We start from the raw sequence: 57,671 nt of genomic DNA, 5'->3' as shown, positions 1-57,671 counted from the left end.
CGCCCGGCATCATCACGTCCATCACGATCAGGTCGAATTCCAGCCCCTCCAGCAATCGCCGTGCGTGGGCGGCATCCCGCGCCGTCGATACAAGGAACCCGTGCTTGATCAGGAACTTGGCAAGCAGCGTGCGGATCCGCTCGTCATCGTCGACGATCAGAAGATGGGCGTCGATATCGCTCATGAACCGCTCTCCTTCAACGCAAGGTATCTGCGGCGCATGTCGGGGTCCATCATCGCCTCAAGCACCTGGCGGAACCCGGCGACAGCCTGCGGGCCAGCCGCGCGATAGGCCGCACGCATCCGTGCCCTCTGCGCATCGGAAAGGCGTTGCTCCAGGGCCCGGCCATCATCGGTCAGATACAGGTGGCGTTCGCGCTTGTCGGCATTGCCGACCCGGCTTTCCACCAGCCCGTCTTCGATCAGCGTGCGCAACACGCGGTTCAGCGATTGCTTGGTCACCCCGAGAATGGCCAGAAGGTTGTTGACGGTCGTACCCGGCGCACGGTTGATGAAATGGACCGCACGATGATGCGCCCGGCCATAGGCCATGTCGGCCAGGATGCGGTCGGGATCGGCGGTGAACCCCCGGTAGGCAAAGAACATCGCCTCGATTCCTTGCCTGAGCTGTTCATCCGTGAGGTAGAGCAGGTTTTCACCAGTGGACGGGTCCGACATTTACCCCCCTTTCGGGCATACACCCTGTGCCTGTTTTGACGGGCAGTTTAAGTCAGCCTTGTTGACATTCCAAGACGTAACTGGTAGCGAATCGCAGTTTTTGCGTAATTTTATGTCCGGTTCGGACGTTTACTGCGCAATTTATGAAAAGCTTGAGCCGAAGGAGAGAAAAAATGGCGGGCTATGACGATCGCGACGGCAAGATCTGGCTGGACGGACAGTTGGTGGACTGGCGCGAGGCCAAAGTGCATGTGCTGACCCACGCATTGCATTACGCCAGCTCGGTCTTCGAAGGTGAGCGCTGCTACAACGGCAAGATTTTCAAAAGCCGCGAACATTCGGAAAGGCTTCTGCAATCCGGCCGCCTCATCGATTTCGAAATCCCCTACACCGTGGACGAGATCGAAGCCGCGAAAGAGGCGACGCTCAAGGCCAACGGCCTGACCGACGCCTATGTCCGCGCATTCGCGTGGCGCGGCGTGGGCGAAGACATGGGTGTCGCCTCCGCGCGCAACCCGGTCCGCATGGCCGTGGCGGTCTGGTCCTGGGGCAATTACTACGGTGACGCCAAGATGAAAGGCGCCAAGCTGGACATCGCGAAATGGCGCCGTCCCGACCCGGCAACCGCGCCCAGCCAGGCCAAGGCCGCCGGGCTCTACATGATCGCCACCATGTCCAAGCACGCGGCCGAGGCCAAGGGCTGTTCGGACGCGATGATGATGGATTACCGCGGCTACGTGGCCGAGGCGACCGGGGCGAACATCTTCTTCGTCAAGAATGGCGAGGTGCATACCCCGACGCCGGACGCGTTCCTAAACGGCATCACGCGTCAGACGGTGATCGACATGCTCAGGAACAAGGGCATCAACGTGATCGAACGCCACATCATGCCCGACGAACTGGAAGGGTTCGAACAGTGCTGGCTGACCGGCACCGCTGCCGAAGTCACACCAGTCGGCCAGATCGGCGACTACAACTTCGAAGTCGGCGCGCTGACCCGCGAAATCGCGGAAGATTACGAAAAGCTCGTGCGCAGCTAAGCCCCGCCAGGACAATTGCTGAAACCAGTACGCCCCCGCCGTCCGTCGGCGGGGTTTTTTCTTGGCAACGGTCGGGGTCGCCCGGCCTTCCGCAAGGTCATCCTAAATCAAATTGACCCGCCAACACGGAACATGAGATTTGGGCCGCCTGACGGTGCCGCTTTTGCAGCCTTCCGGCAGCAACGGAAACATGGGTGTTGTGATGAAACGCTGTATCAGTTCTTTCCTATTCACCGTCGCAATGGCGGTTCCCGCTTTCTCGGCCCCGGTCGCGTTCAACATCAGCGGTTCGCTGTCGGACGAGGGCCTGACGCTGAACGACGCTTTCGACAATGCGGTGTTTCAGGGCACGGTCGTCGTCGATACGATGTCGGTCAAGGCGAACATCAGCAGCGCAATCACTTACAACCTGCTCAGTTACTATGTCGTTGTGACACCGGTCGGCGCCGCGCCGTCGTTCAGCTTTCTGGGCGATGGCGAAACCGGCGAAGGCGACAGCGGCGCGTCGGTGCAGAAGAATGACGGCATCCTGTCTTTCGTGCTGTATGAAAACATCGACGATCCGGCCACCGCAGCGATTGAACGGCGTCAACTGCAGCTTTCTTTCAATGGCAACACCACCGCGCCTGTCAGCTCTCTTGCGGGATTGATCGCGGCGGCCCCGGGTGTCGGCTCGAATTTCGACGCGGGCTTGTTGCAGGTATCGACGTCCCAACTCCCGACCGCCGTCGAAGATGCGGAAGCGGCCGTGGTGGAGCGGGACACACCGCCGATTTCACCGGTTCCGCTACCTGCGAGTGTCGGGCTGCTGGTCGCGGGTTTGATCGGCTTTGGTTCGGTCGGATTTGGCCGCCGCCGGACGTCGAAACGCGCGCGTCCAAACCTGTTGTGAAAACCGCGCGGTTTTGCGGGCCAATCGCGCGGGTTTTGCATATTTAAGCGCCGCTTGAATATGCAAAGGCTCAGAAATCGACGCCTCGCTGCGCCTTGATTCCGGCTTTGTAGGGGTGTTTCACCTCTTCGATGACAGACACCAAATCGGCATAATCGCAGATTTCCACCGGCGCGTCCCGTCCCGTCAGGATCACCCCAGTGCGTGCGTCGCGCGCATCCAGGGCCGCGATGACGGCCTCGGAACTGATCTGGCCATACCTTAGCGAGATGTTGATTTCATCAAGGATAACAAGGTCATAGTCGCCACTGGCCAGCATCGACGCGGCCTTTTCCAGGGCCGCTTCGGCGGCCAGGCGGTCGCGTTCCTTGTCCTGCGTGTCCCAGGTGAAACCCTCGCCCATCATGAACCAGTCGATCTGGCCCAGACGTTCGAAAAACTGGCGCTCACCGGTGATCCACGTTCCCTTGACGAACTGGACCACCCCAACACGCTGCTTCCAGCCCAAAGCCCGGATCGCCACACCAAAGGCCGAAGACGATTTTCCCTTGCCATTTCCGGTATTTACCAGAACCAGACCCTTGTCGGGATCGCGCAATTCCTGCTGCTTTTCACGATGCGCCTTTTGCACCGCCTGCATCTTGGACTTGTAGGTTTCCGCCTCGCCCATGGTCGTCAGCTTTCGGGTTTCATGGCGCGCTGGAGCTTGGCCATGCCAGCGATCCAGCGGTCGTAGTTTTCGGCTTTCACTTTCATGTAGGCTGCCACTTCCTTATGGGGCAGCACAAGAAAACGATTGCTTTCAATGGCTTCGATACATTCCTGCGCCACCTGCGCGGGCGGAAGGATGCCATCCAGAACGGCCGGATTGTTCTCGGCGTCGCGCACCATTTCCGTATCGACGCCCTGAGGGCACAACACACTGACACCGATCCCGTCATCGCGATGCCCAAAGGCCAGCGCCTCGGCGAAACCAACGGCGGCGTGTTTCGTTACCCCATAGACCGCGCTGCCGACTTGGTTCAGCAAACCAGCCGCCGACGCGGTATGGAGGAAATATCCGCCGCCGCGCGATTTCATCTTCGGAATCAGATGCCTGGCTGCATGAACATGGGCCATGACATTGACCGCCCAGGCCTGATCCCAGACCTCGGTTTCGGCAAAGGCGATGTTGTCGAACGTGCTGTCCTTGCCGGTCAGGATGCCCGCGTTGGAGCACATCAGGTCAACCGGTCCGTGCGTCGTTTCGACATGGTCGATCATCGCCTCGATCGCATCTTGCCGCGACACGTCGCAGACAACACACTCGTCTGCCCCATCGGTCTCATGCTCGCGCAGATCGGCGCTGATCACCCTGGCCGCGCCGGCATCCTTGAGGGCGCGCACCAAGGCCGCGCCGATGCCCTGCGCCCCGCCGGTAACGATGGCAATACGTCCAGCGATTTGCATCAGCTCGGGCTCATCCCGCGGAGGCGTTCGGACCGGCGGCGCAAGAGTTCGACAACGGTCAGCAACACGATCGACACGATCACCAGAATGGTCGCAACCGACAGGATCGCCGGGCTGATCTGTTCGCGGATACCGTTCCACATCTGGCGCGGGATCGTCTGTTCATCCAGGCCACCGACGAACAGCACGACAACCACCTCGTCGAACGAGGTGACAAAGGCGAACAGCGCACCGGAAATCACGCCGGGCATGATCAGCGGCATCTGCACACGGCGGAACGTGGTGACGGGATCGGCGCCCAGGTTGGCCGCCGCGCGCGTCAGAGAGTGGTCAAAGCCCACCAGCGTTGCGGTGACGGTGATGATCACGAACGGAATCCCAAGCGTTGCGTGGGCCAGGATCACGCCGAGATAGGGGATGCCCCAGTCCTGGATGCCGATACGCGAGTAGAAAAAGAACAGGCCAGTCGCCACGATGATGATCGGCACGATCATCGGCGAGATCAGTGTCGCCATGATCGCACGTCGATACGGCATTTCGGGCCGCGACAGGCCCAGCGCCGCAACCGTGCCAAGGCCGGTGGCGATAATCGTCGAGAAAAAGCCGATGATGATCGAGTTCTTGGCCGCGTTGATCCAGTTCGCGTTGGCCCATGCATCCGCCCACCAGCTTGCGTCGCGCGGGGCCTCGGGCTCGAGCATGCCGAAGGTCAGCAGCAGGTCGTACCAGCGCATCGAATAGCCGGTCGGGTCCAGCTTGAGCATCTTTTCGGTGAAAGTGAAATACGGCTCGATGTTGAAGCTGAGCGGGATCACCACGAGGATCGGCGCGATCAGGAACAGAAAGATCAGTCCGCAGATCACGAGATACGCGTAGTGCCAGACCCGTTCGAGCGTAGAGGCGTGATTTGGAAGTGCCATGTCTTACCCCAGCTTCAGGTTGTCGATGCCGATCAGGCGATCATAGAGCCAATACAGGATCAGAATGCCCGCAAGCAGCAGCGCGGCCAGTGCGGCGGCGAGCGACCAGTTGAGCGAATTCTGCATGTGGAAGGCGATCAGGTTCGAAATCAGCTGACCATCGGCGCCACCCACAAGGGCGGGCGTGATGTAATACCCGACCGCCAGGATGAAGACGAGCAGCGCCCCCGCGCCGATCCCTGGCACGGTCTGCGGGAAATAAATCCGGCGGAAGGCTGTCCAGCTGGTTGCGCCCAGGCTGCGCGCGGCGCGCACATAGGACGGGTTGATCGGCCGCATCACCGAATAGAGCGGCAACACCATGAACGGCAGCAGGATATGCGTCATCGCAACCACGGTGCCGATCTGGTTGTACATCATCTGCAGCCGGTTATCGTCGCCCAGAAGGCCCATGCCGACCAGCGCATCGTTGACCACGCCCTGGCTTTGCAAAAGCACCATCCAGCTGGTCGTTCGCACCAGCAGCGATGTCCAGAACGGCAGCAGCACAAAGATCATCAGAAGGTTGGAATAGCGCAGCGGCAGCGTGGCCAGCAGATGCGCGATCGGATAGCCCAGCAGGAAGGTCAGAAAGGTGATGAGAACCGACAGGAACAATGTGCGCGCAAAAAGCTTGACGTAGATTTGGCGGTTTTCATCGACATTCACGATCTCGCCGTCGACGTTCTTGGTGCGGTCCAGCGCCGCCAGGTAGAAGTTGAACGTGTAGGCAGAGGAGGCGTCACGCATCACGCGCCAGAGTTCCGGGTCGGTCCATTCTTCATCGACGTCCAGGAACGCTTCCATGTAGGGCGCTTCCATTCGCTCGGCCCGACGGGCTGTCTTGGTGAACATCGACCGCGATCCGCCGCGTTCATAGTTCACGCGCGTACCGGCCTGGCCGGGAGCGCGCAATTCGCGCAGCAAAAGGAAATCCTTGTGAAGGGCGGCAAACGCCTCTTCGTTCGGTTCGGTACCGGCGGGGTTCTCATCGAACCACGTCTTGATATTCGTCATGATCGGGGTGCGTTCACCCGAGCCGATATCCTCGTGCATGACGAAGCCTTCGTTGTAGACCGACTGGTGCAGCATCTGCGCGATCGGCGTCACGAAGGTGATGAGGATAAAGGCGAGCAGCGGCAGAACCAGCAAGAAAGCCTTGCGTCTTGCGCGCGCCTGGGCGCGGTTCAGCGCCTCTTTGAGCGGCTTGCCATCCGCCGTGGTCAGCATCTGCGGCTTTCCGTTTGCGGTCGCGTCGGTCATGTCACTGTCACACCCTGTCCGGTTGGTTGGGCGGGCCTTTGGCGGCCCGCCTCTTGTTCATGCAGCCCCGGCTTGTGGGCCGGGGCCGTGAGGCCGGATTACTGCGCCAGCCAGGCGTTGAAACGCTCGTTCAGTTCAGCGTCCATATCGACCCAGAACTCGAAGTTGTTGACCAGAGCGTTTTCCAGGTTCTTTGCAGCGGTCGGCATGTGGGGCGCCATCTCGGTCTTGCCGTCCGAATAGAGGCCCACCAGGTCACCCGACGACTTGCGCGCGGGGCCGTAGCTGATCCAGCTTGCCTGATCTGCCAGGCGCTGCGTGTCGGTCGAGAAGGCGATGAACTTCATCGCGGCGTCCTTGTTCGGTGCGCCCTTGGGAACCACGAACAGGTCGAAGTCGAGGATCTGACCGTCCCAGACGATTTCCAGCGGCTGGTCTTCGCCAACGGCTGCGTTGAAGATACGGCCGTTGTAAGCGGTCGACATCACGACTTCGCCGTCTGCCAGCAGTTGCGGCGGCTGTGCGCCAGCTTCCCACCAGACGATGTCGTCCTTGATGGTGTCGAGCTTGGCGAATGCACGGTCGATGCCTTCGTCGGTTTCCAGAACGTCATAGACTTCGCCCGCAGGTACACCGTCTGCCATCAGGGCCATTTCCAGGGTCGCCTTGGCCGACTTGCGCAGGCCGCGCTTGCCCGGGAACTTTTCGGTGTCGAAGAAATCCGCGATCGAGGTCGGCGTGCCGTCCACGTTTTCGCTGTTATAGGCCATCACGGTCGACCAGACGATGTTGGCGACAGCGCAATCCTGCAGCGCGCCTTCGATGAAGTCTTCGGTGGCCGGGGTGCCATCGGGCGCGGCCGGCAGCATGCTGACGTCGATCGTCTCAAGCAGGCCTTCGTCGCACAGGCGGACGGCGTCCGAGAATTCCACGTCGGCCACGTCGATCGACACGTTGCCGGCCTCGACCTGCGCCTTGATCGGCGTGGCGGGGTTGTCGGCGTCGACCGAGTTCACCTTGATGCCGGTCTCGGCGGTGAAGGGTTTGTGATAGGCTTCGACCTGGCTTTTGGTGTACGCGCCACCCCAGGACATTACGGTGACTTCCTGGGCCTGTGCGGCAAAGCCGACACCGGCCAAAGCCGTCGCCATAAGAGCTGTTTTAAGTTTCATTTCATAACTCCCAATAGTTACCCGTGTTGATTGTGTCGGAGGCGGCGTGACGGGCTGACCATCCGCCCCCCGAAGTGATCGCGCCCCCTTTTCGGGGCGCGAAGCCTTGTTACCGCCTACGCATCAAGCGCGCGGCAATCCTGCGGAAGCCAGCCGATTTCGATCTGCTGGCCCGGTTCGGTGCGGACCTGGTCAGGTGCGTTCCGCGTCTTGACGACGAAATCCTCGTTTCCGGCAACACGCAGACGGGTGCGGAAGATGTCACCCATGTAGATAAACTCGAGCACTTCGGCCTTGAGCGTATGGGCACCGGCCTGAAGGCGGGATCTGTTCATTTCGACACGTTCGGGCCGGATCGAAACGCGCGTGCGTTGGCCGACTTCGGACACGTTCACCGGCTTGGCGTCGATGATCTCGCCGCTGTCCAGCTTGACCTCGCAAAGGTCGCCCTTGATCGCCGTGATAACGCCCTCGAGCGTGTTATTCTCGCCGATGAACTGGGCCACAAAGCTGTTTTGCGGCTCTTCATACAGCGTGTCGGGGGCCGCAAGCTGCTGGATGCGGCCATCGTCGAACACGGCGACGCGGTCCGACATCGTCAGCGCCTCGGTCTGGTCGTGCGTCACGTAGACCGTGGTAATGCCCAGCTCGTGCGCCAGTCTGGTGATTTCGAACTGCATGTGTTCGCGGAGCTGCTTGTCGAGCGCGCCCAGAGGTTCGTCCATCAACACCAGCTCGGGTTCGAAAACCAGCGCGCGGGCCAGTGCGATCCGCTGCTGCTGCCCGCCCGAAAGCTGCGCGGGGCGGCGGTTTCCGAACTGCCCCATCTGTACCATGTCCAGCGCGCGCTTGATCTTTCCCTCGCGCGTGGATTTGTCGATGCCGCGCACCTCGAGCGGAAAGCTGAGGTTCTCGGCAACCGTCATGTGCGGGAACAGAGCGTAGTTCTGGAACACCATGCCGATCCCGCGCTTGTGCGGCGGGATGTTGTTGATCGGCTTTCCACCCAGAAGGATTTCGCCATGTGTGGCGGTTTCGAAACCGGCCAGCATCATCAGGCATGTCGTCTTGCCCGATCCCGACGGACCCAACATTGTCAGGAATTCGCCACGCGGCATGGAAAGGTTCAGGTCTTTGACGACAAGCGTTTCGCCGTCATAGCTTTTCTGCACGCGGTCAAAAACCACGAACGCATCGTCACGATTCACGTCAGCCAAATCGGCTCCCCGTTTTTTGTTTCGCAGGTCGGCCTGCTTGTTTTATTCGGCAACGACTAAACCCAACCTTGGCCAGTGTTGCAACAGCGCATTGCGATTTTCTGTTCAAACATGCGGCAGATGCCCAAAGAGTCGCCATAGGTCTTGGAATCCGCGCTGCAGGATGGTGCAAAAGACGCGTGCACCGTCGTTTCTGGCCCAGAATCGTTCAATCGGATTTGTCAAAAGCGACCCTGTGGCAACATTTAAAGACGAGGACCATATGACTGAAAAGGACATCCCCTTCAGCCCTCAGGAATACGCGCGTCGCATTTCCAAGACGCGCCAGGCGATGGAGCAGGCGGGGATCGACATCCTTTTCGTCACCGATCCATCCAACATGGCATGGCTCACGGCCTATGATGGATGGTCTTTTTACGTGCACCAGGGTGTGATCCTGCGAAAAGACGGCGATCCGATCTGGTGGGGGCGCGGCATGGACGGCAATGGCGCGCGCCGCACCGTCTGGATGACCGAGGACAACATCCGCCCCTATCCCGACCATTTCGTGCAATCCACCGAACGCCACGCGATGCAGCACCTGGGCGCCCTTCTGGCGGAACTGGGCGGCGAGACTGCCCGCATCGGCGTGGAGATGGAGAACTATTACTATTCTGCCAAGGCGCACATGACGCTTGAGGCGACGCTGCCCCGGGCGACCCTTGTCGACGCGACGGGCCTTGTGAACTGGCAGCGCGCGATCAAGTCCGACGAAGAGATCGGGTTCATGCGCCGCGCCGCAAGGATCGCGGAAACCATGATCGACGGCGCCATCGCCCGCGCGCGCCCCGGCCTGCGCAAGAACGAACTTGTCGCCGCGATCTATAACGATGCGCTGACAGGCGTCGGCGACGACTGGGGCGACTACCCCGCGATCGTGCCCATGTGTCCGTCAGGTGCGGATGCAAGCGCCCCGCACATCACCTGGAACGGCGACCAGATGCAGTATGACCAATGCACGTTCTTCGAGCTGGCCGGGGTCTATCGTCGCTATCACACGCCGTTCTGCCGCACCGTCTGGCTGGGCACCCCGCCCGACGAAGTGCGCCATGCCGAAGAGGCCCTGATCGAGGGGCTTGAGGCCGGGCTTGATGCCGCGCGCGCAGGCAACCGTGCCTGCGACATCGCCGAAGCGCTGGGGGCGGCACTGACCAAGGCAGGCATCGAGCGGGGCGCGCGCTGCGGCTATCCGATCGGCCTGTCCTATCCCCCGGACTGGGGTGAGCGCACGATTTCCCTGCGCTCGGAGGACGAAACCGTTCTGGAGCCGGGCATGACCTTCCATTTCATGCCCGGTCTGTGGATGTCCGACTGGGGGCTGGAGATCACGGAATCGATCCTGATCACCGACGAAGGCCCGGCAGAGACGTTCTGCAACCGTCCCCGCCAGCTTTTCGTCAAGGAATAACCGCGCGCTGCGTCAGCTCGCGGCGACCCACAGACCCTGTTCTTTGACCTGGGCCATCGCCTCGTCCAGCGATTTCCAGGCGCGTTCGATCAGGATGTCGGCCTCGTCGGGCTGCATCACCAGCGGCGGGCTGATGATCATGCGATCGCCGACGTGGCGCATCACCAGGTTGTTGGCAAAGCAGCGTTCGCGGGTGATGTAGCCCACGGTCCCGGGGTCGGCAGCGAATCGGGCGCGGCTTTCCTTGTGCGGGGTCAGTGCGATCGACCCCATCATGCCCACGATCTTGGCCTCGCCCACCATCGGGTGATCGGTCAGGGCCTGCCATTTCTCGGCCATGTGCGGGCCGATCACGTCGCGGACATGGCCGACGATGTTTTCCTCTTCCATGATAAGCAGGTTTTCCAGCGCGACCGCGGCGGCCACGGGATGGGAAGAATAGGTGTAGCCGTGATTGAACTCGCACTTGCCGATAACGTCGGCGATGCGGTCGGACACGATCGACCCGCCGATCGGCTGGTAACCCGAGGACAGGCCCTTGGCGATGGTCATGATGTCGGGCTGCCAGCCCACGGTTTGCGATCCGAACCAGTTGCCCGTGCGGCCGAAACCGCAGATCACCTCGTCGGCGATCAGCAGGATATCGTTCTCGCGGCAGATGCGCTGGATTTCCGGCCAGTAGGTTTCGGGCGGGACAATCACGCCGCCCGCGCCCTGCACGGGCTCGGCGATGAACGCCGCGACCTTGTCGGCACCGTAATGCGCAATCGCCTGTTCCAGTTGCCGCGCCCGTTCAAGGCCGAACTCTTCGGGTGAGGTGTTGCCACCCTCGGCCCACCAGTTCGGCTGGTCGATATGGTGGATACCGGGAATGGGCAGCCCGCCCTGCGCATGCATCGGCGCCATGCCACCCAGGCTGCCGCTGCCGATGGACGACCCGTGATAGGCGTTCTTGCGGCTGATGATGATGCTCTTTTCCGGCTTGCCCATCTCGGCCCAGTAGGTGCGCACCATCCGGATGTTCGTGTCGTTCGCTTCGGACCCCGACCCGGCATAGAACACATGGTTCAGATCGCCGGGCGCGATTTCCGCCAGTTTCTGGCTAAGCGCGATGGCGGGGATGTGCGTCGTCATGAAGAAGGTGTTGTAATAGGGCAGTTCGCGCATCTGGCGGGCGGCGACGTCGGCCAGACGGTCGCGGCCGTAGCCGATGTTTACGCACCAGAGCCCCGCCATCCCGTCCAGGATCTTGTTGCCTTCGCTGTCGTGAATCCACACACCCTCGGCGCGGGTAATGACCCGCGCACCACGCGCGGCAAGATCGCCCTGGGTGGAAAAGGGATGCATGTGATGCGCGGCGTCCAGCGCCTGCAACTCTGCTGTCGGCATATGGTTCGTGATCTGGGTCATGACGGCCTCGATTCGGGAAGGTTCGGGCGCGTTACGCGCGTTTCTGCCAGAATATGATCAAATCCGAGGCTGTCAATCGAATCACTTGTTCTGAGCGGCGCGCTCCAGCATCGCGCGGATATGCTCCATGCCTTGCAGCATGTCTTCGCGCATCGCACGGGCGGCGCCTTCGGCATCGCCGGTGCGCATGCAATCCATCAGAGCGCGGTGTTTGTCGGGTTGGTTTTGCGTACCGACGCGACCGATCATCACCCGCAAAGATGGGCCGAAACGCAGCCACAGACGTTCGGCCATCTCGGCCAGGATGGGCGCGTCAGCGATCTGGTAAATCCTTTGGTGGAAAAGATAATTCTGCCGCAGATAGGCATGCAGCTCGCCGCGCTCGATGGCTGAATCCAGGGCCGAGTCGATCCGCGCCAGATCGGCGAGATCGTCGGCGGTGGCCCGTTCCGTCGCCCGCAAGGCCAAGTGCGATTCCAGCCATTGTCGGGCGAAAATGATCTCGGCCACGTTGGCGGCTGTAAGCTGTGGAACCGTTACCCGGCGATTGCCCTGGAACTGAAGCGCACCTTCAGAAATCAGCCGGCGGATCGCCTCGCGCACAGGGGTCATGCCGGCCCCCAATCGCGTGCAAAGACCTTGTATCGTGACGGCTTCACCCGGGGCAATCTCGCCAAAAAGCACTAATTCGCGCAGTTGACCATAGATCACCTGATGCGCCGGAACACCGGCGCCCCCAATCCCGGAGACGCCTGTTTTCTGGGCCAAATCATTCATATCGGCGGATTTCCCTTGGCTGCTGTGCGCGCTCTCTTGCGAGTTTAGCGGTGTCGTGAAAACATTTCCATATTGTCCGAATGGGCAAGATATGATCAAATTTCAGGTCAAGGACGAAAGATCCACGACCAACGGGAGAAAACACATGACGAAACGCTTGATGACCATGACCGCCGCCTGCGCCCTGCTGGCAGGAGCCGCGGCTGCAGAAGAGGTCCGCGTTTACAACTGGTCCGACTATATCGACGAGGCGCTGCTCGAAAAATTCGAGCAGGAGACCGGCATCGAACTGATCTACGACGTGTTCGACAGCAACGAGGTTCTGGAAACCAAGATGCTGGCCGGCGGCTCGGGCTATGACGTGGTGGTGCCCACCGGCACCTTCCTGCAGCGTCAGATCATGGCCGGCGCGTTCCAGAAGCTGGACAAGTCGAAGCTGCCGAACATCGACAACATGTGGGACGTGATCGAAAAGCGCACCGCGACCTATGATCCGGGCAACGAATACTCGATCAACTACATGTGGGGCACGACCGGCATCGGCGCCAACATAGGCAAGGTGCAGGAAGTTCTGGGCGAAGACGCCCCGGTGAACAGCCTTGCGCTGATCATGGACCCGGCGAACATGGAAAAGCTGCAGGAATGCGGCGTGCACTTCCTGGACGCCCCGACCGAAATGATCCCCGCCGCGCTGGCCTATGCCGGTATGGACCCGGACGCCAAGGACGATGAATCGCTTGCCAAGGCCGAAGAAATCCTGATGGCCGTCCGCCCGTATGTGCAGAAATTCCACAGCTCGGAATACATCAACGCGCTGGCAAACGGCGATATCTGCGTGGCATTCGGCTGGTCGGGCGACATCCTGCAGGCGCGCGACCGTGCAGCCGAAGCCGAAAACGGCGTCGAAATCGTCTACAACGCTCCGAGCGAGGGTGCGCTGATGTGGTTCGACCAGATGGCTATCCCGGTCGACGCACCGAACCCCGATGCTGCGCATACGTTCCTGAACTTCATCATGGACGCGCAGAACATGGCGGCTGCGTCGAACTACGTCTACTACGCGAACGGCAACAAGGCATCGCAGGAGTTCCTCGAAGAGGACGTGATCGGCGACACCGCGATCTATCCCGACGAGGCGGCGCTGGAAAACCTGTACACCGTCACTCCGTTCGGCCCCAAGGAACAGCGCACGCTGACGCGCCTTTGGACCAAGATCAAATCGGGCATCTAATCCCTGATTTCCCGGCCCGCGCCCTACCCGGCGCGGGCCTTTCTCTGACAAGGACCGGGAATGGCTCAAACCGTCTTTGCCCCTTGGGACGACCCCAACGAAAAACCCCTGATCCAGTTCCGAAACGTGACAAAGCGGTTCGGTGACTTCACTGCGATCGACAATCTTTCCCAGGACATCTATGCGCGCGAATTCTTCGCGCTGCTCGGCCCGTCCGGCTGCGGCAAGACCACGATGATGCGGATGCTGGCAGGGTTCGAAACCCCGACCGAAGGCCAGATCCTGATCGCCGGACAGGACATGGCGGGCGTGCCGCCGAACAAGCGGCCCGTGAACATGATGTTCCAATCCTATGCGCTTTTCCCGCATCTTTCGGTGTGGGAAAACATCGCCTTCGGCCTGAAACGCGAAGGTATGGAAAAGGACAAGGTCGACGCACGGGTCACCGAAATGCTGCGCCTGACGCGGCTGGAACGCTTCGCCAAGCGCAAGCCGCACCAGATTTCAGGCGGCCAGCGGCAGCGCGTGGCGCTGGCGCGAAGCCTGGCCAAGGCACCAAAGCTGCTGCTGCTGGACGAACCGCTGGGGGCGCTGGACGCCAAGTTGCGGCAGGACACCCAGTTCGAGCTGGTGGATATCCAGGAAAAGACCGGCACCACATTTGTCATCGTCACTCATGACCAGGAAGAGGCGATGACCGTTGCCAGCCGTGTCGCCGTCATGGACGAAGGCCGCATCGTGCAGGTCGCAACACCGGCCGTGATCTACGAGCAGCCAAATTCGGTCTACGTGGCCGATTTCATCGGCGACGTGAACATCATCGAAGGGGCGGCGAACCCGTCCGCCGACGGCTATGACATAACCTGGGCCGAAGGGCAGCCGATCCTGCATGTGAAAACCGAAAAGACCTTTGCGCCTGGCCAGAAATGTTTCCTGGCGATCCGCCCGGAAAAGGTGGGGATCTCGGCCGAAGAGCCCACAGACGCCGCCAACAAGGTGCAGGGGCAGATCATCGACATCGCCTATCTGGGCAATCTCAGCACCTATCACGTCAAGCTGGCGGACGGCACGATGATGAAGGCGCAGATCGCAAACACCCGCCGCCTGTCGCGCCGCAGCCTGACATGGGAAGACAACGTCTGGCTCAGCTGGACAGACACCGCCCCCGTGCTGCTGGAGAGCTGAGGCATGCGGCGGCTGATCCTCATATCGGTGCCGTATCTCTGGCTGCTGGCGCTTTTCCTGATCCCGTTCCTGATCGTGCTCAAGATCAGCCTGTCGGATGTGGCGATGGCGATCCCGCCCTATGTGCCCACACTGGATTTCGCGGAAGGCTGGGCGGGGATAAAGGCGTTCTTCGCCGAGCTCGATTTCGAGAATTTCACCTTCCTCACCACGGATGACCTGTATTGGAAGGCATATCTCAGCTCGCTCCAGATCGCGGCGCTGTCCACCTTCCTGACACTGCTGGTGGGCTATCCCATCGCCTATGGCATGGCGATGGCGCCGGATCACTGGCGGCCGACGCTGATGATGCTGGTGATCCTGCCATTCTGGACCAGCTTTCTGATCCGGGTTTATTCCTGGATGGGCATCTTGTCGAACGAGGGGGTGCTGAACCAGTTCCTGACCTGGATCGGCCTGATCGACCAGCCGCTGACGATCCTGAACACGAATGTCGCCGTCTATATCGGCATCATCTACACCTACCTGCCCTTCATGATCCTGCCGATCTACGCGACCCTGGAAAAGCTGGATGGCTCTTTGCTGGAGGCCGCCGAGGATCTGGGATGTTCGCGGTTGTCGGCCTTCTGGCTGGTGACAATCCCGCTGTCGAAACAGGGGATCATCGCGGGCTGTTTTCTGGTTTTCATCCCTGCCATCGGTGAATTCGTGATCCCCTCGCTGCTGGGCGGATCGGGCACGCTGATGATCGGCAAGGTGTTGTGGGAAGAATTCTTCAACAACCGCGACTGGCCGGTGGCCAGCGCCGTGGCGGTCGTGCTGCTGCTGATCCTGATCATCCCGATCATCCTGTTCCAGCGCAACGAACAGAAACAGCGCGAGAAGGAGGGTTAAGCCATGCGCCGCATGACATGGTTCAACGCCACCTCGCTGACGCTGGGCTTCGCGTTTCTTTACCTGCCGATGGTGATCCTCGTGATCTACAGCTTCAATGAATCGAAGCTGGTGACAGTCTGGGCCGGGTTCTCGACGAAATGGTATGGTGAGCTGCTCGGGAACGAGGCGTTCCTGGATGCCGCCTGGGTCACCGTTCAGGTGGCGGTCGCGTCATCGACGATCGCCACGGTTCTTGGCACGATGGCCGCTTATGTGCTGGTCCGCGCGGGGCGTTTTTACGGGCGCACGCTTTTCTCCGGCATGATCTACGCGCCGCTTGTGATGCCCGAGGTGATTACCGGCCTGTCCCTGCTGCTGCTGTTCATCGGCATTGGGCTGGATCGCGGGATTCTGACCATCATCCTGGCGCATACGACCTTTTCGATGTGCTATGTCTCGGTCGTCGTTTCCTCGCGGCTGGTCAGCTTCGACCGGTCGCTGGAAGAGGCGGCGCTGGATCTGGGGTGCACGCCATTCGAATCCTTCCGCCTTGTCACGCTGCCGATCATCGCACCGGCGGTGATCTCGGGCTGGTTGCTGGCGTTCACGCTGTCGCTGGATGACCTGGTGATCGCCAGCTTCACGGCAGGCCCATCCGCAACGACCCTGCCGATCAAGATCTTCTCGGCCGTTCGGCTTGGCGTCAGCCCTGAAATCAACGCCTTGTCCACCATCATGATCGCGATCGTGACGGTCGGGGTGATCACTGCCTCGATCATATCCAAGCGCGCGACCCTGATGCAGCAGCGCGACGAACAGGCCGCCGCCCGCACCGCATGAAGCGTATTTTCAGCGATCACGCCTATGGCCCGGCCCCGGTGTCAGACAATTATTGGGCTGAAACAGTGCCTGATACGGCACTGGAACGCGCCCCTGCCATGGGTGAGATACGCGCCGATGTGGCCGTAATCGGGGCCGGTTTCACAGGGCTCTCCGCTGCTTTGCACCTGGCACAGGCGGGCGCTGACGTGGTCGTCATCGATGCGCAGCATCCGGGCTGGGGGGCTTCGGGTCGCAACGGCGGCTTTTGCTGCCTCGGCGGAGCCAAGGCCGATGACGCCATGCTGCGCCGCACGTTCGGTGAAGACGCACGCGCCGACTGGCGCCGCACCGAGGCCGATGCCATCGCCTTGGTGGCGGATCTGCTGGAACGCCACGACATCTCGGCAGACACCCATTCAAAGGGCGAAACCCTGCTGGCCCATTCCCCGGCCGCGATGCGCGCGATCGAGACCGAGGCGCAGACGATCACGCGCGACTATGGCGTCGATCCAACGGTCCACGATGCCGGCGACCTTGATCGGCTGGGCATGTCCGGCCCCTTCCATGGCGGAATCACCTTGCCCATCGGTTTCGCGTTGAACCCGCGCAAGTATCTGGCCGGGCTGCTGGCTGCCGCCGAAACGGCAGGCGCCCGGATTCACGGCCGCAGCCCGGTCACGAACATTTCGGCGGATGGGGATTTTCAGGCTCTGACTCTGCTCAAAGGCCGTATTCTGGCCCGCAGGCTGGTCATTGCCACGAATGGCTACAGCTCCGAGGACGTGCCCGGCTGGATGGCCGGACGCTACATGCCCGCGCAGTCCAACGTGCTGGTCACGCGCCCACTGACAGAGGCGGAAAAACAGGCGGCCGGCTGGACCAGTGCGCAGATGGCGTTCGATTCCCGGTTTCTGCTGCATTACTTCCGGCTGATGCCCGACAACCGGTTTCTTTTCGGACGGCGCGGCGGGTTGATGTCGTCGCCGCGCGCAGATGCCGGCGCGATCCGCACCACACGCCAGCATTTCGAAACCATGTTTCCCGCCTGGGCTGATGTCGAAAGCCCGCATAACTGGTCCGGGATGGTTTGCCTGTCCGGCGGACTCGTGCCTTATTGCGGCCCGATACCGGGATTGCCGAACGCCTATGCCGGTTTTGCCTACCATGGAAATGGCGTCGCGATGGGCAGCTTCACCGGGGCGTTGCTTGCCGACCTGGCGCTTGGCCGCACGCCGGGGCGCAGGTATCCGGCTATCATGCGGGCCCCGGCAAAACGGTTTCCCCTGGGACGGTTCCGCAGGGCGATCATGCCCGCGATGTACGCGATGGCCGGGATCAGGGACCGCCTGTCCTGAATTTCATCTTGCCGAAAATACTCCGGGGGTTTGGGGGCAGCGCCCCCAATATCAGCCCTGCGGCGTCATACCCTGCCGACCCTTTTCGCGCTTTAGGCCCAAAGAATGTTCGCGCCAGATGATGGCGACGCCCGCGGTTATCACCAACGCCGCACCGATCAGCATTTGCGCCGTCGGAACTTCGGAAAAGACGAAATACCCGATCAGTATCGCCATGAGCATCGAAGCGTAATCGAACGGTGCCACGACGCTGGCATCCGCATAGCGATAGGCCGTGGTCAGGAAAATCTGCCCCGTGCCGCCCAATAGCCCCGCAAGGACCAGCAGGCTTGCCTCCCACGGGGCGGGAACGACCCAGCCAAAAGGCAACGTCAGCAAGGACAGGGCCGACGATGTCAGTGAAAAATAGAAAACGATCGCGGATGTCTGTTCGGTCTGCACAAGTTTGCGCACATAGATCTGAGCCAGGGCGGCGCAGACGGCCCCCATAAGCACCAGCATCGCGCCCAGCGCCTCGGCCCGGGCGACCTCTTCGCCCGAGAAGACGGTCAGGCGCGGCGACAGCACGATGATCACGCCCACCAGGCCAAGCGCCACCGCAGCCAGTCGAAAGGCCCGCACGTTCTCGCCCAGGAACATGGCGGCAAAGATCACCGTCAACAGCGGCGCGGCGTACCCGATGGCTGTCACCTCCGGCAAGGGCAGCAGGCCAAGCCCGGCGAACATCAACCCCATTGCGAATGTCCCGACGAAACCGCGCCAGAAATGCGCCAACCGCGATTTCACGCGCAACCCGGTGGCCAAGTCCCCCCGCATCATGAGCCAGGCGAAAATCACTGGGATGGCAAAGAACGACCGAAAGAACACCGCCTGCCCCGGAGGCACGTGATCGGCCGTGGCCTTGATCAGCGACGACATGACAATGAACAGGGTCACCGACCCCAGTTTGAAGAATATGCCCTTGATCGGCTGCATCGCGAATTTCCCGAACGGCCCGGACAATCTGGACCGGCCCTGCGCCCTGTGGCACTACACCATCAAAGACGCAGGGGAAACCAGATGGCAAATCCGCTTTTCGATACGCTTTTCGCCCGCCATGCCGGCCAGGACACCGTGTTCCTGCACTTGCCGGACGGCAGCACGATGACCCATGACGCATTCCTGCGCATGACCGCGCGGTTTGCGCACCAGATCGCGCGGTTGGGCCTTGAACCGGGCGACCGGCTGGCGGTGCAGATCGCCAAGTCGCCGCAGGCGCTTGCCGTCTACGCTGCTTGCGCGCAGACGGGCGTGATTTTCCTGCCCCTGAACACGGCCTACACCCCGGCCGAGGTTTCGTACTTCCTGGAAAACAGCGGCGCGCGGCTGTTTCTATGCGATGGAAAGGCGGCCGAGGCGCTGGCCCCGATCGCCGCGAAAGCCGATGCACGGCTTGAAGTCATGAATGCCGATGGCAGTGGCAGCTTTGCCGACGCAGCCGCCGGTAACGCCGAAGAATTCGACACTGTTTCGCGGGAAAAGGACGATCTTGCAGCGTTTCTCTATACCTCGGGGACGACCGGGCGATCCAAGGGGGCGATGCTGACGCAGGACAATCTACTGTCGAACGCGCAGGTTCTGACCGATTACTGGCGCTTTACCGCGGATGACGTTCTGCTGCACGCCTTGCCGATCTTTCATACGCATGGATTGTTCGTGGCGACCAATATCTGCCTGATCGCCGGGGCGCAGATGATCTTCTATCCGGGGTTCGATGCCGACGCGGTGATACGCGACATGCCGCGCGCGACTTCGATGATGGGTGTTCCGACATTCTACACCCGCCTGCTGGACCGCGAGGACTTCACCGCCGATGTGTCGCGCAACATGCGGTTGTTCATCTCGGGCTCGGCCCCTTTGCTGGCCGAAACCCATCGCGAGTTTGAGGCCCGCACCGGCCATCGCATCCTTGAACGCTACGGCATGACCGAAACCAACATGAACACATCGAACCCGTATGACGGTGAACGCCGCGCCGGCACCGTGGGCTTTCCTTTGCCAGGCGTCGAATTGCGCGTCTGCGACGAGAACGGCAACGCGCTGCCCCAAGGTGAAATCGGCACGATCGAGGTTCGCGGCCCAAACGTGTTCAAGGGCTATTGGCAGATGCCGGAAAAAACCGCCGAGGAACTGCGCAAGAACGGGTTCTTCATCACGGGTGACCTTGGGCTGATCGACAAGGACGGGTATGTCACCATCGTCGGCCGGGGCAAGGATCTGATCATTTCGGGCGGCTACAACATCTATCCCAAGGAAATCGAGCTGGTTCTCGACGAGGCACCCGGCGTTCTGGAAAGCGCGGTGATTGGTGTCCCGCATCCCGATTTCGGGGAAACGCCTGTCGGCATTCTAGCGCGCAGGCCGGAAGAGGCACCCGATTGCGACGCGATCATGGCCAGCCTGACGGACAGCCTTGCCCGGTTCAAACATCCCCGGAAGCTCGTGGTCGTGGATGCGCTGCCGCGCAACACGATGGGAAAGGTGCAGAAGAATATTCTGCGCGACACCTACAAAGGCTTGTTCCAGCCGGAATAGAGCCTGTTTTCCAACGCTTCAAAACGCTTGGAAGATCCCCGATCCCGTGCCACCATCCCTGCATCGATGGCGGGGAGGGACGCATGTTCGACGCGACGCAAATCACGACAGCCACCGAGATGGCACAAGCCATCCGCGACGGACAAACCACGCCCAGCGCACTGCTCGAGGCGCATCTGGCACGGGTCGATGCGCTGAACGAACAGATCAACGCCGTGATCTGGCAAGATCGCGACAGTGCCCGCGCATTGGCCAAGACACTGGACGACGAGGCCGCACGCGGAGAGTTTCGCGGCCCGCTGCATGGCGTGCCGATGACCGTCAAGGAAAGCTTTGACCTGGCCGGATCGCCATCGACCTGGGGCATCCCGGAATGGCGCGACAACATCGCGGATGCGGATTCCGACGCCGTATCGCGGTTACGTGCGGCCGGGGCCATTGTTTTCGGCAAGACCAACGTGCCGATGAAGCTGATGGAATGGCAGAGCTTCAATGAAATCTACGGGACAACCAACAACCCGTGGGACGAGACACGGACACCCGGAGGATCGTCGGGGGGCTCAGGCGCGGCGCTGGCGACAGGCATGGCCGCGCTTGAAGTTGGCAGTGATATCGGCTCGTCCATCCGCAACCCGGCCCATTTCAACGGGGTTTTCGGGCTGAAACCCACTTGGAACATCGTGTCCCTTTCCGGCCACAACCCGCCAGGCATGGCGATCGACACGGACATCGCCGTTGCCGGGCCGTTGGCGCGGTCGGCGCGCGACTTGCGGCTGGGTTTCGACATTCTTCGCGGGGGCGATCCCTTCACCAAATCGGCCTGGGCCCCGCATTTGCCATCGGATGACCGGAACGACCTTTCGCAGTTTCGCGTTGCATTGATGCTGGGCGATCCCGCCTCGCCGGTCGATCAAGCGTATCTGGACGTGCTTTCGGATTTCGCGGATCGGTTGGCCGCGGCTGGTGCGCAGGTCGAAACCGCCCGGCCCGACGTGGACAGCGAGGCGCATTTCACCCTTTACCTGCAATTGCTTGGTGCCGCGATGTGCGCCGGAATGACCGAAGACGAGGTTGCCGCCAACCTTGACGCCGTTCGCAAGCTGGACGACCCGCTGGCCTGGCGGCTTTATGGCAACCGGTTCGGCGGGATGAACCTGCGCCACGCCGATTGGCTGGTGCTGGATAACCAACGGCGGCTGGCGCGCCGCGCGTTCGATGCCTTTTTCCACGATTTCGACATCCTGCTGTCGCCCGCCGCATCCTCGGCTGCGTTCCCGCATGACCAGACAGGCCCGCGTTATGCCCGCAAGCTGAACATCAACGGCCAGATGCAGCCGGAACCGATGGAGTTGTTCTGGTCGGGCTATACCGGCGTGGTCCACATACCTTCGGTCGTCGGGCCGGCCGGGTTCGTCGGGCACCTGCCCGTAGGATACCAGGCAGCGGCCGGGCACGGGCGCGACTATACCGCCCTTGCCTTTGCGCAGGCGGTCGAGGATGCGCTGGGGGGCTACACCCCGCCACCCTGCGTGGCCTGACGGGCTTGTGACAACAGGGCGCCTTGCCGTGGACCAGCCCGCGTGACAGACCGGGACGGATCAGCCAAGGACACCACCCATGCAGATGCCTATCCCCCTGACACGCGATATCGTTCTTGTCGGCGGTGGTCATACCCATGCGCTGGTGCTGCGGAAGTGGGGGATGAACCCGCTGCCAGGCGTGCGGCTGACCGTCATCAATCCCGGCCCGACCGCGCCCTATTCGGGGATGCTGCCCGGACATATCGCCGGGCATTACACACGCGAAGAGCTGGAGATCGACCTGGTTCGCCTGGCACGGTTCGCAGGCGCCCGCATCATCGTGGACGAGGCGGTTGGCATAGATCAGGATCGGAGACTGATTCACCTGAAAATCCGCCAACCCATTGGTTATGACGTGGCTTCGATCGATATCGGGATCACGGCGGAAATGGACCGCCTTGCCGGGTTTGCCGAGTTCGCGACAGGCGCCAAGCCGCTGGATGTCTTTTCGGAACGTTGGCGCGATTTCCGCAGCGCGGTGGCGGACGGCCAGAAACGGCCCCGAGTTGCCGTGATCGGCGGCGGCGTTGCCGGGGTCGAGCTGTCGATGGCGATGGCGCATGCGTTGGGCCGTGACGGGCACGACCCCGACATAACGGTGGTCGAGGGCACTGGCGGCATCACCGGCGTTCCCGCCGCGACCGGGCGCAAGCTGCAACGCGCGATGGCGGATCAGGGCGTGCGCTTTCTGTCGGACACACGCGTTGAAGCGGTTACAACGGACGGCATTGTTCTGACGACCGGCGACACCATCGAGGCCGATCTCGTCGTCGGGGCGGCGGGTGCTTATCCTCATCGCTGGCTGGCGGATACGAGCCTGCCACTTGTCGATGGTTTCATCGACATCGAAGACAGCTTGCAGGTTCGGGGCGATCCGGCGTTGTTTGCCTGCGGGGATTGCGCGCACATGTCATCCCATCCCCGACCCAAGGCCGGGGTGTTTGCCGTGCGGGCGGCGCCCATCCTTTACGACAACCTGAGGGCGGCGGTGACCGGGCAGCGGCTGCGGCCGTTCAAACCGCAAAGGGATTATCTGAAACTCATCTCGCTCGGCGGTAAATCCGCTGTGGCGGAAAAGCTGGGATTTGCGGTTTCGGGGCCGTTGCTGTGGAGATGGAAGAACCGGATCGACACGCGGTTCATGCAAAGCCTGGACGACCTGCCCGCCATGCAACAACCTGATCGTCCAGAGTATTTGGCCGATGGCGTGGCCGACATTCTGGGCGACAAGCCTCTTTGCGGCGGATGCGGTGCCAAGGTTGGCGGTGACGTTCTAAAGCAGTCTCTAACACGGCTGAAAACCCCACATCGAGACGATATCCTGACCGGGCCCGGGGACGATGCGGCCGTGTTGGAGGTCGGGGGAAAGAGGCAGGTCATCACCACAGACCATCTGCGCGCCTTCATCGACGATCCCTGGCTGATGGCGCGCATCACGGCGATCCACGCGCTTGGGGATGTGTGGGCGATGGGCGCGCAGCCGCAGGCCGCGCTGGCGCAGATCATTCTGCCCCGCATGTCGGACGACCTTCAGGCCCGGACAATGGATGAGATCATGGGCGCGGCCAGCGCTGTTTTCGCCGATGCCGGGGCGGCGATTGTCGGGGGGCACACCACGATGGGCAGCGAACTGACCATCGGTTTTACGGTCACCGGGCTGGTGGACGGCCCGGCGATCACTGTCAAAGGGGCCCAACCCGGCGACGCGATCGTTCTGACACGGCCCATCGGCAGCGGGACAATTCTGGCCGCTGCTATGCAAATGGCTGCGAATGGCCGACACGTTACTGCGATGCTGAATGAAATGGCCCGCCCACAGCACGATGCCGCACTGACGTTGACGGGGGCGCACGCGATGACGGATGTCACGGGGTTCGGGCTGGCCGGGCATCTTATGACGATCTGTCGAGAATCGAACCTGTCCGCCGTTCTGGATCTGGAGGCAATCCCAACCTACGACGGCGCGATCGACCTTACTGAACAAGGGCATCATTCGACACTGTTTCAGCCCAACCGTGAAAGCGCGCCAGTGTTCGGACCAGACAGCGCGAAGGCGAAACTGCTGCATGACCCGCAGACCGCCGGGGGCTTTCTTGCGGCGGTTTCGCCGGATCAGGCCGCCGGTATTGTCGAAACCCTACAGCGGCAGGGGCACCGTGCGGCGATCATCGGGCGGTTCGGCGAGGGGCCAGCCGCGATCACCCTGCAATAGACAGGATGCGGCGTACCGCATCTTGCAGGTCGCTTTCATCCAGCGCGGCCAGTTCTATGACCGTTTCGTTCTGCGCCCGCTCTTCGGCCTTTTTGTCATAGCGCGGGTCGTAATGCGCCTCGATCAGCTCGGCTGCGAGCGTTTCGAAAGCCCCGTCCGAGGCCAGCGCCTGCCACGCGTCGATGCGCGTTGCCGCGTGGTAGGGCCTGAGCGCGTCCAAGGTCGACGCGAGCCGCGCCGCATCCGTGGTCACATCGGCATAGGCCCTGGCCAGGTATGCAGCACGTTCGGCCACGGGTGCGCGCAGGGTTATGCGCGGCGCCACCTGCATGGCGTGCCACAGCGCTGGAGGGATCAACAGGTTTCCGACCTTGTTGCTTTCCGCTTCGACGAATAGCGGCCGGTCCGCGCGTGCGCGCGCCAGCGCCATGGCGATGCGGGATTCAAAAAGTTTTTGCGCGGGCTGTTCGCCCATCGAACCGAACAACGACCCCCGGTGATTTGCCATCGATTCCAGGTCGATCACCTGCGCCCCGTCGGCGGCCAGCAGTTCCAGAACCCGTGTCTTGGCAGTGCCGGTTCCGCCGTCGATCAGCACGACCTTATGTGGCACTGTTTCACCATAAAGTGCGCTTACGACGAGCCGGCGGTAAGACTTGTACCCACCCTGAATGACGTCTGCCCGCCACCCGATCTGCTGCAATATCGACGTGAACGACCCCGACCGCTGTCCACCGCGCCAGCAATAGACCAACGGCCGCCAGCCGCCGGCCCGGTCGGCCAACGGACCTTGCAAATGCCGCGCGGCGTTCTGTGCGACCAGCGCCGCCCCGATCTTTCGGGCCTTGAAAGGATCTTCCTGCTTGTAGATCGTGCCGACGACCGCGCGCTCGTCATTGTCGAGCGCGGGCAGGTTGATCGCGCCGGGAACGTGATCCTCGGCGTATTCCGCGGGCGAGCGGACGTCGATCACCTCGTCAAAGGGCAGTTCGGCAAGATCGGCAAGGGATGAAAGCGCAACTGGCATGCCATGCAGATGCCACAGCGCCAGCGCCTTTACCAGATACCTGTTGTGCGCTTCAGGCCCATATCTGATCCGGGTCGGGCAGCGGGATGGCCTGCAGCAATTCGCGGGTATAATCGGCCTGCGGTGCATCGAACACCTGCGCGGTAGGCGCATTTTCCACGATCTCACCGCGATACATCACGATGATCCGCGAACACAGCCGCCGGATCACCGACAGATCGTGACTGATAAAAGCCAGCGTCAGCCCAAGTTCACGCACCAGCTCTTCCAGCAGGTTCAGAACCTGCGCCTGGCTGGACACATCGAGGCCCGACACGATTTCATCAGCCAGAATGAAATCGGGACGCAGGGCAATGGCGCGCGCGATCCCGACACGCTGTCGCTGCCCGCCTGACAGTTCATGCGGATAGCGCGCGGCAAAACTGCGCGGCAGGCCAACCATATCCAGCGCCTCGAGCACTTTGGCAGATGTATCCTGAACACCCTGCAACCGCAGCGGGCCCGCGATGATCCCGCCCACGCGCCTGCGTGGATTGAGCGACGACATAGGATCCTGAAAGATCATCTGGAACCGGCGCCGCAACGGGCGCAACGCCGGTTCGTCCGCGTGGGTGATGTCCGTGCCCTCAAAGCGGATCGTGCCGGAATCAGGCTCTAACAAGCGGATCATGGCGCGGCCAAGCGTCGATTTGCCCGAACCTGACCCACCGACAATACCCAGAACCTCACCCTTGGGAACATCGAAGGACAATCCTTTCAGAACCTCGATCTGCGGGGCAGCCCCAAAGACGGGCTTGTGCGCCATATCCGGGAACGACAGCCGCAGATCGCGGATTTCATAGATCATGCCGCTCATGCGCCCAGCCCCTTGTCGAAATCGGTAACTTCAGCCTCGACCGCGTCGATGACGTGCTGTGGAACGGGTGTCAGGCTGTCCTCCGGGTCGGTGTATTTCGGCGTCGCGTGCAGCAATGCCTGCGAATAGGGGTGCCCTGGAGCCGCGAAAAAGCTGCGCGTGTCGGTATCTTCGATCACCTTTCCTGCGTAGAGCACTGTCAGCGACTGGCAGATCTTGGACACAACGCCCAGATCATGGGTGACGAACAGCAGAGCCGTGTTATGCCTGTCCTGCATTTCCTTGATCAGGCGCAGGATCTGTTTCTGCACCGTGACATCCAGCGCTGTCGTCGGTTCATCCGCAATGATCAGCTTGGGTTCGGCGGCAAAGGCCGACGCGATCAGGATGCGCTGGCGCATGCCGCCTGACAATTCATGCGGATAGCTGCGCATCACGCGGTCCGGGTCGGGGATGTGCACCTCGTCCAGCAATTCACGCGCCCGCGCCTCGGCGCGCGATCTGTCCCAGCCCAGAATATCGACGAGACGATTGGTGATCTGCGGGCCGACACGGCGCACGGGGTTGAGGGCCGTCAGCGGATCCTGGGGAATAAGAGCCACCTGCGCACCGATCCGGCGACGGCGTTCACGCGCTGGCAGGGTTTGCAGATCGGTTCCGTCGAGACTGATCCGCCCCGAAACCACCTGTATCGCGCGGGGCAAGGTGCCAAGGATCGCCTTGCCGATCATGGATTTTCCGGCCCCGGATTCGCCCACCAGCCCGCGCACTTCGCCCTGATCGACCCCAAGCGACACGGCGCGGAGGATACGCGGGCCGCGAGCAATGCGCAGGGTCAGGTTTTCGACTTCGAGAAAGCTCATCTCAGCACCGGATCGAAATAGTCCTTCAGCCCTTCGCCAAGCTGGCTGAAGCTGAGGACGGTCAAGAACAGGGTGATCAACGGAAAGACCAGAACCCACCATGCCTGGTGCACCGATGTGCGGCCTTCCGCGATCATGCCGCCCCAGGTGGGCGCATCGGTGGAAATCGACAGGTTCACAAAGCTCAGGATCGCTTCGACGATCACGGCGATGCCCATTTCCAGCGTCAGCAGGGCGACGATGGTCGGCAGCACGTTCGGCAGGATTTCGGCGAACATGGTGCCTGCTTTCGTTCGGCCCACAACCTGCGCGCTGGCGACGTAATCCATCGTGCCCTGGGTCATCGCCTCGGCCCGGACAACGCGGGCAAAGCGCGTCCAGTCGATGACCACAATCGCGATGATGATCGATGTCAGCCCGGTTCCAAGCACGGCGATCAGAAGGATCGCGAACAGGACCGGGGGAAATGCCATCCAGATATCGACAAGGCGGGAAATCACCATGTCGACCCATCCGCGGTAATAGCCCGCGATCAGTCCCAGTGTCGCCCCGATCAGGCAGGTAAGCGTGCCGGCCACCAGCGCGACGGTCAGCGCAAGACGCGCGCCGTACAAGATGCGCGACAACACATCCCGTCCGAGAGAATCCGTGCCCAAAAGGAAATTAGGGTCCGCGCCGTCGACCCACACGGGCGGCATCCGCCCCGCGAACAGATCTTGGTAGAGCGGGTCGTGCGGGGCGATCAGAGGCGCGAGAACGGCACCGATGATCAGCAGCGTTATCCACCCGCCGGATAACCACAGACGCAAACCGATCGGGCGGCGAACCCGGGATCTTGCGTCACGCATGGCGAAGCCTCGGGTTCAGGGCGGCATAGGTCATGTCGACAACGAGGTTCACCACGGTGAAAAGCAGCGCGAACAGGATCACGATGCCCTGGATCAGCGGCAGATCGCGGTTGATCACGGCATCGATGGCCATGTTGCCAAGCCCCTCGTAGGAAAACAGCCGTTCGATGATGACGGTTCCGCCGATCAGAAAGGTGAATTGAACCCCGATCAGGGTCAGCGTGGGCAAGACCGCATTTGGCAGGGCCTCGCGCGTGATAACGGATGCCTCGGAATAACCCTTGGTGCGGGCAAGGGTGACGTAATCCAGGTGCATTGTCTCTTTCAGGGACTGTTTCAGCAGTTGCGAGATGATCGCCGCCAGTGGGATCGCGAGGGCAAGCGAAGGCATGAACATGTGGCTTACCAAATCGGCCCAGACGTCGAACCGCAGGCGCAGTACGCTTTCGAACAGGTAGAACTGTGTCTGGAAATCGAAATCGAGCGACGGCGAAACCCGACCCGAGATGTGGAACACGGGCCAGAGAACACCGAACAGCAGGATCAGGATCAGACCCCAAAGAAAATCCGGCACCGACAGCGCCATGCCGCTTGTCACGTCAATCGCGGCTTCGGTGCGCGTATCGCGGCGCAACGTCCCGGTCAGGGCCATCGCACCGCCGATGAAAACGGCAATCACAAGCGCCATGATCGACAGCTCGAGCGTGGCGGGCAGGCGGCCCAGCACGAGGTTGAGCACCGGTTGGCGCAGTGAAATCGAGGTGCCGAAATCGCCCCGCACAACGCCGCCAAGCCAGATCACGAATTGTTCGAAAATCGACTTATCCAGCCCGTACAGAGCCTGCAAACGGGCGATATCGTCCTCGGTTGCGCCCGGCGGCAGCATCATTGCAATCGGGTTGCCCGGGACGACGCGGATCACGACGAACACGATCACCGCCGCCCCGAAAAGCGTGACAAGCGTCGCGGCCAGCCGCGCCAGAATGGTTCTTAGAAAAGGCATCAAGACCCTATGGTCGAAAGGGAAAAAAACGGGGCCGCCATGGCGATAGACGGCCCCGAGTGGGAGAAATGCCTTATGCCCGCGTCATCAGATGCGGCAAGAGCGCACCCGAGCTGTGCGGCGTGACCTTGACCCCGTTGGCGTAAAGGATCGGCTGCACATATTGCAGCAGCGGGATCACCAACGCATCTTCGGCGATCCTGGCATCCACAGCTTTCCAGCCTGCGATACGTTTGTCTTCGTCCGCCTCGCCCCAGAGCGGCAGGATCATGTCGAACATCTCCTGACCGTCCCAGACGCTGTGCGGCGAAGGCCCGAACATCGCGAACCCGGTCGACGTGGTCGGATCGCCAACCGCGTTGCCCCAGTTGTAGAACGCCGCCGGGGCCAGTTGGTCGGCCGCGCGCAGTTCATAATGCTTGGCGATTTCGTAGACCTCGATGTCGGCCTCGATCCCGACCCGGCGCCAAAGACCGACAATGGCCTGGATGATTTCGTAGTCCTTGGGCTTGAATCCACGTGTCGTCTGGATCGTGAACTTTACCGGGTTATCGGGGCCATACCCGCTCGCAGCCAGCAGCTCCTTGGCCTTTTCGGGATCATAAGGCACCGAGATATCGGGATTGTAGGCCACGTATTCGGGCGTTTGAAGCGTATCGATCGGGACACCGTAGCCTGACAGCAGGCGGTCGATGATCGTCTGCTTGTCGATGGCATGTGCCATGGCCTTGCGCACGTTTGGATCGGTCATCACGTCGATATCGTTGATGAAGATCATGCCGATATCGGAAATCGGATGCGCGACGCCTCCAAGTCCGTCCTTGCCCTTCAGGCGGTCGAACTCTTCATACGGCATTTCCAGCGTGACATGGCTGTTGCCGGATTCGATTTCGGCCACACGGCTTGCCGCGTCGGTCACGAACTTGATCGTCACGGTTTTGAACTCGGGCGCGCCCTTCCAGTAGTTTTCGTTCGCTTTCAAACGGACAAAGGCGTTGCGTTCGAAACGGTCCACCATGTAGGGGCCCGTGCCGATCGGAGCGGCCTCGAACCCATCTGCGCCGACCTCTTCGTAGTACTTCTTGGGCAGAACGTAGCCGGTGAGAAAGCTCATCCATTTGAAGATCGTCGGCTCGAACTCTTTTACGTCCGCGGTCACACGGTTGCCGTCGATCTGGAAATTGCCGATCTTGCCCCATACGAACTGGATCGGGTTGCCGGTTTCGGGATTGCCCGCGCGTTCGAGCGACCACACGACATCTTCGGGCGTGAAGGGATCGCCGTTGTGCCAGGTCACGCCTTCGCGGACGTCCATCCAGATCTGGCTGTTGTCGTCGGTCCAGCCCCAATCCGTGATCAGGCCCGATCCGTCAAAGGACAGGTCCGGGTTCTGATTGATGAACATGTCGAAAACGGACTGGTAAATGCCCTGAATCGTCGGGTTCACGGCGCTGGGGCCAACGGTCGGATCCCAGCTGGGCAGGTTGACGTTATAGGCGATCACCAGTTCGTCGATCTGCTGCGCAAAGGCGGGCATACCCACCGTGGCAAAGGCGGCCGAAGCGGCCGATGCCTTGAGAAGCGTACGTCTTGAGAGTTTCATCTTGCGTTTCCCTGTTGGTTTTTTGGTTGTTCACTCCCCGGCCAGTTTTCGGCCAAGGAGGTATCCCGACCCTGCCCCCGTTCCCGCGCCGGGCCAAACGGCCGCGCCGGTCAGGTAAAGGTTCTGGATCGGGGTCGTGCCATCCGCGTAGCCGCGGACGGGGCGATACATGAAATGCTGTGTAAGGTGATGGCTGCCGCAAACCTGGTCACCACCGACAAGGTTCGGGTTGTCTGCTTCGAGGTCGGCGGGCGTCACGATGCGCCGCGCGATGATCTTGTCGCGCGTTCCGGGGGCGTAGCTTTCCAGCAGGTCCAGCGCCCGTTCGGCAAAGGGTTCAGCGGCGTCGGCCCAGTCCGTCGCAGCGATTTCGCCCTTGGCGTCGCCGGCAATGCGGCCGGGCGCCATGCGCACCTGCAGCCAGAGAACATGTTTGCCATCGGGTGCGCGCGTCGGATCGACCACGGTCGGCTGGCCGCACACGATGATGGGCTGATCTGGCAACAACCCGGCCTTTGCCTGCTGATACGTGCGCGCCATCTGGTTCAGATCGGGCGCGATATGCACATAGGCAAAGCGTTTCAGCTCTTCTCCTGCTGCCCAGTCGGGCAAGGCGTCCATCGCCAGGTGAATCATCAGTGTGCCGGGGGCGTGGTCGTAGGATTGCATGCCGCGATCGAACCGCGCCTCACCGGTCTCACCTGTCAGTTTGGCCAGGTTCTTTGGTGCGACATTCGCGATAACGGCCTTTGTCGCGGTTATCGTGCTGCCGTCCGACAGTTCAACTCCGGTGGCCTTGCCGCCCTGATGCACGATGCGATCAACACGCTTGCCACAGGTGACGGTGCCGCCCTGTGCCTCGATCATGCCGATCATCGCGGTGGTCACCGTGCTGGCGCCGCCCTTTGCAAGAACCATGCCGAATGCCTGGTTCGCCATGCCTTCGAGATAGGGAAACATGGCACCGCCCGAAATGTCGGGGGCAAAATCCAGATGCATGCCCCATGCGGCAAGCAACGCCTGTACCTTTGGCGATTCGAATGTATCGGTCAGCCACGCGCGCGGAGAGGACAGCAGGAAGCGCCCCAGATCGAGCGTCCCGGCACCCCCGCGCTTGCGCCACGTTTTCCATGCCAAAGATGCAAATGCACGGGTTTTCATCGGGCTGCCAAGAATTCCGATCAAAGATTCGGCAAAGTCGGGAAATTCGGCTGTCAGAGCCTCCCAGGCTGCTCCGTCACGGGGGTTTTCGGCACGAATGCGCGCTGTGGTGATCGCCGAATCATTCGAAACACCCAGCCAGGTGCTGTCCGGGAAAACGCTGGCGAAACAGTTGGATGCCGGGGCAAAGGCCAAACCGTTCGCGGCCAGTTTTTCTGCGTATTTCCGATGAAAGGCAGAGCCGGCGAACAGGGAAAGGTTCATCGCGGCCCAATCATGGACGAACCCTTTTTCCGTATATTCCCCTGATTTCACGGCGCCGCCGGGCACATCGCTCTGTTCGATCACATGCACACGCCATCCCTTGGCGGACAAATGCGCCGCACAGGCCAGGCTGTTGTGCCCTGCCCCGATCACGATTGCATCTGCATTTGCGCTCATGTGCCACTCCCTGTTGATTAGATATTTGCAAACGCATTTAATTCTGTCTAGCATGAATCTCATTCGCAAGCGCGGGCCGCAGACCCGCCAGCATACAGGGAGACACCAAATGACAGCCGCGAATGTGCTTAACGATCTGGGATCGATGCTGTTGTCCGGGAATATCGAAGTGGTCGATTGTACGGGCACCCTAGGCCCCGACACACCGATCCTTCAACTGCCCGAGGATTTCGCCAAGAACACGCCGAAGATCGAGATTCACAAGATCAGCGAATACGATTCGGACGGCCCCTTCTTTGCCTGGAACTGGATGGTTCTGGGTGAGCATTCGGGAACGCATTTCGATGCGCCGCACCACTGGATCACGGGCAAGGATTACGAGGACGGCTATACCGACTCTCTCGATATCCAGCGTGTCGTGGCCCCGGTTAACGTGATCGACTGTTCCAAGGAAAGCGCTGCGGACGCGGATTTCCTGCTGACGCCCGAACACGTCAAGGCGTGGGAGGCCGAGCATGGTGAAATCGGTGCTGGCGAATGGGTTGTCATGCGCACCGACTGGGACAAGCGCGCCCATGACGAGGCGCTGTTCCTGAACGCCGACGAAAACGGCCCGCACAGCCCCGGACCGACGCCGGAATGTGTGGAATACCTGCTGTCGAAAAAGATCGTGGGCTGGGGCAGCCAGTGCATCGGCACCGATGCCGGGTGTGCAGGCGGGATGGAACCGCCCTTCCCGGCGCACAACTTCCTGCACCGTGACAATTGCTTTGGTCTCGCGTCGCTGGCCAATCTGGACAAGCTGCCCGCCAAAGGGGCTGTTCTGATTGCCGCACCGCTCAAGATCAAGCGCGGCACCGGGAGCCCGATCCGCGCCCTCGCACTCGTGCCGAAGGGCTGACGCCTGATGGCCGGGCTGCCGCATATCGTCATCGGGTCCGGCATCAATGCGCTGGTCGCCGCCGCCCTTCTCGCAAGGAAAGGGCGGCGGGTTATCGTGCTTGAACGCGAAGACCGCATCGGTGGTTGCATGATGACGGATGAGATCACACAGCCCGGTTTCCATCATGACGTGATGGCGGCCACCTTTGTTCTGTTCCTGACTTCGCCCGCCTATGCAGAGCTGGCCGAAGATCTTGCGCGGCACGGGCTGGAGTTCTGCCATACAGATACACCGACGGCGGTTCTGCGGCCTGACGGATCCAGCGCGGCGCTGAAGATGGATCGGGCAACCAACGTCACGGCGTTCAATGCCTTCGCGGCAGGCGATGGCGACAGACATGCCGCCGATGTAGGCTCTATCGAACAGGACGCCGAGTTTCTTTTCGCTCTGCTTGGTCAGTCGCTCTGGTCATGGCCAATCGTGCGGCTGATGCTGCGCCAGGCGCGCAAGCGGGGATTGAATGGCCTCAAGGCATGGCTGGGGCAGGCCCTGCAACCGGCGCGCAGCTGGCTGGAAGAGGGGTATGACAGCCAGCAGGTCCAAGCGCTATACGCGCCTTGGGTGCTGCATACCGGATTGACGCCCGAAAGCACCTATTCGGGGCAAATGGGGCGGGTCATCGCCTTTGCTTTGGAAGCGGCGGGCGCGCCCGTGGTAAAGGGCGGGTCGGCCCGCGCGGCCGATGCCTTTCGCAGCCTGATCGAGGCATTCGGAGGCGAGGTGCGCACAGGCGTGGACGTTGCGCGCATCCTGACGGACGGCGACCGGGCCTATGGGGTCGAAACGGCTGCGGGTGAGCGGATCGACGCGACCAGCGTCATCGCCAGTGTCACGCCCGGCCAACTTTATGGCCGGCTGCTGGAAAATCCGACGCAGGAAGAACAACAGGCAACCCGCAGTTTCCGCCACGGACGCGGCAATTTCCAACTGCACTACGCATTGGACGGCCAGCCTGAATGGAATGCCGACGGGTTGGAAAATGTGGCTCTGATCCACCTTGCCGACGGTATCGACAGCGTTTCGAAATCCAGCAACGAGGCCGAGCGCGGTCTGCTGCCCGAAACGCCCACGATCTGCGTGGGTCAGCCGCACAGGCTGGACCCCAGCCGCTGCCCCGATGGCAAGGGCATTCTGTGGCTGCAGATCCCCGACGCCCCCCGCGTGATCAAGGGCGACGCCGCCGGCGAAATCGACACCGGCCCAGACTGGACCGAGGCAACACGCGAAGCGTTTGCCGACCGGCTGGAATCTATCCTGCGGCAGCACATCCGCAACTTCGACAAGATCAAACTGGCCCGCCGGGCCTATTCGCCCGCCGACCTTGCCGCACTGAACATGAACCTTGTCGGCGGCGATCCCTATGGCGGGGCCTGCAGCATCGACCAGTTCTTTGTCTGGCGTCCCTTCCCGCAATCGGTCAATAACGGCACCCGATTCCGTAACCTGCACCATATCGGTGCCTCGACCCATCCGGGGCCGGGTCTGGGTGGCGGATCGGGGTACAATTTGGCCAAGAGGTTGGGCGCATGACTGAACACCGCGAAATCACTGCCGAGGCTCCGCTGCGGCTTGGGGAAATGGGGCTGGACAACTTTGCGCCCTACCTGATGAACCGCATCATGGGCCGTTACAACGCTTCTTTGCGCGACGAGATGGCAGCCCTTGGCCTGACGACCCCGCAGATGCGTGCGCTTGCCGTTCTTTCGGTGATTGACGGTATCCTGATCCGCGAGTTGGCGGTTTACGCCGTTGTAGAACAGTCCACCCTGTCGCGCGCACTCGACAGCCTTGCGCGCGAGGAGCTGATCCGCCGCGAAACCGACAGCACGGACAGCCGCGCCACCCGGGTTTACCTGACGGATGGCGGCCGCGCCGCGTATGAAAAGCTGTGGCCGCATATGGCCGCAAGTTATGCCCAGATGTTCAATGGCATTTCGAATGAAGAGCAGCGCGCCTTTGTCGGCACGCTGCAAAAGATCCTGCGCAACGTGCGGGTTCACGATTTCTGAGGGAGAACGATGGCTGAACGCTCTTTCAAGGCCGAGGTCGAACACCTGCGCAAGGGTGACGGCGATGTGTTTACCGGAGAGGGTATCCTTGCCCTGACGAAGGCGTTGCTTGAAAACGGCGTCGGATATGTGGGCGGCTACCAGGGTGCGCCAATCTCGCATCTGATGGACGTTCTGGCCGACGCCGAAGATCTTATGGCCGAGTTGGATGTTCGGTTCGAGGCCAACGCATCCGAGGCTGCAGCAGCGGCGATGCTTGCGGCCAGTGTGCATTATCCCATCCGGGGCGCCGTGACCTTCAAGGGGTCCGTGGGCGTCAACGTTGCGTCCGACGCGCTGGCGAACCTGGCCTCGTCCGGCGTGAACGGTGGCGCGCTGGTGATCGTGGGCGAGGATTACGGCGAAGGCAGTTCCATCATGCAGGAACGCAGCCATGCGTTTGCGATGAAATCGCAGTTCTGGCTGCTCGATCCGCGCCCCAACCTGCCATCCATCGTCAAGGCCGTGGGTGACGGTTTCGAGCTGAGCGAAGCAAGCAACACGCCCGTGATGCTGATGGTCCGCATCCGGTCGTGCCATGTGACGGGCAGCTTTCCCACGCGTGACAACAAGCGGCCCACACTTTCCGTGCGCCAGGCATTGTCCAATCCGCAAAAGGACTTTTCGCGCGTGGTTCTGCCGCCGATGTCTTACATGCACGAACAGGACAAGGTTAAGAAACGCTGGCCCGCGGCCGAGAAATACATCATGGAACACGGCCTGAACGAGCGTTTCGGGCCGGAACAGAGCCGCATTGGCATCGTTTGCCAGGGTGGCATGTATAACGGTGTCGTCCGGGCCCTGCAGCGCCTGGGCCTTGCCGATATCTACGGCCAGACCGACATCCCGATCTATTGCCTGAACGTGACCTATCCGCTGGTACGCGACGAATTCATGTCCTTTGCCGAGGGCAAAGAGGCCGTTCTCGTGATCGAAGAAGGCCAACCCGAGTTTATCGAACAGCAACTCGGTTCGATGCTGTATCGTGCGGGATCGTCGGTGAAACTGCATGGCAAGGACATGCTGCCGTTGGCAGGTGAATATACCGGGCAGGTCATGCTGGACGGTGTCACCGCGTTCCTCAAGGAACACGCCGCCGACATGCTGCCGGGTGCGGTTCTGGCCCCGAACGAACCGAAACCGGAAATTCCCGACCTGTCCAGCACGGTGCCGATCCGGCCGCCCGGGTTCTGCACCGGGTGCCCGGAACGGCCCATTTTCGCTGCGATGAAACTGGTTCAGCAAGAGCTTGGCCAACACCAGATTTCGGGCGATATCGGGTGTCACCTGTTCGCTTCGCTTCCGCCGTTCGAAATTGGCGGACAGACGATGGGGTACGGGCTGGGCCCAGCGTCAAACGCGGCCTTCGACGGCGGCGGTGAAAAGCGCGCGATTTCGATCCTGGGCGATGGCGGGTTCTGGCATAACGGGCTCAGTTCCTCGATCGGGAACATGGTGTTCAACAAATCCGACAGTGTGGCGATCATCGTCGACAACTACTATTCGGCAGCCACGGGCGGGCAGGACATCATGTCGTCGCGCGCCAAGAACGACACGAAAGCCACGAACAATCCGATTTCCAAGGCCCTGAAAGGCGTGGGCGTCGAATGGGTCCGCCAGATAGACCGAACTTACGACGTGCCCAAGATGCGCGAAGTCATCCACGAGGCCCTGACCACGGATTACAAGGGTCCAAAGGTGATCGTTGCCAGCTCGGAATGTATGCTGAACCGCCAGCGGCGGGAAAAACCATTGAAGAAAAAGGCAATCTCCGAAGGCCGCCGCGTCGAAGCCCCGAGGTTCGGCGTGGACGAGGACGTATGCACAGGCGATCACGCCTGCATCCGGCTATCGGGTTGCCCTTCGCTTTCCCTCAAGACCCTGGACGATCCGCTGCGCGACGATCCGGTCGCGTCGATCGACCAGACATGCGTAGGGTGCGGAAACTGCGGTGAGGTGGCAGATGCCGCCGTACTTTGTCCCAGCTTTTACCGTGCAGATGTCGTGCACAATCCTACCGGCTTTGAAAAATGGTGGGCGGACAAGCGCAAGGCGGTGATCGGTTGGTTGCAGGCAAGGCGCGATGCCAAACGCCTCGATGTGACGGAGGTGGCGTGATGAACGCGGAAACGGGTATTTCCGGGGCAATGGCCCAGCGCACGCCTGATGAACGGCTGGCGGGCATCATCAAACTGGCGATCATGGCCGTGGGCGGCCAGGGCGGCGGGGTTCTGACAAGCTGGATCGAATCCCTGGCACGCTCGCAGGGCTATGCATGCCAGGCCACCAGCGTTGCCGGCGTGGCACAGCGCACAGGGGCGACGATCTATTACATCGAAATGGCCCCGAAAGAGGCCGGGCAGCCGGAACCGGTGTTTTCGCTCGCGCCCGCTTCGGGCGACGTCGATATCCTGATCGCCGCCGAGATGATGGAGGCGGGCCGCGCCATCATGCGCGGATTCGTGACGCCGGATCGCACGACGCTGATCGCATCGACCCATCGGGCACTGGCCGTGTCGGAAAAGATGGTGCCCGGCGATGGCATCGCCAATGCCGAAGAGGTGCGCGCTGCCGCCGAAATCGCTGCCGCCCGCGTGATCATGGCAGACATGGAACAGGCGGCTGTCCAGAAGGGATCGGTCATTTCGGCCTCGCTGTTTGGCGCATTGGCCGGGTCGGGCACCCTGCCCTTCGAGCGCGCCGCTTTCGAAGACGCGATCCGCGCAAGCGGAAAGGGCGTCGAAGCCAGCCTGCGGGCCTTTGCCGCCGGATACGAGGCTGCGCAGAATCCCGAAGGCGACAGCGCACCAGCGCCCCAGCCCTCAGGCACCAAGTCAGTTGGCGTCAAAGGGCCGAAATCCGCGCTGAAGAAATGGGAAAACCTTGTTGCGCGCGTCAACGCGCTGCCCGCACCCGTTGCGGAAATGGCGATGCCTGGCCTGCGCAAGGTCGTGAACTTTCAGGATGTTGAGTATGGCGCGGCCTACCTGGCGAAAATCGAGTCTATTCTTGCCAAGGACAGCGCAGAAAAGGGCCATGACCTGACCCGCGAAGCCGCGAAATACGTGGCGAACGCGATGGCCTATGACGACATTATCCGCGTGGCCGACCTGAAAACCCGGGCAAGGCGGTTCGATCGCATCCGTGCCGAGATGGGCGCAGGCGATGACCAGGTTTTGCAACTGACCGAGTTCATGCACCCGCGTGCCGAAGAAATCGCAGGCATGTTGCCCGCGCGCATGGGCGCGCGGATCGAGGCGGATGCGAAATGGATGGCGCGCCTGGATCGCTGGTTCAACAAGGGGCGGCGCATGCGCACCGACAGCCTGCGGGCCTTTGCGATGCTGTATGTCCTTGGCGGGCTTAAGGGCTGGCGGCTGAAGACCCATCGCCACACGATCGAAATGGCGCATTTGGAGTCGTGGCTTGAAACGGCGCTGTCACACCTGCCCGAACGGTATGGCATGGCGGTCGAGATCATTCGCTGCCGCCGTCTGATCAAGGGCTATTCCGACACCCATGCGCGCGGCCTGTCGAAATTCGACCGCGTGCTGGAAGGCGCGGCGCTGGTCGCTTCGCGGGATGATGGGCCGGACTGGGTAGCCCGCCTGCGCGAAGCCGCGCTCCAGGACGAGGATGGAAAGGCACTGGACGGCGCGTTGAAAACCATCCGATCCTTCGCCTAGGCACCGTGCGGCGTTAGAAAAGGAGTCTCTATTCCGGCTGCGCAGCGGCTATCGGCACACCATCTGCAACCGCATCGCCCGGGTGAACGATCACCTGGTCGCCTTCGGTCAGCCCATTCAGTACCTGTGCCACGCGGTCGTTCCGTTGGCCGATCTGAACGATGACTTCGCGCGCAACGCCGCCATCCTCGATGAAACAGGCCCAATCGTCACCGATGCGGAACAATGCGCCCAGCGGAACCTGCAACGTGTCGTCGGTTTCCCAGACAACGATGGCAAGGCGCACGGAATAGCCATTCCCAAGCCCGGGGCGTCGATCCGCGGCATCCACTATATCGAAAATCGCCTCGACCCGCTGTTCCTCGATGCCCAAAGCGGAAATCTCGGTCTTGGCCGACGGCTCGATCTGGCGCAGCCGCGCCTCCAGATGGGTGGCCCCGCCCCAGCGGTCAACGATGGCACGTGCATCCGCCGGAATGCGCACGGCATCGCGCGACAGCGGGTCCGCCACGATTTCAAGGTCGGTCGGATCGCCGATAGACAACAGGGTTTCACCAGACATCACCGGGCGCTCGCTGATCTGCGCCACCGACAGCACGACCCCATCGGCCGGGGCCGTGATCTGAATACAGCAGTCGCCGGCGATCTCATTTCCCAGATCGGGCCCGATCAAGGCAGCCTGCGACCGTTCCAGCGTGCTTTGGGCCATGGCCCGCGCCGAGCGGGCGGCATCGCGGGCGGCGCGCCGCACGTTCAACAGTTGCGAAGCGTCTTCAAGCCGGACAAGGGAGGCCACACCGCGTTCGACCAGTTCCTGAACACGGTCATACTGGCTCTGGGCATAAACCAACTCTTCCTCTGCCTGCACCAACTGGCTGTCAGCGACCGCAAGGGCGGCTTGCGCTTCCTGCACGGCTGCCTGGGCCTGTTGCCGGCTGCGCGCATCCAGCAGGCTGGGGGATACGGGCTCGACCGTGGCGACAACGGTTTCGCCTGCGACGACCCTATCCCCGATGCGGACGGGCGCGCGCTCGGCCGTTCCGGCAATGGGCGCTGCCACGTCATAAACTTCGCGAATGCGCGTCGTGCCGTCCACTTCGACCGTCACCTGCATGGGACCGCGCGTCACCGATGCAAGATCGACCGAAACAGGCACCGGGCGCAATGCCGCCCATAAAAGCGCCCCGACAATGGCAATCGCAGCCACGAGGATACCAATCAGGCGTGTGCGTCGATGCATCGTTTACTCCCGTGTTTTCAAAACGGCGACAAGGTCGGCACGGTCGAGTCTGCGCCGGACAAGCAAGGCTGCCGCCGTTACCGCGGCAAGGGTGATCAGGCTGGCATTGGCGAAGTTCGCCGGCGTCAGCACCAGCGGAATCCTGTACAGATCACTGTCGAACCCTGCCATCATCGCCCAGGATATCCACGCGCCAATGGCCCAGCCAAGGGGCTGCGCCAACAGCGCCAGAATGGCCGTTTCACCCAAAAGGATCGACGACACTTCGGCTCTGGTAAAGCCAAGGATGCGCAGGCTGGCCAGCTCCCGGGCACGTTCCGACAGCTGTATGCGCGCGCCGTTATAGGCAACTCCGACAGTGATCAGCACGGATATCGTGATGAACAGCACGGTATTGATCCGCACGTTTTCGCTGATGGTGTCCTGGAAACTTTCACGGACATCGGTCAGCATCACGGCGGTCGCCAGCATTGGCATTTCCTTTAACGCGGCCTGCAGTTCGGACAAGTGCGCCCTGTCGATCCACAGGTTCAGCGCGGTCACGCGCGGCCCCTCGCGCAGGCGTTCGGCCAAGGCGTCCATCTGCATATAGGCGCCGATCCCGATATACTGGCGGGTCACGGCGGCCACTGGCAGGTGGAACTCACCGCTGCGCGTTCCTGACAGCTCGACCAGCACGGTGTCGCCAGGTGCGACACCCAGGTGCGCGGCCAGCTGCTCCGACAGCATGATCCCCTTTTCCGGCAGGGGGACATGGCGGTTGCCTACATCCAGCGTGCGCGCCAGATCGCCACCGGGCATCCGCGCGGTAATCGCCAGTTTCTTGGACCGGGAACCGTGATGCAGTGTTACGGGCAGATCGAATTGCGGCTCTACGGCCAGAACGCCCGGCAAATGGCGCGCATCGGTCACGGCATCCAACCCAGCCTCTTGCGCCAGGACAAGAGTGGCGTGCTGGCGGTTCGATTTGAAGAACGCGGTGTCGATGACCGCATCCAGCGAATCCAGCATGAAGTTCGACGCCACCAGTATCGACACGCCCAGCGAAAGGCCCAATGCCGTGAACGCCGCACGAACCGGCCACCGCAAAATGCCGCGCAAAACCATCATCGCGGTTTGTGGAAGGCGGAGCCACCTGGCCAACCTGTCCATGTGCCCGCGTCGAAAGCTTGGCGGTGCCGGCGGCGCCATGGCGACAGCCGGCGCCAGACGTGCCGCAACCCATGCTGCGCGCAATGCCCCAACGCCGGCAGAGATCAGGCCGATCAGACCCGCCAAGGCATAAACATCGAGGTCATGCGGCTGCACCAGCCACGGAAAATCGAAGAATCGCGCATAAAGGCGCGACATCCCGGTGGACAGCCAGGCACCCGCGCCCCAACCGATCCCGATGCCGATCGCGGCCACCAAGACCGCCAGCATCAGATAATGCAGGGCGATTTCGCTATCCCGGTATCCAAGCGCCTTGAGCAGCCCGATCTCGGCACGTTCAAGCGCAACGATCCGTCCAAGCACCATGTTGACCAGAAAGGCCGCGATACCGAAAAAGATCGGCGGCAAAACCGCCGACATGCTACGCAGCTGATTCAATTCGGCCTGTATAAAGGAGTGGCTGACCTGCGTCTCACGGTCATGCGCACCCGTTCCACCCCAGGGCGCAAGGATCGCATCGACGCGGTCGATCACCTCGGCGAGGCGCGCATCACGACGCAGCTTTACGGACAGGTCGTTGAACGCGCCAGTCAGCCCGAACGTGGCCGCCGCCGCACGCTCGGGCATCCAGATGATGCCGAACCCCGCATCGTCTGGCATCAAGCCACCCGGCGGCAACGTATAGATGAATTCCGGGCTGCGCAGGGTGCCGGTGATTTGCAGATCAAGCCGCGTCCCATCCGCGATTGCGGAAAAACGATCGCCCAGCGAAAAGCCGTTGGCACGGGCAAACCGGTCTGTGACCGCAACCTCGGTAGCCGCGTCAGGATCGGGAAGACGTCCATCGACCAGCAATGGCACGTTCAGAAGCGGCCCGTTTTCCGGCAGGGAAAGCACCCGACCCGAGGCCGGCGCCGCGCGGCCGGGCAGATCCAGGACAACCCAACCCGCAACACGCGCCTCAACCGTCTGAACACCGTCGATCTCGGCAACATCCTGCACCACGGAAAGAGGCGCCCTTCGCACACTCGCGAACACATGGGCAAAGTTCTGGCGGCTATAGTAATCCTCCAGGGTCGCCTCAAGCGCACGCACCATGCCAAGCCCGGTCAGAAAGATCGCCACGCCGCAGGCCAGAACCAGCGCAATCGCCAGTGACTGCGCCTTGAGTCGCCACAGATCCCTCAGAAGTTTTCTGTCCAGCGCGTGCAACATCACCATTCGATCTCCGATGCGGAAACCCGGTGGGCGTTCTGTTCAATCTCGGCGACCCGGCCATCGTGGAAACGGATCACGCGGTGCGCCATCTTTCGAATGCCTGCATTATGCGTGATGACAAGCGTCGTAGTTCCGAACCGCGCATTGACCTGTTCGAGGGCGGCCAGAACGGCGGTGCCCGTCTTGCTGTCGAGCGCACCGGTCGGTTCGTCGCACAAAAGGACGCCGGGCCGCTTGGCGATGGCACGGGCAATCGCGACACGCTGCTGTTCGCCACCCGACAACTGCGCGGGGAAATGATCCATCCGGCCGGACAGCCCGACAAGGTCCAGCGCCTCGTCCGGGTCCATCGGGTCGGCGGCGACATCCGTGACAAGCGCCACGTTCTCGCGCGCGGTCAGGCTGGCCACCAGGTTGTAGAACTGGAAAACGAATCCAACGTGATCACGGCGGTAGCGCGTCAGTTGGCGGTCGGTCATCTTGGTCAGTTCGCGGTCGCGAAACCACGCCTGCCCCGAAGTCGCATGATCCAGCCCGCCGATGATGTTGAGAAGGGTGGATTTCCCGCTGCCCGATGGACCCAGAAGAACGACAAGCTCGCCTTCCGGCAGGTCCAGATCAACCCCGTCAAGCGCACGAACCTCGGCCGTCCCGTTCCCACCATATACCTTGGTCAGGCCGCGCGTCCGAAACACCGTTTCGGCGGACCCGTTCGAAGTGGCAGAAGTGTCGATGTCGCGCGTCATTGCAGCATATCATGCCACAAACATCACCATCCGCCTTGACCCGCATCAAAGTGAAACGGAAAGACCAGACCAGACTTTTTGGATAGTGGTGCCGCTGAAGGGACTCGAACCCCCGACCCCATCATTACGAATTTTGCCGTCCATGTTTTGGACGCAGCCCGATAGCACAGCCTAGTACCGGATAACCCCCTATGATTGCTTGTCTATTTTCAAGAGGCTTCTTGGACGGTGTCGGACCAGGCCAGAGAACGTTTGACGTACATTCCCTACTAATCCCCTACTAACGGCGCTTTGCGCTCGACGGCATTACGCCGTTGCCAAATCAAACCCCGTAAACACAGCAAACCCTGGGTACCCCACCCCATCAACGGGTTTCGAACCGCCGACAGGGCAAGCCCCCTCGGTCCAGGGCCGATGGCGAGCCAATTTGATCTTTTTTGAGCCACAGCCGAGTGACCGCTTTGCGAGAAGACCCATCGAATAGGACCGCCTCCTATCCGCCTGTCTCAGACAATCTGTGCGGCTGTCAGCCAGCAAAGTGCCGCTAGCGCCGAAGAGACGGTTCTTGCGTGGTTCAGCCGAGTCCATCTCTGTGCATAGCGCGGCCAGTAACTTGCGGTTTCGCGTGTCTGACCGTCCATTGCTTCGAGGCGCGTATTCATCGGGACATTGCCCATGCCGGTCACTGCAAATACACCGATCAGATAGGCAACAACTCCTGCCAAAGTCAGCGCGCGTGCCGCGCCTTCAAACTGCCAGAGCGCCAAGAGACCGAGAAATCCTGACACTGGCGCTAACCCAATAAGCAGCACCATAAAGACCGACCGATAGACCGTTCGGTTCAGCCCCACCATGCCTGCCGCCCCTTGGTTTGCAGGGGCCTGTGCCAGCCCCCGCATGATGAAGTCGGAAAAGCCAAGGAACACCCCGGCAACCAGCGCCACGGCAAGTCCAGCGATCATCAATATCCATTCCATGGTTCTTGCTCCTCAGCTCGACAGACCAACGGCGCGGCCGATGTACTGACGATCGGACAGCTGGCTTGTCAGGAAACGGGCCAACTCACTGCGGGCGATCTTCAGATCAAGGCCACGTGCCGTATTCGGTACATCCTCAATCGCCGGGCGTACGGTGGCCTTGTCGGTGAAGGCACCAGGGCGGACAATGGTCCAGTCCAGGCCACTCGCCTCGACCAATTGCTCCTGCAACTCGTGATCGCGGAAAACAGGGGCCAGCAGGGCGCCGAACATCACGCGCTTCCACCAGAAGTTCAGCGTGGGCCAGCTATCGCGAGCACCCAAAGTCGATTGCGCAATCAGACGACGGACCCCATGGGTCTGCATAGCCTTGATGACGTTCATCGTACCTTGCGAACGAATTTTGCTCTTGCGCGACATCCCTGCGCCAAGGGTCACGACGACCGCCTCATGCCCTGCGACCGCGTCTGTCACGTCAGAGAGCTTCATCGCGTCGCCAGCGACGAGGCGCAGCTTGGGGTCGTTCAGGTTCAGTCTCTGGGGCGAACGGGCAAAGGCCGTGACAGTGTGGCCAGCCTTCAGCAGGCTTTTGACAGCGAGACGTCCAACGGTCCCTGTGGCGCCAAATACGATGACTTTCATTTGGATTCTCCTTTCGAGGTTGATACCGGCCATTTACTTGACACGGTGTAAAGTTGACATGGTGTCAATAAAGGGTAAATTGACACGATGTCAAGAAATTCATCCGATACCCGCGCCCGTATCCTCGATTGCACGTGGAACCTATTGGAATCCGGTGATAAAAAGGTTCGCATGTCCGATATCGCCAAAGCGGCGGGCATCACTCGCCAGGCGCTATACCTGCATTTTCCGACGCGGGCAGAGCTACTTGTGGCCGCGACTCGTCATATTGATTCCGTCAAGGACGTGGATGCGCGACTGGCCAACAGCAGGGCTGCAACTTCTGGCAGGGAACGGCTTGTGGCCTTCATCAGCGCATGGGGCGGCTACATTCCCGAAATCCACGGCATGTCCGTCGCACTTCGCGCCATGCGAGACAGTGATGCGGAGGCCGCAGCAGCATGGGATGACCGGATGCAAGCGGTCCGGCATGGGTGCGCCGCCGCAGTTCAGGCTTTGGCAGCGGACAAGGTGCTAAGAGAGGATCTGAATGAGGAAGCCGCAACCGATCTGCTTTGGACGCTTTTGTCGGTTGAAAACTGGGAACACTTGGTTCGCGACTGTGGCTGGTCGCAATTAGATTATGAAAGCCAGATCACAGGACTTGCTGAGGCAGCGCTTCTGGCGACGGCATGAAAAGCCTTCAGTATCCGCAGAGCTGTCGTTCATCACGCTATTGGGACATCCCCGATCCCTTGGCTAACCTCACGGCTTTTTGCACGCTACCTTCTGATAAGATTTAGATAAATCTATTTCCTTGATGCCGCCAACCCAGCGCTCGAGAAGCCGTAAAGCAATCGGATGTGTCTTTCATTTGTAAGATGTCCGCCTTTGTAAAGCTCAATTCACCAAGCTGTAGGAGACGCAAACGCCAATTAGTGCAGAAAATTCCCTCTCACGCTTGACCTTCCAATCGTTGGAACCCTTATCTCGGCCCGTGAGCACTGATTCGAAGACGAGAGGAATAAGCTATGAATGCTCACACAGACACCACTCGGCTCACGGCCGAGACGATACAAATTCCGATCGAAGGCATGACCTGTGCCTCTTGCGTGGGCCGGGTCGAGAAGGCCTTGCTAGCGGTGCCGGGCGCATTGTCCGCGAGCGTCAACCTCGCAACAGAGCGTGCCGAGGTCCAGGTCTCAGACCCTTCTGTCCGGACTGACCTGATCCACGCAGTCGAAGCTACGGGCTACGCCGTTCCTGGTAAGATAACCGAACTTTCCATCGATGGCATGACCTGCGCATCTTGCGTTGGCCGGGTAGAGCGCGCGCTTCAGGCCGTTCCTGGTGTCACTTCTGCCAACGTGAACCTAGCGAAAGAGCAGGCGACGGTGAAGGGCACCGCCGATGTCGCCGCACTGATCGCCGCCGTGGCCGAGACCGGCTACACCGCGCGTGAAGTCGCCCAAGATTCCGGCGAGGACGAGGCCAAAGCTGCCCGCAAGGATGCCGAGCAGGCGCTTCTGAAGCGCGATCTCGGGCTGGCGGCTGCCTTCGCCTTGCCGGTCTTCGTGCTGGAGATGGGCAGCCATGTCATCCCCGGGATGCATGCGCTGATCGGCTCGACGATCGGGCACGGAACGAGCTGGCTTCTGCAGTTCGCGCTGACTACGTTCGTGCTCGCCGTGCCGGGGATGCGTTTCTACGCCAAGGGCATTCCAGCGCTCATGCGCGGCGCACCCGACATGAACAGCCTCGTCGCAGTCGGCACGCTCGCGGCCTATCTCTATTCCGTCGTGGCAACCTTCGCGCCGGGCGTGCTGCCCGAGGGCACAGTCAACGTCTACTACGAGGCCGCAGCGGTAATCGTCACGCTCATCCTGCTGGGCCGGTATCTGGAGGCGCGCGCCAGGGGTCGCACCTCTGAGGCCATCAAGCGGCTGGTCGGACTTCAGGCCAAGACCGCGCGCGTGCGCCGCGATGGATCAGTTGTGGAAATCCCGGCGGCCGAGGTCGCTCCTGGTGACATCGTCGAGGTGCGCCCCGGTGACCGCCTGCCGGTCGATGGCGAGGTCGTCGACGGCGAGAGCTATGTCGACGAGTCGATGATCACCGGTGAGCCGGTCCCGGTTGCAAAGAGTGCCGGCGCGGAGGTTGTCGGTGGCACCATTAACCAGAACGGCGCGCTGACCTTCCGCGCGACGGCGGTGGGCGGCGACACGATGCTGTCGCAGATCATCCGCATGGTGGAGGCGGCGCAGGGCTCCAAGCTACCGATCCAGGCGCTGGTCGACCGCGTGACCATGTGGTTCGTCCCGGCGGTGATGACGCTGGCGGCGCTGACCTTCGGCGTCTGGCTGATCTGGGGGCCCGATCCGGCGCTCACCTTCGGCCTCGTCAATGCGGTCGCGGTTCTGATCATCGCATGCCCCTGTGCCATGGGCCTCGCGACACCGACCTCGATCATGGTGGGTACGGGCCGGGGGGCCGAGATGGGCGTGCTGTTCCGTAAGGGCGAGGCGCTGCAGCTTCTGAAGGAGACCCGCGTGGTCGCGCTCGACAAGACCGGGACGCTGACCGAGGGCAAGCCTGCCCTGACCGATCTCGACCTTGCCGAAGGCTTCGATCGCGCCGAGGTTCTGGCCCGCGTGGCTGCCGTCGAGGCACGCTCCGAGCACCCGATTGCCCGGGCGATCGTCGAGGCGGCAGAGGCCGAGGGGCTCGAACGTCCGTCCATCGAGGGCTTCGCCTCGGCGACGGGCTACGGCGTGGAAGCCACCGTCGGCGGTCAGCGCGTCCAGATCGGGGCCGACCGCTTCATGCAGAAACTGGGCCTCGACACCGCGGCCTTCGCCGAGACGGCGGAGCGCCTGGGCGACGAGGGCAAGTCACCGCTTTACGCCGCCATCGACGGCAAACTTGCGGCCATCATCGCCGTAGCCGACCCGATCAAGGCATCGACGCCCAAGGCCATCGCCGCCCTGCATGCCCTCGGCCTGAAGGTCGCGATGATCACCGGCGACAACGCCCGCACGGCACAGGCCATCGCCCGGCGGCTCGGCATCGACGAGGTCGTGGCCGAGGTCCTGCCCGACGGCAAGGTCGACGCCGTGAAGCGCCTGAAGGCCCTGGGACGGCTGGCCTACGTGGGCGACGGCATCAACGACGCGCCGGCGCTGGCGGAGGCCGATGTGGGCCTTGCCATCGGCACCGGCACGGATGTGGCCATCGAGGCGGCAGACGTGGTGCTGATGTCGGGCAGCCTCAAGGGCATCCCCAACGCGATCGCGCTCAGCCAGGCGACCATCGGGAACATTCGGCAGAACTTGTTCTGGGCCTTCGCCTACAACACGGCGCTGATCCCGGTGGCGGCAGGCGTCCTCTATCCGGCTTTCGGCATCCTGTTGTCGCCGGTCTTCGCCGCCGGGGCCATGGCGCTTTCCAGCGTCTTCGTTCTTGGCAACGCGCTGCGGCTTAAGCGGTTCGCAGCGCCGTCACCAACGGATATCCCGGCAAGCCACCCGGTTCGCACACCGGCGGCAATCCCGGCGGAATGACCACGCGTGCCCGGGCCGTTCAGGGCCTGGGCCCTCGCCAAAACAGACAGAAGGAATTGATCAATGAATCCGCAAACCAGGAACACCGGCGACGTCATCATCTACACCACCCCGACCTGTCCCGACTGCCGCCAACTCAAGTCGTGGCTTCAACAGGCGGGCGTCGCGTTCGAGGAACGCGATCTAAGCGATCCCGAGATCATGGAAGAGGCGAAAGCGCGGTACGGCGTGCGCGTCGCGCCGATCACCGTGATCGGAGACTGGTTCACCTATGGAACCTTCGCCGACCAGAAACTGAGGATCGCGGACGTTCTTAAACTGCACGAGGAGGCACGGACATGAACATCGGTGAAGCGGCTAAACTCTCTGGCGTCTCGGCGAAGATGATCCGGTATTACGAACAGACTGGCCTGATCCCACCTGCCCATCGCACCGAGTCCGGCTACCGCGATTACAGCGAGAGGGATGTTCACCTCCTGAGCTTCGTGCGCCGCGCCCGTGATCTGGGTTTTTCGGTCGAGGTGATCGGCGAGTTGCTAGAACTCTGGACAGATGACGCACGTCGCAGTGCGGATGTCAGGCAACTCGCACAGGGCCACCTGGGCAACCTGCGCCGCAAAATCGAAGAACTCGAAGCCATGTCGAAAACGCTTGAGACGCTGATCGACTCCTGCAGCGGCGATCACCGACCGGATTGCCCAATCATCGCCGATCTGGAGAAGAGTGATAGTCAGGACGCATCGCGGCCCCCAAGGCCCCGGCGAGGCGCTGTCGGTCAAGCAAAGGCGTTACCCAGATAACCCAAGCATGCCGTACCTACTGACTGCGGCAATATTGGAAAATCCAAAAGAAAGACTCTGACATGGAACATGGACATTCGGGACATTTGCCCAGCGGAGGTCGGGCGCTCACAATCTCTGCTTGGTTGACCGGTATCTACTTCGTCGTTGAGCTCGGAATCGGCTTATGGACCGGCTCCATCGCCGTGATCTCCGACGCGTTTCACACGTTCTCTGCGGTTGGCGGCGTCCTTGTTGCCATTCTGGCGGCCCGGATCGCCCGTCGTCCCGCCGACATGGACCGCAGCTTCGGCTGGTACCGCGCTGAGGTCGTTGGAGCGGCCATCAATGGTGCGTTCCTTCTAGCGATGGCATTATTTGTGATCGGGATGGCCGCCATGCGACTATCCGCTCCGATCGACCTACCTACGGGTCCAATGCTCTGGGCCGCGGCAGGCGGCCTGGTGACCGAGTTCATCTCGCTTGGATTGATTTGGAAAGATGGGAAAAGCGATCTGAACACACGCGGTGCCGTCTGGCATATCATTCAGACGTTCGTCGGCAGTCTGCTCATCATCATCACGGCTCTGGTGATCCGGTTCACCGGGTTTCTGCTGATCGACCCGCTGCTTGGTATGGCGTTCGGGTTTGTTCTCGTTTGGGCAAGCTGGGGAATTTTGAGGGAGTCCATTCACATGCTGATGGAGGGAACACCGGAGGATGTGAACCTTCGAGAGGTGACCTCTGCGCTCGAGAAACTCGAGGGCATCAGCGACGTGCACCATGTTCATGCCTGGGCGCTGACCAGCGGCAGGCATGTATTCTCCGGTCACATACGGATGGAAACCGGCCATGAGCCGGGAGAGGTCCTGCAGGCGGCACACGACCTGTTGCGTGACGAGTTCGGTTTTCTTCTTGTTACCCTGCAGGTCGAAGACCGTTGCCTCGATGAGGCGGGTGCCGAGGACATCGACATCACGCGAGATCACACCGAGGGGCACGTCGCATGAAAATTGCCATCGTCCTATACCCAGGTATTACCGCGCTTGACGCGGTCGGGCCCTATGAAGTTTTGAAGATGCTCCCCGGCGCCGAGCTTCGCTTTGTCGCTCATGCTCCGGGTCCCGTATCAACGGACCGTGGCATTCTTGTCGTCGGGGCGACGCACAGCTTTGCTGAAACGCCCGACCCCGACGTGGTGATTGTGCCCGGCTCGGAGGCCCAGACCGGCGTGGCAGCGGCTGACGGCGCTCTTTCGAATTGGCTGCGCAAAGTTCACCGACATACAAGCTACACAACGTCGGTCTGCTCAGGCGCCGTGATCCTGGCTGCGTCGGGCCTGCTCAAAGGACAGCGCGCCACAACGCATTGGGCGGCGATGGATATTGTGAAACGCTTTGGCGCCACGCCATGCCCGAACGAACGGATAGTCCGGGCGGGCAAGATCTGGACCGCAGCTGGCGTGTCAGCGGGTATAGACTTGGCCTACGCCCTGGCTGAAGTGATCGCAGGCCGCGAAACAGCTGAGCGCATTCAGTTGATGCTCGAATATGACCCTCGGCCGCCGCAGAATGCGGGGCACATGAACACAGCACCTGCTGCGGTCGCCGCGGCCGCCCGCGCCGAGATGGCTCGCTTGTCACGCAATCCGATGAATGCGGTAGCGGTCGGAAAAATTGCATGGCGTCAGGCGTTGGCCAAGTCTCGAAAATCAATCGAAAAAAGGAACGTCGCTCGATAGAGCGAGCGACGGTTTCTACCGCCGTAGCGCAATTTGACAAACGCTGCCTGCGTTCAGAGCCACAACGCATGCGTTTTTCAGAAGTGGCTGTTTATAAGGCGCTCGCCAGTGGTCAGAAAAAAAGGGGCTCAGAGCGATCATCTGAGGAGGATGCTCAGGTCTTTTGGGCTCAGGCACGCCCGAGCGACCACTTCGCGAACGTGGCCCCACCGCTTTAGGCTCGGGAATATCCGAACCGGGCCATCAAAACGCTGGCTCACTCCGTTGCGCCATTTGAAGTTCGACATGAGAAGTGTCAGCATCGAGCAGGCCCTGCCCGAAAGCGCTTCGCCGTCTTCCACCTAGCGTCAAGGGGCAACTTAAGAACACGGTATCCCAAGATACGGCCCGTCGCCCCATTTATAGAGAAAGGCTGGATGAGAATTGAGATATCTGTCGAGCATATCCTTCGCCATTGCGGCTTGCGCAAACTGCGCCGCTGCCGACCCGCTTCCCTCGCTTAACCTTGATCCCAGCCAGACAACGGTTTCGGGTGTTTCCAGCGGCGGCTTCATGGCGGTGCAACTACAAGTCGCCTTTTCACAATCTATCCAAGGTGCCGGGATAGTTGCTGGCGGACCGTTCAACTGTGCCGACAACTCGGTTTGGCAAGCGCTTTACGTCTGCATGGACCCTGCTTTCTTGGGGCCAGATCCCGATAGTTCAATAAAATCCATTCGGGACTTGGCTTCGGCCGAGGAAATCGACGGGATAGAGGGAGTGGCGTCCGACCGCATCTATATGTTCCACGGAACGCAGGACGAGACAGTCGCGCGGTCTAGCATGGATGCTCTCGAGGCGACCTTTCTCGCGCTGGACGTGTCCGAAGTGGCTATCAACTACGTCTCCTCTGTTGAGGCTGGGCACGGTTTCGTCACAGAAAATGCGTCGGTGGGCTGCGCGGACACATCGCCAGAGTACCTGGTCGACTGCGATTTCGACCAGGCCGGCGATATTCTCAACTGGCTCTACGGCGAACTTGTGCCGCCCGTCTCGCCCGTTTCCGGGAACCTCCTTACGTTTGATCAATCAGTTTATTTGGAAGGTGCGGCGGGGATGGACGAGGTTGCCTTCGTCTACGTGCCCTCCGCCTGCCGCGCTCGAGAAACATGCGGTCTGCACATCTCCCTGCACGGATGCAACCAGGGCCGCGAGGCGATCGGCGATGACTATGTGCGCCTCACCGGCTTTAACGGCTGGGCTGAGACGAACAACATCGTCGTACTCTACCCTCAGGCCACTGCTGTGCCCTCGCCTTGGAATAGCTGGTTTGCGGGTAATCCCAACGGTTGCTGGGACTGGTGGGGTTATTCAGGCGCCGACTACCTCAGCAGGAACGCGCCGCAGCCTTCAGCCATAGCACGGATGTCGGCCGCGCTGGGCGCCCCGATCGCCCGTTAAAGCTGTCGCATTGCACGCGTCACACAAGCATATCAAGTGAAGGTTGCCTCTATCAGTGCGAAAATTCAGAGCCTCGGAGGCCTAGAGTACTAACTACCAGGAGCCGATGGGCTCCATTATGTGAGCTCGAACCTTCGGATCGCGGCCACTTCCCCCACCCGACTCCGGGAGCGGTCACCCCACCCCACCAACGGGGATCGAAGCCCGCCTGTAGTCTAGGGGTACGGCGCATGCACCCGACCGCGCGCCCTAGTGACCCGTCTTGGATCAGCTATGTGGTTCATTTCGTGGTAATTGCCGCCACATCAGGAGGGTCTATTTTGAGCTTGGCAGAGAGGAGATATCCCCTGGGTGAAACCGTAAGATATCGCGTAACAGGCATGGATTGCGCGTCCTGTGCAGCGAAGGTCGAAAAGGCCGTGCGCTCGGCTGGCGTCACTAGCCCAAGGATTTCGACAGCATCGCAAATCCTGACACTGGACGTCACGCCAGGTGATGCGCACCTTGCCGATGTCGAACTTGCCGTCTCCAATGCCGGCTACCACCTCGATCGGCTTTCGTCGGAGTCATCGGAGAGATCGGATGAGGCCAAGCCTCATTTGACCGTAGGGTACCGCAGGGCGCTCTGGATCGTCATTATCCTGAACGTTGGCTACGGAGTCATCGAAATGATCGGGGGCTTCCTGGCTGGTTCACAGGCATTGAAAGCAGATGCCCTGGATTTTGTCGGCGATGGCCTGATCACACTCCTTGGTTTGCTGGCAATTGGTTGGAGTCTACTTTGGCGAGCACGATCCGCGCTCATACAAGGTCTGTTTCTCGGTGTTCTCGGATTCGGCGTCCTCGCAAACACCATTTGGCGCGTGTTCGCACATCAGTCCGTCGAAGCTGAGCTCATGGGCGCGCTGGCTCTGGTTGCCCTCGCAGTGAACGTCGGAGCCGCGCTGGTTCTTGTCCCACATCGTGCTGGGGATGCGAATGTCCGGGCCGTATGGTTGTTTTCGCGCAATGACGCTATCGGCAACGCAGCTGTTGTGGTTGCGGCAGTCCTGGTTGGTTTGACCGGCACCTCCTGGCCCGATCTGATAGTCGCCTTTGCGATTGCAGGACTGTTTCTCCAGTCTTCTTGGGTCATTGTACGTGATGCACGTCGGGACATCTCGGAAAGTCGAACAGGAGGACCGTGAAGCCACTGGTTGGCATTAGCCTACGAGTTTGGCCAATTGGAAAGTCTCAACGGGTATCAAGACACTTGTGCTATGTTTCTCGATGCAACCCAAGATATGTCGTCTTGGACGTACAGGTGTGAGCAAAATGGTCGATGTGAAAATCCAACTGAACAGTACCATCACTTGCCCCAAATGCGGGCACTCAGCGGAAGAGCTTATGCCAACTGACGCATGCCAGTGGTTCTATGAGTGCACTTCATGCGGCGAGGTACTGAAGCCATTACCGGGTGATTGCTGCGTTTTTTGCTCGTACGGCACTGTGGCTTGCCCACCGATCCAGGAGGGTGGCTCCTGCTGCGGATAACGTCGGCAGATCACACAATTGCTCCACTCCGATAGGGTCCATTATGCTAACCGCTGGCTGCACGGCGCGCCTGGCTGCACCGAACCCTGCAAACCGGGTAAACCCGGCCCACCCCACCCCAAGCACGGGCCGTTCGCGTTTGCAGCTGTAGGCCGCTCCCAGTCCACCCTCTCCCGCGAGCCATTTGGGCCCAAGGGGAGACAAAAATAGTGGACTGACGCTACGCCAGCAAAAAGCCTCATTGCCCTGGGATAAAAGCATCAGTCATACTCCGAGAAACTCGCCACAGCTGGATTAGCTATTGTTTTCGCTCCCGAATTGGCTCCGCTCGAAGCCACAGACAATTGACGAACCGAAGGCCACGGGATTGGCCGAGACTGACCTCGCGGCTGGGCCGAAGGTCGGGACCAATATCGACCGTCCTGTCATCGACCTCTATCGACCGCACATCACGTCTGGCGACTGTCTCATCGTGACCGGCTATCAGGACTTCCTGTCGTCGCTCGCCGTCTTGATGAGAGAGGTCAAGGAGCTCAAAGGCCCTGACGCAGACCCTGACATCCGCATTCGGATATCGTTCGGTATTGATACGGCGAACTCTCGACGGTTGGCAAAGCAGAGGCCAGTGACCGAAGAGATGAAGCTCTATTGGCTGGAGAAGTCCGGCCTGCAGATCGAGGATGACGACGATCTGCTGGCGGTGCTGGCAAAGCGGGCAATCCAGACACGCAAAATAGAGCTTCGTGTTTTTGACCCTGTACTGGCCCAAACCCGCTTGGGAATCAGCGGGGATCGTCGGATGCATTCCAAAATCGTGAGTTCGCGGGTTGGCGCGGTAGCAGGGTCAGCGAACTTTTCGCGTTCCGGCCTCTACAGTAACATCGAGTACGCGGATGGTCTCGATACTGGTTCGCACGAGCTGCAGCTAGAGCGCGCCAAAGCGGCGGAACAGATTTGGGAGGTTTCTGCCGACTGGACCGAAGAAGCGCTTGAGATCCTCGATAGGCTGATAAAGCCCGCCACGGCAGAAGACGCCATGGCGCGGATGATCTCGGAGCAGAAGGGCTTCGAACCTTGGCTCACTGGGGACCGCCGAGAGATCACCGGCCACACGCTCTACGAATACCAGCAGGAGCTGACCTACGAGGCCTGCTCGATCACATACGATCACGGCATCGCCTTCGTGGAGGCGCCTACAGGCTCGGGCAAAACCGAGATCGGATGCCACTTGGGGGAAGCTCTTTCAGAAACCTTTTCGCGGGTCATTCCGCGCTCCCCCATACATGGCGTCACCAGAAAGAACGCGGCGGTGATAGCGCCGCCGAAGGTCATACCTAGCTGGGTGAAGCATTCGACGAACTCCATGGAGGCCATAGCCAACACAAGTCTTTCAAAGAAGCGCCTGCGAGGGGCCGGCGACGATAGCAAGTCGGGTCTGCGGCTCGATCAGTTCGGCGTGATCATTATCGACGAAAGTCATACGGTGACGCCTGGCTTCGAACAGGCGTCCCAGATGGCCGCGGCGGTCGAGCTCGCGCCACCCAGCTGGAACGTCTGCTTGTCCGCAACCCTTCTGGGCAATCGCGACGTCGATTGGCTAGCACATATGCAGGAGAAGCGCGCGTCCATCTTCATGACGCCGGACTACATCCAGGCCATGGGCGAGTTGTTTGAACGTGAGATGCAAAGCTCACCCGACATCTTCGACCAGAAGGCGCCCCATGCTGTTCTATCGGAGCCAGAGACCGCTCTTTCAAGGCAGGCACGCACAGAACTTTCCGAGCTGATTTCGCCTTTCTTGGCACGCCGTCAGCGTCGATGCATCGGCGAAGACGAGGATCGCTCCAAACACAGCTACCCGAAGCTGGCCAATCACGGACGGCCCAATAAGCTGCAGCTCACGAAGCCACAGAAGGCGCGTCTCGATGAAATCGTTTCGCTCTGCAATGAACTCGCACCCGGCGGTAGGGTGACGGCCGTCGAGAAGAGCCGCTTCGGTCACGTCAAAACGCAGCAGAGTACCCAAGATCAACTCCATATCCGCAACCTGCTGAACATCCTCCGGGTGAGTGCAGCGCAGGCAGCCTGGGAGATGTCCCATGGGGTCATCGGAAAGTGGCTGCGCGAATTTGAACAAGGGTCTAGGAACAAGCGGACGGCTCCACACCCTGGCCAGGTTGACATGTTCGCTATGCTTGGCATCGATGCGTTGGCGGCCCCTGAAAAGTGCGATGCCCTAGCTAGGAAGCTCGACTCGCAGCCGCTGCGAGACCTGGACGAGAAGCGATATGAAGCTTGCCTGCGCATCCAGCAGCAGAAGGATCGAGTTGTCTTTCTCGCAGAGCGCACGGACACGCTCGAAATCTTCGCTGAGGCGCTTTCCCGCCGCGGTCACCACACGAACTTCGTTGTTGGCAGTCAGACCAAGGGCGATGAAAGGGCCGTGAAGGCCATCTTTGGTAGCGGTCCGGATGGCTTCAAGCGGATCACGCATGGCAAGTCGGTAGAGTCCTACTTCCGCCCTGGAGGCAAGAACGCACCAGACGGACCTGCCTCGGTCTTCCTCACCTACAAGATGGCGGAGGGTATCAATCTTCAGTCAGCCGACACGCTTGTTCTCCTCGGGATCACTTCCAACCTTAAGGAACTCATCCAAGGGTTGGGACGCATCGACCGGATAGATAGTCAATTCGGGATTGTGAACTACCACCTCGTCGATGTTCCCGTTGGTCAGTTTGCATCAGACGAGAAGGTCACCAACCGCATCGAGAACTATCGGACGCTCGCAGGGGAAGAGCTGATTGACGCCGTGCAAGAGGTTGGCTCCGAGGACACCGAGGTGATCCTGGAGAGCGTCACGCGCTACCTCGGGTCAACCAGGCGGATGCGAGCCAACAACTTCCACGACGTTCTCGCTCGGACCAAGGAGAAGATTTCCCCGGAGCGCTATGGTCTCATCAGAAAGGCCAGAATCGAAGGGACTTGGGGCGCTGAATTGGCGCTTCTGTCTGCCAGAGAGAGCTTCACCGCCCTACATCTGAAGGGCGTCGACAAGCCGACCAGCTTCTTCCCTCCGCGTTTGCTGCTGCTGCGGCCCTCTCAGTCCGGCCTGCTGTTGGAGCGGGGTCAATTGGCGTGTGCCAAGACCCTTGAGTCGGCATTCGAGAGGACCAAGAGCCTCGGCTTGGAACAGACGAGGATGACTGAGGTAGAGCTGGCTAGCGCGCTTGAAACCGTCTCTGGCCAGCTTGGACGGCTTACAGAATGGGACTTACGCCCCGCACGCGTCGAAAGCCTGATGAAGGCGTGCGCTGAGTTCATGACCCGACGAGCGGACGAGAACACCGATGATCGGGAGATCTTCGGGCACCTGTCTTTGCCTGCCATCGAAATGATCTGCGAGTCTTGGAGCAGGTTGCTCGACCCCTACTGGGAGCAAGCCAAGCAAGAGGTGCGGGATAGCTTCGCCTACGAGGACCTGCCGAAAGGGTACATCGCGATCCAGGCAATCCTAGAGAAGCTCGAAAGCAGTCTTCCTGGCGCGGACGCAGTCCATGAAAAAATGTCCAAGGTAATCGAAGAAGCAGAGCTCGTGTCCAGGGATCACGAGCCGGAGATCGGGCGCCGGGTTTCGGTTGTGTTTTTCTCGGGTGGCGCGGGCGAGCACTGATCGATCTGAGCACCCCAAAGGTCCATTATGTGAAGCGCACTTGCCTTTCACCTTAGTATAGAGAGGCACCTTTCAAGTATCTCTTCATTATTAATAATAACGACCAAGAGCTTCTTTCTTGCTCTAGTAATGTGAGCCTCCCCAACTGAACTGGTCCACCACTATGTTTAGGAAACGGAGGACCGAGAATGGCAAACAGGCGACCCAAGCCCGAAGAGATTGTCTCGAAGTTACGACAGGTTGAGGTGCTGATGGGACAGGGCATGTCCCGTCTCGACGCGATCCGACAGATCGGCGTTGTTGAACAGACGTACTATCGCTGGCGCAAGCAGTATGGCGGAATGGGCGTAGATCAATTGAAGGAGCTGAAGCGGCT

50 protein-coding genes (1 of these 50 running past the window's edge) are annotated in these 57,671 nt (G+C 61.2%); 27 read left to right on the top strand and 23 right to left on the bottom strand.

Annotated elements, in window-relative coordinates; all coding sequences use genetic code 11:
* On the bottom strand, nt 1–184 hold the 5' end (the start) of the coding sequence (locus BLT50_RS13405; protein ID WP_090029218.1) for a response regulator. It extends 530 nt beyond the left edge of the window; the window shows 184 of its 714 coding nt (coding positions 1–184); it begins with the start codon at nt 182–184; the stop codon falls past the left edge of the window.
* Nucleotides 181–678: a MarR family winged helix-turn-helix transcriptional regulator gene (locus BLT50_RS13400; protein WP_090029217.1), complete on the bottom strand. Its 498-nt coding sequence runs from the start codon at nt 676–678 to the stop codon at nt 181–183. Before BLT50_RS13400 ends, BLT50_RS13405 begins: the two co-directional genes overlap by 4 nt.
* A gap of 173 nt (nt 679–851) precedes the next feature.
* Here BLT50_RS13400 and BLT50_RS13395 point away from each other — a divergent pair, with 173 nt between their 5' ends.
* Nucleotides 852–1,718, top strand: a complete 867-nt coding sequence (locus tag BLT50_RS13395; protein WP_090029216.1) for a branched-chain amino acid aminotransferase — start codon at nt 852–854, stop codon at nt 1,716–1,718.
* A gap of 241 nt (nt 1,719–1,959) precedes the next feature.
* Nucleotides 1,960–2,610, top strand: coding sequence for a VPLPA-CTERM sorting domain-containing protein (locus BLT50_RS13390; RefSeq protein ID WP_175491476.1), 651 nt, complete (start codon nt 1,960–1,962; stop codon nt 2,608–2,610).
* A 70-nt stretch (nt 2,611–2,680) separates the two neighbouring features.
* On the opposite strand, the gene cobO is transcribed toward BLT50_RS13390, so the two are convergent.
* The 6 genes from cobO to BLT50_RS13360 all read right to left on the bottom strand — a co-directional run bounded on the left by cobO (nt 2,681) and on the right by BLT50_RS13360 (nt 8,661).
* Nucleotides 2,681–3,280: a cob(I)yrinic acid a,c-diamide adenosyltransferase gene (gene cobO, locus BLT50_RS13385; RefSeq protein ID WP_090029214.1), complete on the bottom strand. Its 600-nt coding sequence runs from the start codon at nt 3,278–3,280 to the stop codon at nt 2,681–2,683.
* Between the two features lie 5 nt (nt 3,281–3,285).
* Nucleotides 3,286–4,059: an SDR family NAD(P)-dependent oxidoreductase gene (locus BLT50_RS13380; RefSeq protein WP_090029213.1), complete on the bottom strand. Its 774-nt coding sequence runs from the start codon at nt 4,057–4,059 to the stop codon at nt 3,286–3,288.
* Nucleotides 4,059–4,979 (bottom strand): ABC transporter permease, encoded by a 921-nt coding sequence (locus BLT50_RS13375; RefSeq protein WP_090029212.1) that lies wholly within the window; start codon nt 4,977–4,979, stop codon nt 4,059–4,061. Before BLT50_RS13375 ends, BLT50_RS13380 begins: the two co-directional genes overlap by 1 nt.
* Before the next feature lie 3 nt (nt 4,980–4,982).
* Nucleotides 4,983–6,281, bottom strand: a complete 1,299-nt coding sequence (locus BLT50_RS13370; protein ID WP_245723390.1) for an ABC transporter permease — start codon at nt 6,279–6,281, stop codon at nt 4,983–4,985.
* A 98-nt stretch (nt 6,282–6,379) separates the two neighbouring features.
* The gene (locus tag BLT50_RS13365; protein WP_175491475.1) at nt 6,380–7,453 is read right to left on the bottom strand and encodes an ABC transporter substrate-binding protein; all 1,074 of its coding nucleotides are present in this window, start codon (nt 7,451–7,453) and stop codon (nt 6,380–6,382) included.
* 116 nt (nt 7,454–7,569) lie between these two features.
* Nucleotides 7,570–8,661, bottom strand: a complete 1,092-nt coding sequence (locus tag BLT50_RS13360; RefSeq protein ID WP_425433970.1) for an ABC transporter ATP-binding protein — start codon at nt 8,659–8,661, stop codon at nt 7,570–7,572.
* 271 nt (nt 8,662–8,932) lie between these two features.
* On the opposite strand from BLT50_RS13360, the gene BLT50_RS13355 reads away from it, so the two are divergent.
* Nucleotides 8,933–10,117, top strand: a complete 1,185-nt coding sequence (locus BLT50_RS13355) for a M24 family metallopeptidase (RefSeq protein WP_090029391.1) — start codon at nt 8,933–8,935, stop codon at nt 10,115–10,117.
* Between the two features lie 12 nt (nt 10,118–10,129).
* Here the strand turns inward: BLT50_RS13355 and BLT50_RS13350 are convergent, their stop codons facing one another.
* Nucleotides 10,130–11,527: an aspartate aminotransferase family protein gene (locus tag BLT50_RS13350; RefSeq protein WP_090029209.1), complete on the bottom strand. Its 1,398-nt coding sequence runs from the start codon at nt 11,525–11,527 to the stop codon at nt 10,130–10,132.
* Nucleotides 11,528–11,608: 81 nt separating this feature from the next.
* Entirely contained in the window at nt 11,609–12,304 is a 696-nt protein-coding gene (locus BLT50_RS13345) for a GntR family transcriptional regulator (protein ID WP_090029208.1), read from the bottom strand.
* Between the two features lie 145 nt (nt 12,305–12,449).
* Here BLT50_RS13345 and BLT50_RS13340 point away from each other — a divergent pair, with 145 nt between their 5' ends.
* Genes BLT50_RS13340 through BLT50_RS13320 form a run of 5 tightly spaced genes read left to right on the top strand, consistent with a single transcriptional unit; the run spans nt 12,450 to nt 17,773 of the window.
* Entirely contained in the window at nt 12,450–13,535 is a 1,086-nt protein-coding gene (locus tag BLT50_RS13340) for a polyamine ABC transporter substrate-binding protein (protein ID WP_175491474.1), read from the top strand.
* A 60-nt stretch (nt 13,536–13,595) separates the two neighbouring features.
* Nucleotides 13,596–14,720 carry an ABC transporter ATP-binding protein gene (locus BLT50_RS13335; protein ID WP_090029206.1) on the top strand — a complete coding sequence of 375 codons (1,125 nt, stop codon included), beginning with the start codon at nt 13,596–13,598 and terminating at the stop codon, nt 14,718–14,720.
* A gap of 3 nt (nt 14,721–14,723) precedes the next feature.
* Nucleotides 14,724–15,614: an ABC transporter permease subunit gene (locus BLT50_RS13330; protein ID WP_090029205.1), complete on the top strand. Its 891-nt coding sequence runs from the start codon at nt 14,724–14,726 to the stop codon at nt 15,612–15,614.
* A 3-nt stretch (nt 15,615–15,617) separates the two neighbouring features.
* Nucleotides 15,618–16,436: an ABC transporter permease gene (locus BLT50_RS13325; protein ID WP_090029204.1), complete on the top strand. Its 819-nt coding sequence runs from the start codon at nt 15,618–15,620 to the stop codon at nt 16,434–16,436.
* Complete coding sequence (locus tag BLT50_RS13320; RefSeq protein WP_090029203.1) at nt 16,433–17,773, top strand: NAD(P)/FAD-dependent oxidoreductase; 1,341 nt, start codon at nt 16,433–16,435, stop codon at nt 17,771–17,773. The genes BLT50_RS13325 and BLT50_RS13320 overlap by 4 nt, the downstream gene beginning before the upstream one ends.
* Before the next feature lie 51 nt (nt 17,774–17,824).
* Here the strand turns inward: BLT50_RS13320 and BLT50_RS13315 are convergent, their stop codons facing one another.
* Nucleotides 17,825–18,748 (bottom strand): DMT family transporter, encoded by a 924-nt coding sequence (locus BLT50_RS13315; RefSeq protein WP_090029202.1) that lies wholly within the window; start codon nt 18,746–18,748, stop codon nt 17,825–17,827.
* An 84-nt stretch (nt 18,749–18,832) separates the two neighbouring features.
* Here BLT50_RS13315 and BLT50_RS13310 point away from each other — a divergent pair, with 84 nt between their 5' ends.
* From BLT50_RS13310 to selD, 3 genes are all read left to right on the top strand, one after another.
* Nucleotides 18,833–20,347, top strand: coding sequence for a malonate--CoA ligase (locus tag BLT50_RS13310; RefSeq protein WP_090029201.1), 1,515 nt, complete (start codon nt 18,833–18,835; stop codon nt 20,345–20,347).
* Nucleotides 20,348–20,430: 83 nt separating this feature from the next.
* Nucleotides 20,431–21,885, top strand: a complete 1,455-nt coding sequence (locus tag BLT50_RS13305) for an amidase (RefSeq protein WP_090029200.1) — start codon at nt 20,431–20,433, stop codon at nt 21,883–21,885.
* 79 nt (nt 21,886–21,964) lie between these two features.
* Nucleotides 21,965–24,139, top strand: a complete 2,175-nt coding sequence (selD, locus tag BLT50_RS13300; protein ID WP_090029199.1) for a selenide, water dikinase SelD — start codon at nt 21,965–21,967, stop codon at nt 24,137–24,139.
* On the opposite strand, the gene mnmH is transcribed toward selD, so the two are convergent.
* The 7 genes from mnmH to BLT50_RS13265 form a co-directional block, all read right to left on the bottom strand.
* Complete coding sequence (gene mnmH / locus BLT50_RS13295; protein ID WP_090029198.1) at nt 24,126–25,166, bottom strand: tRNA 2-selenouridine(34) synthase MnmH; 1,041 nt, start codon at nt 25,164–25,166, stop codon at nt 24,126–24,128. The genes selD and mnmH overlap by 14 nt on opposite strands.
* A gap of 52 nt (nt 25,167–25,218) precedes the next feature.
* Nucleotides 25,219–26,022, bottom strand: coding sequence for an ATP-binding cassette domain-containing protein (locus tag BLT50_RS13290; protein WP_090029197.1), 804 nt, complete (start codon nt 26,020–26,022; stop codon nt 25,219–25,221).
* Nucleotides 26,019–26,885: an ABC transporter ATP-binding protein gene (locus tag BLT50_RS13285; RefSeq protein ID WP_090029196.1), complete on the bottom strand. Its 867-nt coding sequence runs from the start codon at nt 26,883–26,885 to the stop codon at nt 26,019–26,021. The genes BLT50_RS13290 and BLT50_RS13285 overlap by 4 nt, the downstream gene beginning before the upstream one ends.
* The gene (locus BLT50_RS13280) at nt 26,882–27,733 is read right to left on the bottom strand and encodes an ABC transporter permease (protein ID WP_090029195.1); all 852 of its coding nucleotides are present in this window, start codon (nt 27,731–27,733) and stop codon (nt 26,882–26,884) included. The genes BLT50_RS13285 and BLT50_RS13280 overlap by 4 nt, the downstream gene beginning before the upstream one ends.
* Complete coding sequence (locus BLT50_RS13275; RefSeq protein ID WP_090029194.1) at nt 27,726–28,736, bottom strand: ABC transporter permease; 1,011 nt, start codon at nt 28,734–28,736, stop codon at nt 27,726–27,728. The genes BLT50_RS13280 and BLT50_RS13275 overlap by 8 nt, the downstream gene beginning before the upstream one ends.
* Before the next feature lie 73 nt (nt 28,737–28,809).
* The gene (locus tag BLT50_RS13270) at nt 28,810–30,339 is read right to left on the bottom strand and encodes an ABC transporter substrate-binding protein (RefSeq protein ID WP_090029193.1); all 1,530 of its coding nucleotides are present in this window, start codon (nt 30,337–30,339) and stop codon (nt 28,810–28,812) included.
* 30 nt (nt 30,340–30,369) lie between these two features.
* Nucleotides 30,370–31,941, bottom strand: a complete 1,572-nt coding sequence (locus BLT50_RS13265) for a phytoene desaturase family protein (protein ID WP_090029192.1) — start codon at nt 31,939–31,941, stop codon at nt 30,370–30,372.
* 109 nt (nt 31,942–32,050) lie between these two features.
* Here BLT50_RS13265 and BLT50_RS13260 point away from each other — a divergent pair, with 109 nt between their 5' ends.
* From BLT50_RS13260 to BLT50_RS13240, 5 genes are read left to right on the top strand one after another with little or no spacing between them, the layout of a single operon-like run.
* Nucleotides 32,051–32,842, top strand: a complete 792-nt coding sequence (locus BLT50_RS13260) for a cyclase family protein (RefSeq protein WP_090029191.1) — start codon at nt 32,051–32,053, stop codon at nt 32,840–32,842.
* Between the two features lie 6 nt (nt 32,843–32,848).
* Nucleotides 32,849–34,414, top strand: a complete 1,566-nt coding sequence (locus BLT50_RS13255; RefSeq protein ID WP_090029190.1) for a phytoene desaturase family protein — start codon at nt 32,849–32,851, stop codon at nt 34,412–34,414.
* Entirely contained in the window at nt 34,411–34,893 is a 483-nt protein-coding gene (locus tag BLT50_RS13250; protein ID WP_090029189.1) for a MarR family winged helix-turn-helix transcriptional regulator, read from the top strand. Before BLT50_RS13255 ends, BLT50_RS13250 begins: the two co-directional genes overlap by 4 nt.
* A 9-nt stretch (nt 34,894–34,902) precedes the next feature.
* Nucleotides 34,903–37,050 (top strand): thiamine pyrophosphate-dependent enzyme, encoded by a 2,148-nt coding sequence (locus tag BLT50_RS13245; protein WP_090029188.1) that lies wholly within the window; start codon nt 34,903–34,905, stop codon nt 37,048–37,050.
* A complete protein-coding gene (locus BLT50_RS13240; RefSeq protein WP_090029187.1) occupies nt 37,050–38,618 on the top strand; it encodes an indolepyruvate oxidoreductase subunit beta family protein in 1,569 nt (522 codons plus the stop codon). Before BLT50_RS13245 ends, BLT50_RS13240 begins: the two co-directional genes overlap by 1 nt.
* A 28-nt stretch (nt 38,619–38,646) precedes the next feature.
* Here BLT50_RS13240 and BLT50_RS13235 read toward each other — a convergent pair whose 3' ends face one another.
* The 5 genes from BLT50_RS13235 to BLT50_RS13210 form a co-directional block, all read right to left on the bottom strand.
* Nucleotides 38,647–39,858 (bottom strand): efflux RND transporter periplasmic adaptor subunit, encoded by a 1,212-nt coding sequence (locus BLT50_RS13235; RefSeq protein WP_090029186.1) that lies wholly within the window; start codon nt 39,856–39,858, stop codon nt 38,647–38,649.
* 3 nt (nt 39,859–39,861) lie between these two features.
* Nucleotides 39,862–42,231 carry an ABC transporter permease gene (locus tag BLT50_RS13230; protein ID WP_090029185.1) on the bottom strand — a complete coding sequence of 790 codons (2,370 nt, stop codon included), beginning with the start codon at nt 42,229–42,231 and terminating at the stop codon, nt 39,862–39,864.
* Nucleotides 42,225–42,974, bottom strand: coding sequence for an ABC transporter ATP-binding protein (locus tag BLT50_RS13225; protein WP_090029184.1), 750 nt, complete (start codon nt 42,972–42,974; stop codon nt 42,225–42,227). The genes BLT50_RS13230 and BLT50_RS13225 overlap by 7 nt, the downstream gene beginning before the upstream one ends.
* Nucleotides 42,975–43,480: 506 nt before the next feature.
* Complete coding sequence (locus tag BLT50_RS13215; RefSeq protein WP_090029183.1) at nt 43,481–43,951, bottom strand: anthrone oxygenase family protein; 471 nt, start codon at nt 43,949–43,951, stop codon at nt 43,481–43,483.
* 12 nt (nt 43,952–43,963) lie between these two features.
* A complete protein-coding gene (locus BLT50_RS13210) occupies nt 43,964–44,626 on the bottom strand; it encodes an NAD(P)-dependent oxidoreductase (RefSeq protein WP_245723389.1) in 663 nt (220 codons plus the stop codon).
* A gap of 54 nt (nt 44,627–44,680) precedes the next feature.
* Between BLT50_RS13210 and BLT50_RS13205 the strand changes: the two genes are divergently transcribed.
* From BLT50_RS13205 to BLT50_RS13155, 11 genes are all read left to right on the top strand, one after another.
* Nucleotides 44,681–45,268 carry a TetR/AcrR family transcriptional regulator gene (locus BLT50_RS13205; RefSeq protein ID WP_090029182.1) on the top strand — a complete coding sequence of 196 codons (588 nt, stop codon included), beginning with the start codon at nt 44,681–44,683 and terminating at the stop codon, nt 45,266–45,268.
* Between the two features lie 335 nt (nt 45,269–45,603).
* Nucleotides 45,604–48,132, top strand: coding sequence for a heavy metal translocating P-type ATPase (locus BLT50_RS13200; protein ID WP_090029181.1), 2,529 nt, complete (start codon nt 45,604–45,606; stop codon nt 48,130–48,132).
* 63 nt (nt 48,133–48,195) lie between these two features.
* Nucleotides 48,196–48,474, top strand: a complete 279-nt coding sequence (locus tag BLT50_RS13195) for a glutaredoxin family protein (protein WP_090029180.1) — start codon at nt 48,196–48,198, stop codon at nt 48,472–48,474.
* Nucleotides 48,471–48,932, top strand: a complete 462-nt coding sequence (gene cueR / locus BLT50_RS13190; RefSeq protein ID WP_090029179.1) for a Cu(I)-responsive transcriptional regulator — start codon at nt 48,471–48,473, stop codon at nt 48,930–48,932. Before BLT50_RS13195 ends, cueR begins: the two co-directional genes overlap by 4 nt.
* A gap of 125 nt (nt 48,933–49,057) precedes the next feature.
* Nucleotides 49,058–49,921 carry a cation diffusion facilitator family transporter gene (locus BLT50_RS13185; protein WP_425433960.1) on the top strand — a complete coding sequence of 288 codons (864 nt, stop codon included), beginning with the start codon at nt 49,058–49,060 and terminating at the stop codon, nt 49,919–49,921.
* On the top strand, nt 49,918–50,652 hold the full coding sequence (locus BLT50_RS13180; RefSeq protein ID WP_090029177.1) for a DJ-1/PfpI family protein: 735 nt from the start codon (nt 49,918–49,920) through the stop codon (nt 50,650–50,652). The genes BLT50_RS13185 and BLT50_RS13180 overlap by 4 nt, the downstream gene beginning before the upstream one ends.
* A 423-nt stretch (nt 50,653–51,075) precedes the next feature.
* Nucleotides 51,076–52,092, top strand: a complete 1,017-nt coding sequence (locus tag BLT50_RS13175) for an extracellular catalytic domain type 2 short-chain-length polyhydroxyalkanoate depolymerase (protein ID WP_245723387.1) — start codon at nt 51,076–51,078, stop codon at nt 52,090–52,092.
* A gap of 230 nt (nt 52,093–52,322) precedes the next feature.
* On the top strand, nt 52,323–53,279 hold the full coding sequence (locus tag BLT50_RS13170) for a cation efflux transmembrane domain-containing protein (RefSeq protein ID WP_281241653.1): 957 nt from the start codon (nt 52,323–52,325) through the stop codon (nt 53,277–53,279).
* A gap of 82 nt (nt 53,280–53,361) precedes the next feature.
* Entirely contained in the window at nt 53,362–53,625 is a 264-nt protein-coding gene (locus tag BLT50_RS19580; protein ID WP_483869205.1) for a GDCCVxC domain-containing (seleno)protein, read from the top strand.
* A 367-nt stretch (nt 53,626–53,992) separates the two neighbouring features.
* Nucleotides 53,993–57,295 carry a DEAD/DEAH box helicase family protein gene (locus BLT50_RS13160; RefSeq protein ID WP_245723386.1) on the top strand — a complete coding sequence of 1,101 codons (3,303 nt, stop codon included), beginning with the start codon at nt 53,993–53,995 and terminating at the stop codon, nt 57,293–57,295.
* Nucleotides 57,296–57,483: 188 nt separating this feature from the next.
* Nucleotides 57,484–57,671 (top strand): transposase (locus BLT50_RS13155; protein WP_139170485.1); only part of this gene is annotated, 188 nt, incomplete at its 3' end.

Source organism: Lutimaribacter saemankumensis (genome assembly GCF_900100005.1).
Taxonomy (GTDB): domain Bacteria; phylum Pseudomonadota; class Alphaproteobacteria; order Rhodobacterales; family Rhodobacteraceae; genus Lutimaribacter; species Lutimaribacter saemankumensis.
Note: the sequence above shows the minus strand (reverse complement) of the source record. Positions and strands in the feature narration are given on the sequence as shown.

What these genes read in the sequence shown, in the direction of transcription:
- BLT50_RS13400 (WP_090029217.1), bottom strand. Translation starts at nt 678, where the DNA reads ATGTCGGACCCGTCCACTGGTGAAAACCTGCTCTACCTCACGGATGAA.
- BLT50_RS13395 (WP_090029216.1), top strand. Translation starts at nt 852, where the DNA reads ATGGCGGGCTATGACGATCGCGACGGCAAGATCTGGCTGGACGGACAG.
- BLT50_RS13390 (WP_175491476.1), top strand. Translation starts at nt 1,960, where the DNA reads ATGGCGGTTCCCGCTTTCTCGGCCCCGGTCGCGTTCAACATCAGCGGT.
- cobO (WP_090029214.1), bottom strand. Translation starts at nt 3,280, where the DNA reads ATGGGCGAGGCGGAAACCTACAAGTCCAAGATGCAGGCGGTGCAAAAG.
- BLT50_RS13380 (WP_090029213.1), bottom strand. Translation starts at nt 4,059, where the DNA reads ATGCAAATCGCTGGACGTATTGCCATCGTTACCGGCGGGGCGCAGGGC.
- BLT50_RS13375 (WP_090029212.1), bottom strand. Translation starts at nt 4,979, where the DNA reads ATGGCACTTCCAAATCACGCCTCTACGCTCGAACGGGTCTGGCACTAC.
- BLT50_RS13370 (WP_245723390.1), bottom strand. Translation starts at nt 6,281, where the DNA reads ATGACCGACGCGACCGCAAACGGAAAGCCGCAGATGCTGACCACGGCG.
- BLT50_RS13365 (WP_175491475.1), bottom strand. Translation starts at nt 7,453, where the DNA reads ATGAAACTTAAAACAGCTCTTATGGCGACGGCTTTGGCCGGTGTCGGC.
- BLT50_RS13355 (WP_090029391.1), top strand. Translation starts at nt 8,933, where the DNA reads ATGACTGAAAAGGACATCCCCTTCAGCCCTCAGGAATACGCGCGTCGC.
- BLT50_RS13350 (WP_090029209.1), bottom strand. Translation starts at nt 11,527, where the DNA reads ATGACCCAGATCACGAACCATATGCCGACAGCAGAGTTGCAGGCGCTG.
- BLT50_RS13345 (WP_090029208.1), bottom strand. Translation starts at nt 12,304, where the DNA reads ATGAATGATTTGGCCCAGAAAACAGGCGTCTCCGGGATTGGGGGCGCC.
- BLT50_RS13340 (WP_175491474.1), top strand. Translation starts at nt 12,450, where the DNA reads ATGACGAAACGCTTGATGACCATGACCGCCGCCTGCGCCCTGCTGGCA.
- BLT50_RS13335 (WP_090029206.1), top strand. Translation starts at nt 13,596, where the DNA reads ATGGCTCAAACCGTCTTTGCCCCTTGGGACGACCCCAACGAAAAACCC.
- BLT50_RS13330 (WP_090029205.1), top strand. Translation starts at nt 14,724, where the DNA reads ATGCGGCGGCTGATCCTCATATCGGTGCCGTATCTCTGGCTGCTGGCG.
- BLT50_RS13325 (WP_090029204.1), top strand. Translation starts at nt 15,618, where the DNA reads ATGCGCCGCATGACATGGTTCAACGCCACCTCGCTGACGCTGGGCTTC.
- BLT50_RS13320 (WP_090029203.1), top strand. Translation starts at nt 16,433, where the DNA reads ATGAAGCGTATTTTCAGCGATCACGCCTATGGCCCGGCCCCGGTGTCA.
- BLT50_RS13315 (WP_090029202.1), bottom strand. Translation starts at nt 18,748, where the DNA reads ATGCAGCCGATCAAGGGCATATTCTTCAAACTGGGGTCGGTGACCCTG.
- BLT50_RS13310 (WP_090029201.1), top strand. Translation starts at nt 18,833, where the DNA reads ATGGCAAATCCGCTTTTCGATACGCTTTTCGCCCGCCATGCCGGCCAG.
- BLT50_RS13305 (WP_090029200.1), top strand. Translation starts at nt 20,431, where the DNA reads ATGTTCGACGCGACGCAAATCACGACAGCCACCGAGATGGCACAAGCC.
- selD (WP_090029199.1), top strand. Translation starts at nt 21,965, where the DNA reads ATGCAGATGCCTATCCCCCTGACACGCGATATCGTTCTTGTCGGCGGT.
- mnmH (WP_090029198.1), bottom strand. Translation starts at nt 25,166, where the DNA reads ATGCCAGTTGCGCTTTCATCCCTTGCCGATCTTGCCGAACTGCCCTTT.
- BLT50_RS13290 (WP_090029197.1), bottom strand. Translation starts at nt 26,022, where the DNA reads ATGAGCGGCATGATCTATGAAATCCGCGATCTGCGGCTGTCGTTCCCG.
- BLT50_RS13285 (WP_090029196.1), bottom strand. Translation starts at nt 26,885, where the DNA reads ATGAGCTTTCTCGAAGTCGAAAACCTGACCCTGCGCATTGCTCGCGGC.
- BLT50_RS13280 (WP_090029195.1), bottom strand. Translation starts at nt 27,733, where the DNA reads ATGCGTGACGCAAGATCCCGGGTTCGCCGCCCGATCGGTTTGCGTCTG.
- BLT50_RS13275 (WP_090029194.1), bottom strand. Translation starts at nt 28,736, where the DNA reads ATGCCTTTTCTAAGAACCATTCTGGCGCGGCTGGCCGCGACGCTTGTC.
- BLT50_RS13270 (WP_090029193.1), bottom strand. Translation starts at nt 30,339, where the DNA reads ATGAAACTCTCAAGACGTACGCTTCTCAAGGCATCGGCCGCTTCGGCC.
- BLT50_RS13265 (WP_090029192.1), bottom strand. Translation starts at nt 31,941, where the DNA reads ATGAGCGCAAATGCAGATGCAATCGTGATCGGGGCAGGGCACAACAGC.
- BLT50_RS13260 (WP_090029191.1), top strand. Translation starts at nt 32,051, where the DNA reads ATGACAGCCGCGAATGTGCTTAACGATCTGGGATCGATGCTGTTGTCC.
- BLT50_RS13255 (WP_090029190.1), top strand. Translation starts at nt 32,849, where the DNA reads ATGGCCGGGCTGCCGCATATCGTCATCGGGTCCGGCATCAATGCGCTG.
- BLT50_RS13250 (WP_090029189.1), top strand. Translation starts at nt 34,411, where the DNA reads ATGACTGAACACCGCGAAATCACTGCCGAGGCTCCGCTGCGGCTTGGG.
- BLT50_RS13245 (WP_090029188.1), top strand. Translation starts at nt 34,903, where the DNA reads ATGGCTGAACGCTCTTTCAAGGCCGAGGTCGAACACCTGCGCAAGGGT.
- BLT50_RS13240 (WP_090029187.1), top strand. Translation starts at nt 37,050, where the DNA reads ATGAACGCGGAAACGGGTATTTCCGGGGCAATGGCCCAGCGCACGCCT.
- BLT50_RS13235 (WP_090029186.1), bottom strand. Translation starts at nt 39,858, where the DNA reads ATGCATCGACGCACACGCCTGATTGGTATCCTCGTGGCTGCGATTGCC.
- BLT50_RS13230 (WP_090029185.1), bottom strand. Translation starts at nt 42,231, where the DNA reads ATGGTGATGTTGCACGCGCTGGACAGAAAACTTCTGAGGGATCTGTGG.
- BLT50_RS13225 (WP_090029184.1), bottom strand. Translation starts at nt 42,974, where the DNA reads ATGACGCGCGACATCGACACTTCTGCCACTTCGAACGGGTCCGCCGAA.
- BLT50_RS13215 (WP_090029183.1), bottom strand. Translation starts at nt 43,951, where the DNA reads ATGGAATGGATATTGATGATCGCTGGACTTGCCGTGGCGCTGGTTGCC.
- BLT50_RS13210 (WP_245723389.1), bottom strand. Translation starts at nt 44,626, where the DNA reads ATGGCCGGTATCAACCTCGAAAGGAGAATCCAAATGAAAGTCATCGTA.
- BLT50_RS13205 (WP_090029182.1), top strand. Translation starts at nt 44,681, where the DNA reads ATGTCAAGAAATTCATCCGATACCCGCGCCCGTATCCTCGATTGCACG.
- BLT50_RS13200 (WP_090029181.1), top strand. Translation starts at nt 45,604, where the DNA reads ATGAATGCTCACACAGACACCACTCGGCTCACGGCCGAGACGATACAA.
- BLT50_RS13195 (WP_090029180.1), top strand. Translation starts at nt 48,196, where the DNA reads ATGAATCCGCAAACCAGGAACACCGGCGACGTCATCATCTACACCACC.
- cueR (WP_090029179.1), top strand. Translation starts at nt 48,471, where the DNA reads ATGAACATCGGTGAAGCGGCTAAACTCTCTGGCGTCTCGGCGAAGATG.
- BLT50_RS13180 (WP_090029177.1), top strand. Translation starts at nt 49,918, where the DNA reads ATGAAAATTGCCATCGTCCTATACCCAGGTATTACCGCGCTTGACGCG.
- BLT50_RS13170 (WP_281241653.1), top strand. Translation starts at nt 52,323, where the DNA reads ATGCACCCGACCGCGCGCCCTAGTGACCCGTCTTGGATCAGCTATGTG.
- BLT50_RS19580 (WP_483869205.1), top strand. Translation starts at nt 53,362, where the DNA reads ATGCAACCCAAGATATGTCGTCTTGGACGTACAGGTGTGAGCAAAATG.